This is a genomic window from Mesorhizobium sp. C277A (assembly GCF_040324395.1).
Lineage (GTDB): Bacteria > Pseudomonadota > Alphaproteobacteria > Rhizobiales > Rhizobiaceae > Mesorhizobium.
Genome location: NZ_JAMYVW010000004.1, coordinates 288,357 through 346,027, shown reverse-complemented (window position 1 = coordinate 346,027; position 57,671 = coordinate 288,357). Strand labels below are relative to the sequence as shown.

The window sequence follows — 57,671 nt, the reverse complement described above, 5'->3', positions numbered from 1 at the left end:
ATAGTGGAGCAGACGCGCTCTGAGCCTCAAGAGCGTTTCCTCCTCTGAGTATCCTTGATCTGCCGCTGGACATTCTCGTTGATATTGCTGAGCGGCTCAGCCCGATAGATCTGCTGAGGATTTCGCACACAAATCAAGAGCTGCGTGTCGCCGCGATGATAGTCGCAACGCCTCAGCGTCTCATCCTCCTCGCCGAAGGGCTTGAGCCCAGGTCTCAGACCATTGCCCTGGAGGGCCTCGGAGCAGGCGTGGGTGGCGGACATAGCAGCCTGTCCCATACCTATGAATACGTTTGGCTGAAGCAGACCGATGGCTGCGCGTCGAAGCCGAAGCCGTCGAGTTCGCGGACAGACGGGAACTGCGCGATCTTGCTCGACATGAGCGTGTCGAGCTGGTCGCGGATCGCCGTCAACTTCAGCCGATCCAGGATTGCGATCAGCAGGTCATGATCTAGGGTCGTCATCACCAGCTCCCTCCGGCCGCCGCTTCGTACTCGGCGAGTGGCCGCAGCAAGGTGGCCGGGGGTGATCTTGATCCGCTCGGCGCGCACCGGCCCTTCGAAGCCGGCAACGCCGACAAAAGGCTCTGTCGCAAACCTGGAAATGGGGTTGTGAACGGCCATTTCGGCCTGTCCGTCAGGCAGCGAGAGATCGAAACAGCGATCGACAGCCTTGTAGGCATACCTCGCCTGTCGCTTGCCCATCATGTGGATCATCTCGATGCCGGAGAGGATAACCACGCGGTTCGCATGCGACTTGAAGCTGAGGCGTTTTTCTTGCCATGCTCGTTTACAAAAAGGTTTGCGACAGAGCCGTTCGAACCGCATGCCGACACCATCGTCAAGGGCGGCCGCGATGTCCATTATGGCCACAAGATCACCCTGACGACGGGCAGGCAGTCTGTTCTTTCAATTTAGACCAACTATGCGGATGCCGCCTCAGTCAATTCAAGAATGTAACCAATGCCGCGCATGGTCGTGATACGTGGCGTTGCACCTGACCTTCTCAGGTGTCCACGTAAGCGATAGATTCCGACTTCAAGCGCGTTGGCAGATACCTCGTCGTTGAACGAATAGAGGTGATCTTCCAACTGCGCACGAGGCACGATGCGGCCTGCACGGATAAGCAGATGCTCCAAAATACATAGTTCGCGGCGTGCGATCTTCAGAGGATGACCCGAGACGGAAACCTGTCGGCCGATCGGATCGAAATTGAGATTGCCAAATACAACGATGGGGTCGGTCACCTGTGTCGACCGGCGCAGAATGGCTCTCATTCTGGCGATGAGCTCATCGAAAGAGACGGGCTTGAGCAGAAAGTCGTCCGCGCCACCGTTGAAAATTGCAATCCGCTTCTCGAGATCGTTGATGCTACTCATAATGAGGGTTGGAACTGAATGCCCGTTGCTCCTTAGCTGTCTCAGCCAGCCCAAGCCATCGCCATCTGGCAGAGCCAACTCCAGCAGGAGAATTTCATAGGTTGCGCAACAAAATGCCCTCGATGCCTGTTCCAGGTTGCCAACTACATCAACGGCAAAACCGCTATCCCCGAGCGCAACTCGCACAGCGCGCGTAAGATCCACATGATGATCAATGAGCAGCGTTCGCATTTCACGTCCTATCAAGGTCGGACAGGTCACCGTCCGCTGTAAGACCGGGGCGACAGCGGAAGTCGCGCAACTCTTCGTAGTGTTCGTAACGCTCTTTCCGATGGGTGATCGCGGGAGCATGCAAGCCGCACGCCTGCAATAGTCGGGGATGGAACACGTGAAGACCTGTTGACGGGCTGAAACCGTCGGTCGGCGGGCCCACAATGCCACCGACTCTGCCTGCGATTTCTCTGCGCATCGATCCTCCTATGGGTTGCGTCGCAAACTCCAGCTGAGGTCGCAAGGGCAGGTTGCGGCTTTGTTCATTGAGAGGACCCCCTGGAGGCAATACCAGGAGATTCCCTATATGGCACTTCCCGATTTACCACCGGTCATTCCGAACCACGTTCGGCGGCTTTGAAGACATTCATTGAGCGCGGCTAGCTAAATCAAGGGTACGACCTGCCGGGTGTCGATGCCGCTTTTGAAGCAGGCATCGGCACCAGATCGGTGAGCGTCGCCCGCGCAATTCAGCGGACGCGCTCGATACACCCAGTCGAATCGTGCCGCGACTTGCCGCGCCGACAGGGCGCCCGAAGACTTCAGACTTGTGACCGAAGGTCTACGCCCAGTCCTCCTCCCATTATCCACCTCCTTCAAATCAAAGTGGACGTTCAATCTGAACAAATTACGCCATCGTATCACAAACGACTTACCGATCCCCGACGTGCTCTAGCTCTAGCCTTAGTGCTTGTTAAGAAGGTCGGCTACTGTCTCTCCGCGTCGCCGGGCATCGGCGGCGAGCCACACCTCCCCCACCTCATACACGTCGCCGTGGGTACTGAACGGCACAATGACGTCAATGGCAGCCGACAGCAGGTCAAGAAGCGTGTGGTCTTCCACAGCAGCTCCTTGCGGGCTGCTCTTGACGAGTGAAAAGAGCTTTTTAAAGCCTTGGACCGGATCCGCCCCATGAATCGTTGATATTGATCCCGCATGGCCGGAGACGACTTCGCTAAGGTAGGCCCAAGCAGCATCATCGCGCATCTCGCCAAGCAATATTCGATCAGGGCGCATGCGCAAGCTGGCTTGCAACAGTTGCTCGGCTGTCACCGCACCTACGCTTGCTCGGTCCTTCGGATAGAGTAATCGGACATGGTTCTCGTGCGGGATTGCAAGTTCGAGCGTGTCCTCGATACTTATCAGCCTCTCTTGCGGGGGTATAGCGTTGATCAAAGTCTTGCTCATCGTCGTTTTGCCGCTTCCAGTAGGTCCGCAAAGCAGCATCGTGAGCCGCCCGCAAACGCATGCTCGCAAAAATTGCTCCAAGTCACCATGGTCGTAGTGCTGAAGAATCGTTTCGTCCTGCCGCTCTTGGCGCTCCTTTCGTGACCGCCATTGATTCCAACGCGAGTATTCGTAGCGAGAAGAAACTTCCTTGAGTTCGGTCACACGACTTGAGGGACGCCGTATCGTCAGGCTTATTGTTCCTGAGGGAACAGCGGGCGGCAAACAGATCTGCAGCCGCTCTCCGTTCGGCAGCTCAGTCGCACAGAGGGGGCTTTGCGGTCCGACATCTTGCTTGCGCAGCGCTCCAGCGAGGATCGCGATGTCCTCCAGATCGTCATAAGATAGCGGTAGCGGATGTTTCGTGAAAACGCCGGCCTGTCGGACAAAGGCTTCCCCAGGCCGGTTGATAGCGACCTCTTCGGTCCTTGGCTCCTCAAGCCATTTCAAAACAGGGTTGAGAAGCAAACGCAATTGAGGGTCAGCCTCCGGTCGCATTGTTGTCTCTCCGGCGTTGGCGATGTTGGGGGGCTGGCGCCACGGCGATCGGTCTAAGATCGTATACATCTGAGAAATCGAGGTCCCGAGCCACAAAGATGGATACAGCATCTCCCTGGTTTTTCTTCAGAGTTGGCGGAACGTTGATCGTTGCTCTAAGGGTCGTGTCAACGGCTTGTCCGGCGTTGCTCTGGAAGCTGTTGATGCCGCTTCCTCCACCTGAGCTGCCAGCGTATTGACCGGCGGCCTGAAACGCGCCTTGAATGACGCTCATGAGCATTGCTCCGCCAAAGCGCTGCCAGAAGTGATTATCCACCGTGCCAGGCATTCCGGAGCGGCCGAGCTCGTCAGCGCCCGGCGACGCTAGCGAAACGAGGGCATGGTCAGGCGTTTCGATGCGCGTCCACAGCACGAAGACACGCGCATCCCCCTGTTGGAGACCACGCTGGATCTCGCCAATCACGGTCGTCCCGCGATCCAAAAGCACCACGTTGTTGGTGGCGCCGCGGACGTCTTTAGGTAAGACGCACTTCACATAACCCGGTAAATTTGTGTCGACTGCCGTTTGCAAAATGCAGGGAATTATCGTTCCTTGGGTAATCACGAGATCAGGGTGCGGCAAAAGTGTGGCCCGGCTTGGCTCCTGTATATCTGGCTTCAATCGGCCCGTCAGATCGCCAGCGTCTGAAATCTCATGCGAGGTCGCGGGAGCATCCCTATGGTTGTCTTCGCTCCGCTGACCGTCGTTGGGCATTTGACCGCTGCCACTGTAGGCGAAAATTGGTGTTTCCTCCGGCGGCGGATCAGCTGGCGCCGGAGGCGGCGTGGATGGCGCAGGATCTCCTGCCTGCGCCGCCTGTACGGGTGCTGGAGCTTCGGGAGCAATCTCAATCGGCACGGGGCGGAATGGCTCGGCGTCGGCGACAATTGGAGGTTTTGGCTGAGTTGGCTCGTCTTGTGTGCTGGGACGACCGCCGAGCCAGATGAGCGATAGAGATGAGATGAGAACGAGAGCAGCGACGGCCAACTTCTGCAATCCCGAAACATGCCGGCGGGCCGGCTCCGAGACCATCGATCCTGAGGCATGGACATCTTGTCCCGACTGTGGGCCGGTTTCATTCATCGGCCGGGCCTTTCAAAACGCGCCACACGTCGGGTGTCACTGTACCGGTCCCTGGCGCTCGTCCCACAGGGTCATAAGCCCTGTTGAAAATGGACAAGACCGTATTGCCATCTCTCAGACGCCATTCCCGGGCGACTGCGGATACTTCAACATAGTCTCCTTTGACCGTGTAATTGGCAGCGGCTTCCTTGCCGTCGGGATTGATAATGTAGAGGGAGGGTATGCGGGAATTGCTTGCGAAGCCAAATACGGTGGTAAAGCCATTATCGAAAACTTCCAGCGGCGCCAGCGATCGATCGCCCTTTGCGACGTAGTGAAAATTGCTTTCGTCCGGACTGGTAGTTGCGGCGGGCCGATTCAACAAATCCTGAACTCTCTCGTCGCGCAGCACTTTCGCCCGGGCCTGACCAAGAATCGAGCGCCTTTCTGCGTCCTTTCTCTGAGCAGCAGCCTCATCAGCAGGATAGGTGAACTGCACGCTGTAGTATAGGTCAGGTTGCTGCTCATCGAGTTTTGGCATCGCTCTCGTTGAAATACTGAAGACGTATCTCCGTGTACCGGACTCACTCTCGGCCAGCACGACGACCGGCTGCGGCGGGAGCATCCGGCTAGCCTTAAAAAAGAGATAGTTGGCGCGCGGGAGGGCAGCCAGGTCTTTGCTATTGGAAACGGCCACGGCTGCGACTGTCTCGTTGGCCGCGAATGTGACAACCAGCGTTGCCCCCACTGCGGTAGACAGGCGCACCACTTCGTCAGGACGGTAAGCCAGGTAGCGCATGCGCGCATCGTGCTTGCCGGCAAGTGGTGTGTCTTCCGCGGACGCTTCCATCGTTAAGAAGAGTGAACAGACCAGCGCGAGAAACGCTCTTTTTGTCATGGCTGCACATAGCCCAGGTTCGATACGCTATCTTCCGAGCTTTGATAGGAAGTGACGAGTAGACCTCCCGGATTGGTGAGCCTCGATTGCCCAGGCAGACCCGTCAAGCGCTCGTAGCGGATGGTAGCTGTCCAGGTGGTCACTATCGGCATCTGCCCATCGACAACAAGCGAACGTTTGTAACGGATCTGTTGAACGTCCGGACTGATGTCGTTTGAAGAAATATGCCCGACCTCGAGCTTGCCGCGTTTGCCGACCGTGACTTGCGGCGAGGTGGGATTGGGATAGTTGAAGAAATCTTGATATTGCTGTCGCACAGCCGGCGCGCTGAAACTGGATACGAGGTCATAGGCGTATTGGGCTGTATCTGCTGTGTACCCCTCGCGCAGGCGTACATATTCCCACAGCGAAGCATTTATGACGGCTCGGTCTTGGGTTGCCGGCAGTCGAGAGACTGACACTTCGCTGTCGACGGTCCCATCCGGCCGGACCCAGAGGAACACAGGTACGAGCTTGGCCAACGGGACCATGGCAGCAATGGTAAATGCCTGGGCAACATTTCCTAGGACCGCCGCTGCGGCAAAGGCTATCAGGGCCTTTGACAGGCGCCGCGCAGACTTCGCTCGTGAAGTTTGAAACGCTTCCACCTTCTTATAGTGGGCGGCTAGCGTTTCTCTCTCCACCAGAAGGGCATGTTCAGGAACTTTCACTTTGGCTCTTCCGCGCATTCGACCTGAAGATCCTCAGGGGTGGTTTCCCATTGTCCCACGTTCAGTTGGAATGGGGCACCCGCGCATGTCGCAAGCCCATGGCTCGTCTTGCAGGCGGCCAAAGCGAGGATTGACAGAAGTAGGCAATATTTCATGTTTTTGGCACCGAGCTTGTCGATTGATTAAGCACCCGCCGTTTTGGCAAAGTGGCGATTGAGGCTGTTAAGAGGTCGGTTCGCACCTCCCCAAGAGCCGCCGGCGATGCTGCTGGCGATCGTCGGAAGCGCGACGATCAGAGCGTCACCAGCTAGGAAAAGCATGTCGAGCTCGTAAAGCCCGATGATCTTGGCTGCTGTCGTGCCCGAGAATTTGATCATCAAAAGCATGGCTGCCAGCGAGACTGCTTCGGCAGCGATTACTATCGTTGCAACGATGTTGAGGAGGAGAAGCAGCAGCCCGTACGAGAGCAGTTGGCCGATCCATCTGGTGGCTATGTCTCGAGTGTGATCAAAAAGGTAGCCTACAAGGACCAGGGGGCCGATCGTCAAGAGCACCTTCGTCAGAATTCCAACGGCATCGTAGATCTCGAACGCTGTCCACAGCGCGCCGTAGAAAATCCATTGCGCTCCCTCGAAAGCAAGTATGTCCTGGCCGTTCATAGGCCCAATTTCGGAAGCAATCAGCTGAAAGACATACTGGCTTGAAGCAAACATAAGATCGAGCTTCTGGGGGATTCCGATGAAGGGCAAGTCGCTGCCACTGATGTCGTGAGCCAACCTCGGAATCGTGTCGTCGAAGAGCGCTTCAATGTACTGCTGATAGTTGGCCTGCCCTAAGATAAGGGCGACGACAATCGACACCATGATTACGCGCGAGATACCCCCGCGCGCATCGACTTGACCACGCATGACCAGACAGCCTTGGATTATTATCCAGAGCGTGACACACGCAACCAGAGGCGCACTGACCGCCGCTTGGACGTTTTCAAGCACTTTGTGCAGCCCGGACGTGAAGGCCCCATGAAAGATCGTGTGTATAGTCGTGAATGGCGCGGGAATTTTAAAATTCATGGCGTGAGCCTGATGTGTCCCTGATCAGCGCAGCTGAGCCTGATGAACTCTGTGTGGTTTACGGGAGGATGCTAAACATATTAGCGGTGTCCTGATGTTCGCGACGCTGCGTGGCGGCCTCCTCCACGGCGTGAAGGCTCCCTTGTGCAGTGGCCATTGTCAGCAGACTCGTGGCCTGGACATTTTGGATCATCGCATCGTGAATCTGCTTGAGGACCAGACCGTTGGTCACGGTGGCCTGCATAATATTTCCCGAGCGGGAAAGCTGACCAAGCGTGCCGGCGTTATCCTTAAGGCGCTTGTCCATCATGCCCAAAGTGTCGGCTGCAATAGCTGCGGCATTGGCGGCCCCGGCGATTTGTCCCTGTAACAGTTTCGCTTCTGAATCGGTGCCGTTGACTATCCGATTTGGGTCCTTCGCAATGTTACGGGCCATAATCGAAGCTGGCGCCCGAGCATCAAACATCTGCTCCTCCAGCTTATTGCTCGACGGGTAGTGATTTCCTTGGTTAAGTGAGCTTAGCAGTCCCGTGACAGCGAATGACGACGTTAGAATTGTCACCATTTCAATCGTGGTAGCGAGCGTCTCGATTGACCTCTCAAGGATCGCCGCATTGGAAAGCGCTGTTAAGGTCGCTTGTGTTTCTGTTACAGGGTCGCTGACGATAAATTGCGAACGGGCCTGTCCGTGAAGCAGAAGGGAAGCAGCAAGGGTCGTTACTGCAAGTTTGGCAAATTTCATGAATATTCCTCCGTCAGTCTTGAACTTCGTGGTACCGGGCCATGAACTTGTCGAGCCACCCACTTGGGGCGTCTCCGTGCTGGTTACGAAGCTGGTCGGCAAAGCGCACTGTGTTGGCCCGCCCCGAGAGTACGGCTACGTACTCGCGCATCTGCCCAAGATCGAATTCGCAAACAATACTCCCGCTATCGCGCTTGAGCAAAAACTTGCGGCTGCCGATTGCCATTCCCTGGCGGATTGCCTCGAACTCCTGCGCAGTGCACTTCAAGCCATCGACATACGCAGAGCGGTCCGCCGTCGGTGATGGGTAGAAAATTTTCGTCATACATTGCGCAACGAGACTAGCTCCGAGAGGCGATTCCAGAACGTGTTCAGGCTGCTGCGTTGCGAGTATCAACATGCCGTTGTTTTTGCGGACCGTGAGCAAGAACTTGTCGATAACGGCCGAGAATTGGGGGTTGAGTAGATAGAATCGAAATTCGTCGCAGCTCATGACGAACCGACGACCATCGACGATAGCGCCCACTCGATGCAGAAGGTATGCGGCGGCCGGTGCACAGACCTCCTCATATTCCAGGAGCTGCGTCATGTCGAAGCCCGTAATGGAGGCATCCAGCCTTACTTCGTCCACGTCGCCGTCAAAGGCCCATCCAAGCGCCCCCCCTCTACACCACCGCTGCAGCCGTGCTCCTGCGCCCTCGGAGGGGCTGTGCAATAGGAACTCGCGCAGGCCCGCAAGTGAGCGCATAGGGGGTTCGAACGAAAGCTGACGAACAATGCCGCGTTCCAGCCGACGGCTTTCCTCCGGCGAGATCGGACCACGGCCGTCACTCTCGATCAGGGCCATCAACCACTCGCGCAGAAAGTCCCGGGAGGCGGAGGTGTTGTCCAGTCCACGCAGAGGGGCCAAGCCGCTCGGAGCGCCTCTGCGCAACGCAAGATATGTCCCTCCCGTGGCTCGCACCAGCAGTTCACCACCCCGATCCTTGTCGAAGAAGACGATCGCACCATTGCGATCGACCAAGCTTTGCTCAAGCATCGCGAGGACAAAGGTCATCAGCGTCGTCTTGCCTTTGCCAACGGGCCCGAATATTGCCGTCATGCCGACGTCATTCTCATGGGGGATGTAGTCGAAAGAAGTTCCACCGTTTGTGCGAAAGCGCGCAACAGCATTGCCCCAGTGGCCGGAACTGGAACCGCTTGGGAAGTTCTCAAATGAGACGAGCCCGGCAAAATTGTGTGAGGTGATCGCCCCCGGGCGCGTGCGCCACCTGTTGTTCCCCGGAAGTTGGGACCAATATGCGGCCTCCATGCCGATGCCCTCTTGGACGATAACGGCGCCCGCGTCGGCCAGCCGTGCGCGGGCACTTGCTGCGCGATCTGCAAGGCTATTGAGGCTGTCGGCATAGACGCACAGGCTCAGATGATGCGAACCCATCACGAATTCGTTGCTTGCCAGTGCGTCCTCTGCCTCGGCAAGTTCATTGATCTGGGTGAGAGCCTTGTCGCCGGCACTCGTCATCTGGCTGGACTTAAGGCTTAGTTTGGCATGAGCTTGTGGGCGAGTGAGGAAGGAAAAGCTCTGGCTCAGGACAAGCGGGAAGTTGGCGGACAGCAAGGAATTTAGCATGCCCGGCCGCGTCGTCGCCGGATATTCACGGAACGAAAACAATGATCCGACGGAGCTATCCCCGGGCCTTCGAATCTCAAGCGCCCGCTTCCCGCAGATGACCTGGTCAGTGTAGATGGAGGCGCCAAGTGAGCCGGTAACCATCGGAACCGGAAGAAACCGGCAAGTCATCATGAGCCGAAGCGCCTCGCCGATTTCCGTGAAGAGCACGTTGCCTTTCTCACGAATGCCCAACCGGCGCAGACCGTAACCGCCGAGTGCGCCAGCAGTGATGTGCCAGAGGTCTTCCAGGCTCCGCATTTGGGTGGCTAGATCGTGCTCATTCCGTCTGCGGGACTTGGCAATCCGCAAGCCGATCTTGCCGATTGCGGTGCGGGGGGACACGATCAAAGTGAGGAAGTGATCGTTGCGAAAGAGCTTTCCCGACAGCACACGACGCTCGTAGGCCTCGCTCAGACTGCCAGCGAATGCACTTTGAAACTGGCGCGGCGCCGGCGCCGGCACATCGTTGTGTCTCACAAGATGAGCGTATATCGAGACATTGTCATCGGCGATGTTGCGCAAGAGAGTGTTGAACGCGCGGCAGCGCGAGTTGCGCATCTCAGCGTCTTCCAAATCAAAGGGCACACCGTTCACATGTGCCATGGCCATGATCGATCCGTCTTCCAGAAGGACAACCTGATCGCTTACGTGACCAACATACGGAAGGTAGATCTCGCCAGACCTCTCGGTCCGGCCGCTGGCGCCGAACATTACACCATTCCTCTTCCGCGTTTCGGCACTCTGATCGGATTGGCGCTGACGCTTGCGCCTCCCCAGACCGGCCCGTCCACGCTTCTGCCGGCCGTCTGCAAATAGAGCAGCACGACGCTTGCCGCGTTATAGTCACGCTCAACAACCAGCCGTGCTCCGAACCAGAGTGGCACGAGAACGATTTCGTAGAGCGGGTTCTGAAGGATAATGATAACAAGCCCAGCCAACATCATGAGCAATCCGGCCAGCGTCAGCGGCACCCCCAGAAACAGTGCGGGGCGCGTCGCCGCCACATAGAGGGTGCTCACTTCCAACCGGTCGCTCATCAGCCGCCGCCTATGAGCGCCTTGCCCAGGAAGCTGGCCCCGAACATGATGACGATCCCTCCAACGACACCCGCAACCAGGCCAAGTGAAGCACGACCGAACATCCAAGAGATACCGATGGCTACGAGCCCGAGCACGGCCAGTGATTGTCCAAAGGGGCCAAGTATGAACGTGCAGATATTCTGGACCATCTTGGCAGGATCCGTCCCTCCGGTCACCTGAGCCGCGGCTGGCCCGCTGTAGAAGACCGTCCACGCCGCGCCTGCAGCAGCGGCCGGTACATATTCAGCCGCCATGCGCAGCATGGAAAAAGGCGAAGGAACACGCGTTTTAAGCGCACGAAGTATCTTGAGTGGCGTCATCATTGCATCTCCATGTTTCAATCGAATACGAGTTTGTTCGGGTTCGCGGGTTCCCGTGCTTTCGCAGCCTGGCTGCCTGTCGGACCGGAGGGATCGGCCCCGGAGCGGTCTGGCTGATACGAGCCCCAAATGTCCCAAGAATCTTGGTTGGGCTGCTTCTTTCTATTGGCCTGTTGGCTCTGCTGGAGCAGAGGCGGCACGGCTTTCCGACCGGGTGCCTCAAGGTGCGGCACATCTCGAGCAGTCGGCTCCAGCGTTCGCTCAAGGAGACTTGAGATGTCCTTTGCGGCCGACTCGACCTTGCGTACATAACCGTTGGCGAAGCCACGCGTGACGTCGCCCGTGTTATAGGCCGAGATGGCACGGCGAAGCGCCAGTTGCTGTGCCACAGCAGTGGTGCCGCCGGCATACCGGCTTTCAAGCAAGTGGGCGGCAGCCGAAAGCGAGGCGCAGGGCTCGAAAGCCCTTTCCGGCGTAAGATTGAGCATGGCAAAGTTCTTGCTGTTTATCTGCATCAATCCAACATCGACAGAATGTTGTGCTTCGAGGCGTTCCTTGATGCCCCGCGTGGCTTCTAGCTGGTCTATCCAGCGAAGCTGCTCACCTGTGGTGTTGTCATGAGCCACCAGCGTGTCAAAGCCACTTTCAATCTTGGCAATCGCGGCGAGGGTGGACGGCGCAACCCAGGGAGCGCATTTGCGCGACAGGCTGCGGAACTCACGCGGGGAAAGTGGCGCGGGCTCGGCTGGGAGTGACATGGATGTCAACAGGACGACGGCCAGCGGCCAAGCTGCAATAAACATTCCCTATCACCTACCTTTCCAAGCCGCCGGACGGGTTCTGGCCCTGTCCGGCACGCGCTTATCGGGGAGGTTTGTTACTGTGTGATGTTCAAGTTCAGCTTTTCGGTTTCAATTGAAGCAAAGACCGTGTTCGTATCAGCGTGGGTAAGCATCTTGCGCATGCGTGGGTGGCGCGGGCCCGATCAGCCAGCGACATCCGGAGCGTCTTGGTACAATGACTCCTGTACAGGATTTTGCTCGTCCCGGCCGTCCGTTGCTCCTGGAGTGTGGGCCACGACTTTGGCGTCATGGATGGTACTTCTGTCAGCGCCAAGCCAAGGACAAAATGGGGAGCTTGGCGGGCTTGTTCAGGCTCGGGATCACCGTGGGGAATCTACTAAGGCGATAAAGCGGCCCAACTTTGCCGGTATGCTGCCGGTCCTTAAAGAGCAGCCATGCGCGGCCCTGCACACTCAGATCATTGCTTGAGACGCGAGCTCGTCCGCGAAGCTGGCTCGAAGGCGCAAATCCGCGGCGGCGAGGGTCAACTGGGAAGACGTGGCGGCGCAGCCCATCCTGGTGCGAGCCTCGTTCAGCTGTTCGGCCGCCGCCGCCAAAGGGTGGATCATGCACAGTTCAATCGGCAGATAACCGCACGTCATTGACGGAGTCCGACGGCGCAATGGACAAGCATAGTGACACGCTCAAGATGGAGGAGTTGCAGTAACTGAAATGTTAGCCCGGACGTTCACCGCAACCGGCGACCTGCCGGTCGCCGAACAGCATTTGAGGCCGCCGGCCACCTTGGACGAAGCCGGCTTGGCAGGAGACGCACTATTTTGCACAAGGCCGCTGCAGCGAATCACGGTCTTCTTCCGCCGACCGCCTCTCCGATCAAGCCAAACGCCGCGCTGCTCAACCATGTCCGAGCTGGATCCACGAGCCGGAGGATATCGAGATGATCCAGGTCCGCAAACTCCAGGATGACCAGGATGCAAGGGCATAGCAGGAAACTTGGCATCCATGAGGTCGAACTTGAGTGATATTGGCAGGCCTGCACCAACGGGGGAGCTCGAAGCGAAAAAGCGAAGGACCACACGGCAGGGTCATGTCGGCGCTTGGACCTGTCTGGTGGCCACGGGCTGCCTTGGTGCGGTCAATTCGCTGGGGATGAAAAGAACAGGACGAGCACGGCCTCACATTGGCCGCACGCAACGGCGAGTGGTATCAAGGAGCAGCTGTTCTGGGTCGGTGCCCCAGGGTTGCTCGGCAACAGGTTTAGACAAGGGGATTCAAGATTGAAGGTGTGCCGTTGAAACATGTTCTTGTCATTGACGATGATGCCGCAATGCGGCGCCTCATCGCCGAGTATCTCACGATGCATGCCCTGAAGGTAACCGCAGTCCACGATAGCAAGCAGTTTGACTATGTTCTTTCACGTGAGCCAGTCGATCTCGTGGTTGTTGACCTTAACCTAGGCCGGGAGGATGGACTTGCGATCGTCCGCAATCTGGCGACAAAATCGGATGTTCCTATCATAGTGATCAGCGGCGACCGGCTTGATGAGGCGGAAAAAGTGGTTGCACTGGAGCTCGGCGCAACCGATTTCATTCCCAAGCCTTTCGGGATGCGCGAATTCCTGGCCCGCATTCGAGTAGCGCTACGCCAGCGCATTTCTAGTCCGCGAACCAGAGAGCAGCGCTCATTTCGCTTTGGGGCCTGGAAGCTCAGCGTGAAGCAGCGGCGACTGATCTGTGCGGAGCGTGGCGAGGTCAAGCTTACCGCATGTGAGTTCAATCTCTTGATCGCATTTCTGGAGAACCCCCGCAACGTGCTATCCAGAGAACGGCTTTTGCTCGCGAGCCGTGTGCGTGGAGAAGAGGTGTACGATCGAAGTATCGATGTCCTAATCATGCGCTTGCGCCGAAAGCTGGAGGCTGATGCGGCCAACCCTCGCCTGGTCAAAACATCCCGTGGCGCAGGGTACTTCTTCAACGCTGACGTAGATGTTAGCTACGGAGGCACGTTGGCCGCGTGACAGTGAGCTATGCTGGAGATTGGGGTGACGAGGCTGATCAAGCCTTCCAACAGTACCAGCCTGATCAATTACGGCGAGAGCTACCGGTCCGGAGATCGCATCAGCCCCTCTCTGCATATGCACGCGGCCGCCTGAATTGCCGATTTCGCTCAGCTGCTGCTGAATGGCGACGGCTTGCGGCGCATTCAGGGCCCTCTGCGTCTCCGCTGGCCACAACAGCGCTGTGGGATGTTCATTGTTGGGACGACTCACTCGGGTGGCAGGTGGTTGCATGGTCAAGCTCATCCGGCGAAGGGCGGATCTGCTGTTGGCTGGCAGCCAGGACTGGGGGCGGCGGCCCGAACTCCGGCGTCCCAGAGCTTGCGAAAGCCTCCGACACGCTTCTGTTGAGGTCATCCCGTCCATCGGGCATCCTGGGTTGCTGAAAAAAGATGAGGCGGCTTGATGATCCTGCCCTCGCTGAAGCACCTCGCGAGACCCCCTGTTCCAGTCGCAGAAGCTCCTCTGGATTGGATGGCGGCTCGTCAGCTCGACCATCGAACAGCGGCCGGGGCGCCTCGGACACGTGCTGCTCAAAGCCCACTCGCCGGGCTTTGCCCGCTTGCCCCTCTTCCAAGCCGGCGTCCTGCACCTGCGACAAAGCTGTTACACGGGATGGAGTTTTTCGCGGGGTCCACACCAGCCTCACATCAAACTGTATCGTCAAAGTCCTGCGCCAATTCACACAGCGGGTCATCGAGTTGAGATCCGGCGGAGAGCGCCTCCTCTGTTCCCGTCAAGGGCGCCGGCTCCGGGAGGGCGCCTGTCTGGCGTTCAAAGATGCGTTTCAGAATGCGATCCGAGAAGTAACGCACCTTCCTCAATTTTAATGGTGGCAGACCTTTGATGAGAACAATCTCGTAGTCGTCATCGAGCAGCCGAACCTGTTCGGGACGCAATAGCGGTGCACCTTGATGTGAATTCTGAATGGTCCAGTCGAACGTTCGCGCCTGGCTGTGGGAAATCGATTTGGCTTCAAACGTGTATTCACCGATGGCCTTGGAAATGTAGTTCGGAGTCTCGTCATCAGCCGTGGCCATGAACACTTGCAGTCCGGTATTGCTGAGAAAATTCTGCTTGCCAGCCTCTCCATAAGCCCCCGTCAGTGCCGAAAGGCTTTGGATGATGAGCATGAAACGCCCCTTGTAGCCCGCGATAGTCGTGATTGCGGTCTCGATCGCCTCCAGCTTACCCAGGTGCTTGAACTCATCGAGCAGGAAGAGAACCTCGTGCTTTTCATCCCGGCGGGCCAGCGACCGCTGCAGAATTGAAACGATTTGCTGAAAAAACAAGCGTATCAAAGGCGCGATCACCTCAAGGTCGTTCGGACCAACGCAAAGATAGATGCACGTTCTGCGACGGCGAAGATCATAGACCGAAAAGTCCGAGCGACTTGTGGCCGCCTTTACAGCGGGATCCGCCCACAGGTTGAGCCCGCCATCGCCGAGCACGGAAGTGTAGGAGGTTAGGATTTTCGTATCGTTCCCCGCCATGTCGTCGAAGATGCGTTGTGCCTCTTTGTTCTGAGTCTCCATGGCGAGTCGCGCGAAGAGCTTAAACTTCTCCCCCGGCTGGGCGAAGAGGTCGTAGACGGCGCCGATTGTTGGCGTGCCCCGCTCGATGCAGGCAAGGATTCCCGCGACAAAGATATCTCGCGCGCCGCTGACGAAACCTTCCGCGCCCTCCCCCTTGGCCGTAATCAGGTTTGCGGCCAAGCGGCGGGCCTCGGTGAATTGCTGCTGTGGAGGCAGCGCTATAAGATCCAACAGCGGATTGTAGCAGTTTGTGCGCCGCTCCGAATCCAGCGGCGCGAATTTAAACACGTCGTCACCTGCGGCTTTGCGCGCCCTCGAGGTGAGCTCAAAGAGCTCCCCCTTGACGTCCAGAGCTATCACCGAGCCTTTGAATGTAAGTAGCGTTGGAATGACTATGCCGACGCCCTTGCCAGCGCGGGTCGGTGCAACGATGAGGCTGTGAGGCTGCTCGCCATTGGTCAGGTAGTAGCCAGGCCAGAAAGGGCCACTTGTCTTCCCAAACACCGGCCCTGTCACGCCACGGTATCGTCGCAGATATCCCGTGCGTCGCATTTCATCCACTCGAGCCCAACGAGCCGTCCCGTGGTGTTCGAGCTTGCGGCGCAATACGATCTGCTGAATCAGCAAGACGACCGCGGACGTCGAGAGCACGATAGCCGCGCCCCGATAGAAAACGGGGGTTGCGAAACCCAAATAGAAGGGCGTTTCAAACCAAAAGGCACGGACATCAAACGCCATCAGAGCCTCGCCGCTGCCGCCGTGGCGGAAGGTTGCGTAAAGACTTGCCGCACAGAAGCCCACGGCGAGTGAGCACGCGATGCTAATGGCTATGTTGGGGGGCGTCGTTTTTGTTGAAAGCATTGTTCCATTGCCGGATTAGCCGTAGCTAATGCTGCGCGTGCTTCAGAGACCGAACCGGCGTCGCGCGATGTCGCCGCTCGACAGATCGATGCCGCAGTGGGTGGTGCGATGCTTGCAGCGCATCACCCGGCAGACGTGGTTTTTGAAAGTTACACTAAGCAGGTACGTCAACGGCCAGCGAATTGGAAACGGCAAGGCCGTAGACGGAATTCGGGAGAGAAAGCGTCACTGTACCATGGCCGAGACATCAACGGCCGGAGCGATCTCTGCTTCTGGTGGCCTCCATTAGGTCCTCTCGGGCGTGATTGTAGGCTTGGCTTATGGACCGCCCGACTTGAGCACCCCGCTGCAGCTGTTCATAGGAGGTTTGCGGGCCTACTGTATCACGGACTGCAGCCTCAATACCTGCTATGTGGCCGTCCAGATTCGCACTCCGTTCCTCTGCTGCATGCTGCGGCGGCGGCATGTGCGGCAAGATGTCTTGCATGCCGGGAAAAACTGAGTGAGCTTGGGCCTGTTGATTTGCGTCGAACTGGTGATACATGTTGAGAATAGCATTGGATGCCATGTTTCTGACATTGCCATCCGGATCAGAAGAAGCCAATCCAATGGCCTGATCAAGAATGCGAGATTTGTTTTCCTCAGTAAACTTACTGAAGTGTGGCGCAACGTAATAAGTTCCGAGAGCTTGCGACGGCGGATCCATGTTGCCAATGCGATTAACAATAGCATCTTGCAGCCCTGGCGTTAGGTAATTACCTAGATTACTGGCCGCTCCGACTTTCTGCAATGCTATGTCATCCGTGCTGTACCCCAATTCGGCTGTTAATGTCGCGGCCAGATTGATGGCTGATCGTCCAAGCCGATTGGTCCGCCTTTCAAATCTCGCGAGGTCAGTTTCTGGCCCGGGTTGAGTGCCCCGAACGGCTGTTCGCTCGTGCGTCCCGAGGCCTTTGAAGCCCCCAAGATTTCGCGCTGTATCGCGCGGGTTAGCGGTTACCAGCCGTTCTGCAACATCGCTCAATGGCCCCTCTGGAACGTCACGGAGGCTACTGCTCCCCACGCCTTGAGATGATCTTGCAGCTGCGCGTGCCCGTTTGTTATCGCGATCCATTGCTCGCCTCCAAAGTAGTTATTCTACCCAGAGGTTACCACCGAAGCTTGACCTGCTAAACCGATATGATGTTACAGTTGTAGTATGGCAAAGGGTTCCCAGCTCTGTGGGTCTGCCAAGTGCCCGTCCAAGCCGAAGAAAATACGATGAAGCTGGCATCAAATGCGATGTGAACTGCCCCGGGCTTTCCGGAGGCCGTTTCGTTTGAGTTACGCGGCTATGGCTGGTTCATCCAACATGGCGTAGTAGCGTTCCTCGGCTTCGGCCGGCGGGATGTTGCCGATGGGCTCCAGCAGCCGGCGATTGTTGAAGCAGTCGACCCATTCGAGCGTGGCGAACTCGACGGCCTCAAATGAGCGCCAGGGTCCGCGTCGATGGATCACCTCGGCCTTGTAAAGACCGTTGATCGTTTCGACGAGAGCATTATCGAAAGAGTCGCCGGCACTGCCCACCGAGGGTTCGACGCCGGCCTCCGCCAAGCGCTCGGTGTATCGAATGCTGACGTATTGGGCGGATTCAACCGGTCGTCGCGACACCAAGGGATTGGAGGTGGCAATGACGGCTCACCAACGCGCTTAGATCGGTGCACTCGAAAGAAGCTGGATTCGCCCGGGCGTCCGCCTGCCTGGCAGCGTGAGAATCGCTTCCGGTTCTGGCAAGCTATTGCCTTGGGACATTCGAGCGAGGAGGCCGCACTGGATGCCGGTACATCAACGCCTCTTGGTCCGCGCTGGTTTCGGAGTACAGGAGGGATGCCGCCAACGCATTTGGCGCCGTGGGCGAAGCCGCCTTCGGGGCGATATCTTTCTTTCGGGAGCGCGAGGATATTGCGCTTGAGCTTGCCAAGGGGATCGGCATCCGGGCCATTGCTCGTAAGCTAGGTCGGCCGCCGAGCACAATCTCGCGGGAGGTCAGGCGCAATGCCGCGACGCGTAGCGGCAATCTGGATTACCGGCCAGTGCCGCCCAATGGCACGCCGATCGTGAGTCCCGCCGGCCTCCTGGCAAGCTGGCGGTCAATCCGGCTCTGCGTGAATATGTTGAGGAGCGCTTGGCCGGCAAAGTCACCAACCCCAATGGCGCCTCATTCGAGGGCCCCAAGGTGGGTGTGGAAAAAACGACAGAGCCGGAGGTGGTCGGCAACCTGGAGCCCCGAGCAGATCGCTAAATCGGCTTCAGATCGATTACCCAGAGGATCAAACCATGCGGATCAGCCACGAGACGATCTATCAGTCCTTGTACATTCAAGGACGCGGAGCATTGCGCCGAGGACTGACCGCATGTCTGCGTTCAGGCCGAGCGTTGCGCGTACCGCCCGAACGCGCGTACCGCGCGAACGGGCCCGAGTTCGCAACAAGTCCTTCATTGGAGACGCCCTTATAATAAGCGACCGTCCGGCCGAAATTGCCGATCGGGCTGTCCCCGGACATTGGGAAGGCGACCTCATCCTTGGCCTCGGAAGCTAGGCGATCGGTACGCTCGTGGAACGAAGTTCACGCTTCACAATGCGTGCTTCACCTGCCGCGCATGCAATGGCTATCAGCAGAGCCTGCGCATCAAGAACGGTCCACCACTTGCCGGCCACGGCGTTGAAGCAGTCCGCAGAGCCATAGCCCGATCCATGGGCAAACTTCCCGAGCAACTGCGTCAGTCGCTGACTTGGGCCCATGGAGCGGAAATGGCGCAGCAGCCGACCTGCGCATCGACACCGGGCTCGAGATTTTCTTCTGCGATCCCCAAGCCCGTGGCAGCGAGACTCCAACGAAAACACCAACGGCTTGCTGAGACAGTACTTTCCAAAGGGCACGGATCTCAGTCGGCACACAGCCCGGGAACTGGACGCAGTCGCCCATGCTATCAACACAAGACCGCGCAAAACGCTCGGCTGGAAAACACCTGCCGAACTCCTCGACCAACTCCTTGGGGGACAGTATGATGCCGGTGTTGCGACGATCCGGTTGAATCCGCCTTGGCTGCCTCTATCGCTGTGATGGATGAGCCCGCCTCCCCGCACGGGCCGCCGATCATCGAGAGCCTGTTCCAGGGCATCGAGAACGAAGGCTGCATGCGCCGTCCGGCTCACCCGCCAGCCGACGATCCGACGGGCATAGGTGTCGATGACAAAGGCGACATAGACGAAGCCCGTCCAGGTCGCGACGCAGGTGAAGTCGGAGACCCGCAGCATGTTCGGCGCGGAGCAGTGGAACTGGTGGTTGACGTGGTCGAGAGGGCAAGGTGCGGCCTTGTCGCTCACCGTAGTGCGGATCGGCGGACGATGCCTTCGAGGCTCATGGCCTTCATCAAGCGGGCAACCGTGCAGCGGGCGACGTCGAAGCCCTCGCGACGCAACCGCCGCCAGACCTTGCGAACGCCGTAGACGCGGAAGTTCGCCTCAAACCGTCGGACCTCATGCTTCGAGGCTGTATCCCATCTTGCCCGAGCCGACAGCCGGCAGGGGTCGACGCGCTTGGCGACATGGTCGTGGTAGGTCGACGGGGCGATCGGCAGCACCTTGCAGATCGGCTCAACCCCATGCGCCTTGCGGTGATCGTCGATGAACGCGATCGTGGCCTGAACCGGCGGTCGAGCTTCGCCTGGGCAAAATACGCGGAAGCCCTGCTCTCGTTGGCCTGCGAAGCTCGCGGCTCTCGCGTTCCAGAGCCTTCAGTTTCGTCGCAGCATCCGTGGGAACTCCGGCGCGCACGCCGCCGTCACGCTCGGCTTTCTTGCAGCCGATCTTGGCGGCGATCGATGAAACCGCCGCCCAGCGCGACGTATGCTCGCGTTCGTGATCCAGAACCAGCCGCACCGCGGGGGGTCCGGACCTCGGGAGAGAACTTGTTGGTCGCCTTGCTTGTCATGGTTCCACCTTCTCAGGAGTTGGAGCCTCCGATCAACCCGGGGCGGAACACAACAAGGGGCACGGATCAATCTGGGCGGAAACCCTAGAGAATCAGCCCTCAGAGCCTTTGGTAATAACCGACCCCTCGCACCTGTTTGGGCTGGGTGTACAAGTCAGGTTTTCATCAGGTTGGACGAGTATGTCTGGCAGCCAGAGCGCGACCACTTCCGTGCCCGCCCGCTCGTCTGGCAGACACACAAAGGAGAAAGATATGCCGTCAGCTACAAGCAGCGCCATCGTTTCCTGCCGCAGATCATCGCCCATCCGGTCTGGCCCTCCTTCAGGTCCCCTTGAGCCTGTGTCTCGTCGAGGAAATGGCCCGGGAGCGGGATCGTGGTTTCGTATGAGACAATCCGCCGGTGCGGCAACAAATGCGGTCCGCATCCGGAGCCATTACGTCGCGGCACTTGATATTGCAGTGCAGCAAAGGTAGAGGGCCGCCCCTTATCGGAGTGTCGTCCATGGTCCTTACCAATACCGGTAGCGAGGCAGAACCCGTCGAACAGTCGAGCCATCCGGCAATCGAACAGCAAAGCCCCAAGGTGCTGATGCTAGGCGCGCTCGGCGTTGTCTATGGCGATATTGGCACCAGCCCGATCTACGCGTTCCGTGAGGCGCTGGTGGCGTCGTCGGGCGGCAATGTCGCCGAGCGCGGCGATATCCTCGGCGTGCTGTCGCTGATCATCTGGTCGCTGACTATCATCGTCACCATCAAGTACATCATGTTCGTGCTGCGCGCCGATAACGGCGGCGAGGGCGGCGTGCTGTCGCTGATGGCGCTAGCGCGCGGCAGTTTCCCCAAGCGGTCGGCGGTGATCCTGGGCATCGGCATCGTCGGCGCCTCGCTGTTTTTCGGCGACGCGGTCATCACGCCCGCGATTTCGGTGCTGTCGGCTGTCGAGGGTATGAACGTCGTCACGCCGACCTTCCAGCCCTATGTGGTGCCGCTGACACTGGTCATCCTGGCCATGGTGTTCGCGGTGCAGCGCTTTGGCACCGGCGGGGTGGGATTGGTGTTCGGCCCGGTGACCGCCGTATGGTTCCTGGCAATTGGCCTTTCCGGTCTCAACCACATCATCGCCGATCCAGAAATCCTGTGGGCGGTGAGCCCGCACTACATCGTCGCCTTCCTGATCCATTCGCCCGACGTCGCTTTCGTGACCATCGGCGCCATCTTCCTCGCCGTCACCGGCGCCGAAGCACTCTATGCCGATCTCGGCCATTTCGGATGCAGGCCCATCGTGGTCGCCTGGCTGTGGATCGTGTTTCCCTGCCTGCTGCTAAACTATGCTGGGCAGGGCGCTTTCGTGCTGGCGAAGAACGGTCACGTCGGCCATCCATTCTTCGAGATGAACGAAGGCTGGACGCTGATCCCGATGGTGGTATTGGCAACCGCGGCGACGGTTATCGCCAGCCAGGCGGTCATCTCCGGCGCCTTCTCGCTGACCCGGCAGGCGGTGCAGCTCAATATGCTGCCGCGCCTCGAAATCCTGCACACGTCGGAACGGCAGTCGGGCCAGATCTACATGCCCCGCGTCAATGTTTTGCTGGCGTTGGCGGTGATGTTGCTGGTCGTCGGTTTCGGCGAATCGAGCAAGCTGGCCTCCGCCTATGGCATCTCGGTGACCGGCAACATGCTGGTGACGACGGTGCTGCTGTTCGTCGTCATGACGCGCATTTGGAAATGGCGCCTGTGGGTGGCGGTGGCGATGACGGCGGTGTTCGCATTCATCGACATCGGCTTCTTTGCCTCCAACATCGTGAAGGTGTTCGAGGGCGGCTGGGCGTCGCTTGCGGTGGCCTTCACCATCGTTCTGGCGATGTGGACCTGGGTGCGCGGCAGCCGCTATCTGTTCGACAAGGCCCGGCGCAACGAAATCCCGCTCGATTTCCTCGCCGGCAATCTGCTGAAGAAGAAGCCGCAGCTGGTGTCCGGCACCGCCGTGTTCCTGACCAGCGATCCGCAAAGCGCGCCGACAGCGCTGATGCACAGCCTGAAGCACTACAAGGTGCTGCACGAGCAGAACGTCATTCTGTCGGTGGTCACCGCACCGCAGCCGCTGGTGCCCGACAGCGAGCGGGTCAAGATGGAGACAGTCAACGAGCTGTTCATGCGGGTGACGCTGACCTTCGGCTATATGGAGCAGCCCAACATTCCGCGCGCGCTGGCGATCTGCCGCAAGCAGGGCTGGAAGTTCGACATCATGACGACGTCGTTCTTCCTGTCGCGGCGCTCGCTCAAGGCATCGCCCAATTCCGGCATGCCGGTGTGGCAGGACAAGCTGTTCATCGGGCTCGCCCGCTCGGCGGCCGATGCGACGGAGTATTTCCAGATCCCGACCGGACGTGTGGTCGAGATCGGCACGCAGGTGGCGATTTAGGGCATGCCGCGGTTGAGAAGAATCGGTGCTGTCACATTGAATGAGCGTTAAGGAAATTCAGGTAGCAGCGCGCCCGGCACTGTAAGTTTCAGCGGCTTGATGCAGCGATAGCTGGCCGGGACGGCTGTCACGCTGTGGCGACACACGCGATTTTGTTCAGATTTGCATGGGAGCGTTACGCAGGTCTCGATGTTGAGCCGATGACAGCGCATTGCAGGGAAAGTGAGCAGGTCGGCAATCGGATCATGGATGGAAACGAACCGCTGAAGCTGGCGTGCCGACTTGAAGCGTTTCATGATCCTTTGGCGTCGTCGGGTCGGCTGGTGCGAATTTTCCGCTCGATTATTCAGGCCTGTGTGCGACCGGTGTTCGACGCCGGGCATGAGGTCGCGCATGGCGGCATCATAGGATCGGAGCTTGTCGGTGATCATGATCCGTGGTGTCCGCCCTTGAGCTTTCAGCAACTTGCGCATCAGACGCTTTGCCGCCTTGGCATTTCGGCGGCTTTGTACCAGCACTTCGAGGACGAAGCCGTCCTGATCGACGGCACGCCAGAGCCACTGCTTCTTGCACTGATAGCCACGACACATTCGTCGAGATGCCATTTGTCGCCCAGGCAGCCGGCTGATATTGATCTCCTGGGCGAAATGCCGTCCGAATTTCTCCGCGCAGCTTCGAACGGTCTGATGCGTGACGATGATGCCGCGGGCCGCCAGCATGTCCTCAACCATGCGCAGGCTGAGCGGAAAGCGAAAGTAGAGCCATACCGCGTGCGCAATGATCTCGGGGGAAAGCGGTGGCGACCATAGAGCGGACCACGAGCAACTTCTGACATGGCCCAATGTAAGCACATCTTCATAAGCTGTCGGTTGACTTTACGGTGCCGCGCCAAGCGAGCAGCATCCGGCCGGCGGGGCCGACCCCGTCTCCCGGCCGTGAGCAGAACGGCATCACGCAGGGGCCGCTTCATCCTCGACGCGGCCAGCCTGCTTTGCCGTTACCGCCGCCGCCGAAAGCGCCAGGCGTTGCCGCCAGGCGCCGGTCCGCCGGCAGCGGTTCGTCTCCACCGATGATCCGATTGCCAACCAATTCCACTTTCCCCCATACCTGCGTAACGCCGCTATGCAAATCTGGACAAAATCGCGTATGTCGCCGCAGCATGACAGCCGTCCCGACCAGCTATCGCTGCATCAAGACGCTGATATCTTTACAGTGCCCGCACGCCTCTCGCGCGCCAACGGCCAGTCGGTGTCGCGAATTGAGGCGCGCTGAAGCCGTCCGGCTCAGCCGATCATGGCGCTTCGGTTGCCGGGTTCGAGGTCGTGGCCTCTGCCGCTGCGCGATTCTAGCAATTGCGCCTTGGAGAGCTCTGCTTCAGCCTCGGCGAGGCATGGCTCGGCTGCGGTTCTCTGCCGCAGAAGGTCCGATTGCGAATTCTTGACGTTGTCACGACGTAGGCGAGCGGCCTTGGCGAACGTCGGATAAGCGAAATGATTGACATCGGAGATGCCGCCCTTCGTTTCCTCGGCGTTTATCTGGAAGTCCAGTTCTCGCGCCATGCGTTCGAAATCGGCAATCATGATGTCTAGCTGGTGCAACTGTCGCCGCTTCTCATTCACCTGAAATTGCTTCAGTCGGACCAGATTACCTCGTGGCTTCATGACTCGGTACTCCGGTACCCATTTCGTCCAATCAAACCGCTCTCTCCCCTTGACGTTAGGCCTACAGCGGCTCTCACGTTTTCTGCTGCGAGCGGAACCATATTTTCCAAAATCCTTGGCCGATGGCTATGAGTTCAATGCATCGACAAGCATGCGAGCGGGGGACTTAAGGGGCGGTAAAAAAAGGCGGAATAGGACGATTTTCACAATGTCTGCATATGAACGCGTTGAGACCTGCGGCGGGCTTGACACACAAGCAATCGTCAAGATTTGCGACATGGACGCCGGGGGCATGAATACGCCCGCCGTCAGCTACACGCCCCCCGATTTCCGCCGCCTATTATCGCCCACGCGCTCTGGCTTTATTTCCGGTTTCCGCTGAGCCTGCGCCTGGTTGAGGAAATGCTGCTGGAACGCGGCATCGTGGTTTCGTATGAGACAAGTCGCCGGTGGGGCATCTAAGTTCGGGCTGGACTGCGCTCGCTGCTTGCGCCGCAAGCCGCCGTGCCGGAATGATGTCTGGTACCTGAACGAAGTGGTCGTCACCATCGCCCGGCAAAAAGCTTTGGTTGTGGCGCGCCGTCGACCAGGATGGATATGTGCTGGACGAAATCGTGCAAAACCGCCGCAACACCAAGGCCGCCAAGCGCTTGCTGACGCGGCCGTTGAAGAAGCAGGGGCTCGCGCCGAAGCGCATGATCACCGACTAGCTGCGCTCGTATGGAGCGGCAAAGCGACAGGTGATGCCGGACGTCAAGCACCGGTCGCACAAGGGGTTGAACAACGGAGCGGAGAATTCCCATGTGCCGCCGCGAAAACGGGAGCGGATGATGCAGAGGTCCGATCGCCGGGAGGCCTGCAACGCTTCGTCTCGACCTTGTCAGCCCTCCGCAACCTCTTCGTCCCGCCCCAAACGTTCTGCTCTCGCCATACATGTTCATCGCCTCAGCGCGATGGCGCTGGTGATATCACGACGCGTTTGTACCGCTCGACCTACGCCACAGGTGCCGACGCTGTGACGAGCTTCGTCGGTCGCGTGTCGAGTGACGGCACCGGGGACAATTATCGTCGACCGCAGTCCATTGCCCAGACCAAGGCGCTTCTCGGCGTCGGCACGATGGCAAATCGCAGCGTCACGATCTCGGCCGCTGCCCCTTCTGGCGGCGTGGACGGTGATTTCTGGGTGCAGCCGTAATGGCCCTTTACGTCAAAGCCTCCGGGGTCTGGGGGGCGGCTAGCGCCGTATGGGTGAAAATCTCAAGCCTCTGGACCAAGGCTCGACAGGTCTATGTGCGCAGCTCGGGCGTCTGGGAGAAAATGTTCCCGATAGATCTGGTCTTCAATGGCACTCACGAAGACTCGACTGCCACGACCGTTTACACCCACACCAGCATTCCGCTTCTTGTCGCGCCACACGCTAATCGTCGTGTCATCGTGACAACTGACACCGAAAGTGCAGTGACCGTCAACAGTATGACGATTGGGGGTGTGGCTGCCACCCTTCTCGCTCAGGTGGAAAGCATCTTCAATTCTGGTGTGGTCTATCTGTCAGTGTGGTCGGCCCTCGTGCCAACCGGTACGACGGCAACGATCGTGACCACGTATAGTGAGAGCGTGTTCCGTGACTACATGTCGGTCTATACGACCACCAATTGGGATGGTGTGGTGGGCACTGTTGCCTCTGACAACAATTCAACGGGTGGCCTGACAACGACCGTCAGCATTGGTGCCCTGGGCGCAGCGATCGCAATTGCGGGCAACGCCACCAAAGGGGCATCGGCACTGCGACATGGACCGGGCTGACCCAACAGTTCTCAAACACACCAGTCACGAATAGAAACCACAGCGGAGCAATGGCAATAGCTACCGCCGCCCAAGCTGCCCTCACCGTAACCTGTGCCTACAGCACTACTCCAGCACTTGTCGCACTGCTGGTGGTTCCGCGGTGCGCAACTCCTGACTGGCGACGGCGTCGGCGACATGCCTTACGGACTCGTATTGCCAGAGCTTGTAATCGTCGACAAACCAGCCAAGTCGGCTCTCGATCGCCGTAGCAAGCTCGTTATAGTCGAGGCTGTCGAGGCCGAGATCCCGCATTCTGGTTGTCATCGACACCTCTACTTTTTCGGCAACTAGAGCGTTGAGGGTTTTGAGAACCAGTTGTTCAATTTCAAGTAATGTCATCACTAATACAGCCTTTTGCTTGCAGATTCAGGTAATGCAACCCTGATCGGGGCGCAACCCCCAAAACCAGGTGTGCCGTTGAAACATGTTCTTGTCATTGACGATGATGCCGCAATGCGGCGCCTCATCGCCGAGTATCTCACGATGCATGCCCTGAAGGTAACCGCAGTCCACGATAGCAAGCAGTTTGACTATGTTCTTTCACGTGAGCCAGTCGATCTCGTGGTTGTTGACCTTAACCTAGGCCGGGAGGATGGACTTGCGATCGTCCGCAATCTGGCGACAAAATCGGATGTTCCTATCATAGTGATCAGCGGCGACCGGCTTGATGAGGCGGAAAAAGTGGTTGCACTGGAGCTCGGCGCAACCGATTTCATTCCCAAGCCTTTCGGGATGCGCGAATTCCTGGCCCGCATTCGAGTAGCGCTACGCCAGCGCATTTCTAGTCCGCGAACCAGAGAGCAGCGCTCATTTCGCTTTGGGGCCTGGAAGCTCAGCGTGAAGCAGCGGCGACTGATCTGTGCGGAGCGTGGCGAGGTCAAGCTTACCGCATGTGAGTTCAATCTCTTGATCGCATTTCTGGAGAACCCCCGCAACGTGCTATCCAGAGAACGGCTTTTGCTCGCGAGCCGTGTGCGTGGAGAAGAGGTGTACGATCGAAGTATCGATGTCCTAATCATGCGCTTGCGCCGAAAGCTGGAGGCTGATGCGGCCAACCCTCGCCTGGTCAAAACATCCCGTGGCGCAGGGTACTTCTTCAACGCTGACGTAGATGTTAGCTACGGAGGCACGTTGGCCGCGTGACAGTGAGCTATGCTGGAGATTGGGGTGACGAGGCTGATCAAGCCTTCCAACAGTACCAGCCTGATCAATTACGGCGAGAGCTACCGGTCCGGAGATCGCATCAGCGCCTCTGTCGTCAAGAGAGCTGTTCTGCTTGACCCCAGCCATGGAGCTCAACGCCCCGCGTCGGAGCGCTCCCTGCTTCTGAAGGAAGCCATTAGGTCCGCTCGGGCTTGATCGGAGGCTTGGCTGATGGACGTCGTGGTTGCTTCGCTCAGTTGCCGCCTCATGGCGCGGCTTTGCGGATTATCAGTCCTCTGCCTCTTCGCCGGTCTCAACAGCGCTGTGTAATGTTCATTGTTTATGATGACGCCCCCGCTGTTCACGAGGTTGCTCCTGTCAAGTGTACTCGTCAGTCCGTCCTGGGCCTCACGCTTCTTGCCCAAGTGCCGTTCAAACGGCGCTGGCGCGACTTGTTGAGCTCGAGAGATGGGTCCCTGCTCTCCTGCGTGGCCATGAGCTTGTGCCGCGGTCTGCGCAGCGGCGTCCCCAATGGCACGAGCCTCCATGCCGACTGCGTCTTCCGGACGAGCAGCAAGGGCAATTTCGCGCCCGAGTGCGAACTTCCGGACATGAGTTAGTGCACTGATGTCAGCGGTTTTCATATAGCGCTTGGCATCTTCATCCAGCGACCGCTCGTGAAGCCGATCCGCAATCCCCGGCTTTTTGTTTTCAACCAGGCATTGACTGAAACGTCTAAGAGCAGACCCATAGACCTCGACGGTACGGGGTTTCGGCCCGGTCGGCGCTGCCTCGTACGCTTTGATGAGAGCCGCTGTGTACTCTCTGATGAGCACGGCGTCGGCAGGGTGGGGATTCAGGGCAGGGCGGCCCACCACTGGCGCTCCGCCCGCCCACGTCTTGAGACGACCCAGTGACCCAGCCACGGCCGAGGGGCCGCCACCCCAGATCTCGTACTCCTTGCGATCCCGATCCAGCGACGAATCGTGAAGCCGATCCGCAATCCCCGGCTTGTTATTTTCAACGAGCCAATGACCAAAGCCGAAAAGAATATCTACATGGCGCTTGACCGTGATCTCCCCGACATTACCGGCATAGAGTGCTGACCTCAGCCCTTCGACAAGGGTCGCATCGTTGGAATAAAGAGGACCCTTGTCGGGACCGGAGACCACTTTTGGGCGATCTGGCTGCACCGCCGCCGGCACAGAACGAGCATGGTCACGCAACTCGGACGGTGCGGGGGGATTCAGATCAACCACTGACGAATCCGGCGCATGATGATGGCGCGCCGTTGAGTGACCCGGCTGCAGCACCGAGGCACCCAGCATCGACCCACTGCCTCCGGCGTACGGCGCCGCGGCGTGTTCTTGTCCGCTCCCTTGCATCATGGGCCGCGCCTCCCATGGCAATGCACCCAGTTGATGGGTGGGGGCCTGCATCAGCACGCGAGCGCCTGAATTGCCGATCTCGCTCAGCTGCGGCTCAGTGGCAACGTCCTGCAGACGACTGTTCGGGGTCCTTTGCCTCTTCGCTGGTCTCAACTCCGCTGTATCATGCTCACGGTTGATGAGGACCTCCTCGCTTGGTAGCTGGTTGCTCCTGTCCTGTGCAGCGATCCGCTCGTCCGGCGCGCGCTGGTCGCCGTCGCGCCAGCTCAGGGGACGAAAGGACCCTGCGGGATCCGAGGCTTGGTGATGGGGCCCAGTTGGCACGAAAGACGATGCCAGAACAGCGTCGTCTTCATTAGCTTTCCCAGGGGGGAGATACTCTGGCCAACTGTATTCCTCCTGCGGCCCGCTGCGCTGCGCAGCGGCGTCCCCCTTGCTCTCAAGACTTTGAAATTTAAATGGGTCCCCGGGAGCAACGTCTGGCGCTGACTGGCCGAGCCGCTTGATCTGCTGGTGAAACGTCCCAACGGGGCTTTCCTTAACCGCGTCTCGGGCCTGTCGGTCCATGAGTTCAAAGTTCGTAAGATTATTTGCCGTTCCGAATGTATTGTCACCACTGAGGCGGGTTTGTAGTGCCTGCCGATTGACGACGAGGTTGTTGAGGTTCAGGTTATCTGGCTGCGATTGCAATCGCCCAACCAGCGCCCGCGTGCCGTCCACCACGTAGACTCCGCAATCCACCACGTTGCTCTGCTGGGCGATGCGGGATACGCCCACGCGGGTCTCCAGGCTGGCGCCCAGATTTTCTGCGAGCTCTTTTGCAAGCGTGTCATTGCATCCGTTGTAGGAGTCATAATGATAGGCAACCGGCCGTTCCCGGTCGCTGCGATCAACGAACAGCAGCGACCAATGGGTGCCGCGCTCCGCAAGAGTCTTACCGCCATCGCTCACTGGCACGAACAGGAAGTCGGCTGTGTCGTTACCGTTCTGATGGACGATGCGCTGGAATGCGCTTAGCATGACGCTCTCGGAGCCCAAGCGCAGATGATAATTGGCTACGAGGGGATCCACGAACCGCGTCCGGGCGGCGAGATCTGGATTGTTCCCCTGCAACTCCTGCTCTAGGAGTTGGTAATCCCTCTGGATATGTTCGTCGCCTAGCCATTCCAATGCGCCGAGCACCCGCCCGTCTTTAGCTTTCCCAGGGGGCCTCTCTGGCCGACCCAATGCCTCCTGCGTCCCGCTGCGCTGCGCAGCGGCGTCCCCAATGGCACGAGCCTCCATGCCGACTGCGTCTTCCGGACGAGCAGCAAGGGCAATTTCGCGCCCGGGTGCGAACTTCCGGAGATGAGCTAGTGCACTGATCCTCCGGTTACCACCGGAGTTCACATAGCGCTTGGCATCTTCATCCAGCGACCCCTCGTGAAGCCGATCCGCAATCCCCGGCTTTTTGTTTTCATGCAGATATTCACTGAAACGTATAAGAGTAGATCCATAGACCTGAATGGTACCGCGATTCGGCCCGGTCGCAGGCGCTTCTTTGTACTCTTTGATGAGAGCCGCTGTGTAATCTCTGATGAGCGCGGCGTCGGCAGGGTAGGGATTCCGGACAGGGCGGTCGACCACTGGCGCTCCGCCCGCCAACGTCTTGAGACGACCCAGTGCTCTAGCCACGATCGAGGGGCCACCCCTGCTCTCGTACTCCGAGGGGCCACCCCTGCTCTCGTACTCCTTGCGATCCTGATCCAGCGACGATTCGTCAAGCCGAGCAGCAAATCCCGGCCTGTTATTGTCAAAGAGCCAACGACCAAAGCCGAGAAGAGAATTTACATGGCGCTTGACCGTGCTCTCCTTGACCTTACCCGCGTAAGCTGACCTCAGCCCTTCGACAACGGTCGCATCGTTGGAATAGAGGGGACCCTTGTCGCGACCGGAGACCCCTATTGGAGGATCTGGCTGCACCGCCGCCGGCACAGAACGAGCATGGTCACGCAACTCGGACGGTGCGGGGGGATTCAGATCAACCACTGACGAATCCGGCGCATGATGATGGCGCGCCGTTGAGTGACCCGGCTGCAGCACCGAGGCACCCAGCATCGACCCACTGCCTCCGGCGTACGGCGCCGCGGCGTGTTCTTGTCCGCTCCCTTGCATCATGGGCTGCGCTTCCCATGGCAATGCACCCACTTGATGGGTGGGGGCCTGCATCAGCACGCGAGCGCCTGAATTGCCGATCTCGCTCAGCTGCGGCTCAGTGGCAACGTCCTGCAGACGACTGTTCGGGGTCCTTTGCCTCTTCGCTGGTCTCAACTCCGCTGTATCATGCTCACGGTTGATGAGGACCTCCTCGCTTGGTAGCTGGTTGCTCCTGTCCTGTGCTGCGATCCGCTCGTCCGGCGCGCGCTGGTCGCCGTCGCGCCAGATCAGGGGACGAAAGGACCCTGCGGGATCCGAGGCTTGGTGATGGGGCCCAGTTGGCACGAAAGGCAATGGCAGAACAGCGTCGTCTTCATTAGCTTTCCCAGGGAGCTCGCGCCCGAGTTCGGACTTCCGGAGATGAGCTAGTGCACTGATCCCACCGGAGTTGTTATAGCGCTTGGCATCTTCATCCAGCGACCCCTCGTGAAGCCGAGCCGCAATCCCCGGCTTTTTGTTTTCAACCAGGTATTCACTGAAACGTCTAGGAGCAGATCCATAGGTCTGAATGGTAGCGGGATTCGGCCCGGTCGGCGCTGCCTTGTACTCTTTGATGGGAGCCGCTGTGTAATCTCTGATGAGCGCGGCGTCGGCAGGGTCGGGATTATTCAGGACAGCGGCGCGGTCCAGCACTGGCGCTCCGCCCGCCCACGTCTTGAGATGACCCACTGCTCTAGCCACGTCCGAGGAGCCACTCTTGCTCTCGTACTCCTTGAGATCCGGATCCAGCGACTCCTCGTGAAGCCGAGCAGCAAATCCCGGCCTGTTATTATCAAAGAGCCAACGACCAAAGCCGAGAAGAGAATTTACATGGCGCTTGACCGTGCTCTCCAATGCTGACCTCAGCCCTTCGACAATGGTCGCATCGTTGGAATAGAGAGGACCCTTGTCGCGACCGGAGACCCCTATTGGAGGATCTGGCTGCACCGCCGGCGGCACAGAACGAGCAGGGTCACGCAACTCGGACGGTGCGGGGGGATTCAGATCAACCACTGACGAATCCGGCGCATCATGATGGCGCGCCGTTGAGTGACCCGGCTGCAGCACCGAGGCACCTAGCCTCGACCCACTGTCTCCGGCGTAGGGCGCCGCGGCGTGTTCTTGTCCGCTCCCTTGCACCATGAGTTGCGCCTCCCATGGCGATGTATCCACTTGAGGGCCGGGATCATGCACTGGTTCGTCCATTTGCTTTTGCAACCGAGCCCACCTTTCGGCCACCGCGGCCTCGCCAACCGCGGAGGGCGTCTCCTCAGCCCTGGCGAACGCTGGCCCGGCAGGCGCCGCCGGCACAGAACGAGCATGGTCACGCAACTCGAACGGTGCGGGGGGATTCAGATCAACCACTGACGAATCGCGCGCCGTTGAGTGACCCGGCTGCAGCACCGAGGCACCCAGCATCGACCCACTGCCTCCGGCGTAGGGCGCCGCGGCGTGTTCTTGTCCGCTCCCTTGCGTCATGAGTTGCGCCTCCCATGGCGATCGTAGAAGGTCCGCGTGCGGAATCGAGTCGAAATATCCCGACAAATCAGCGTCGACCTTCTGCTTTTGCAACCGAGCCCACCTTTCGGCCACCGCGGCCTCGCCAACCGCGGAGGACGTCTCCTCAGCCCTGGCGAACGCTGGCCCGGCAGGCGCCGGCGGCACAGAACGAGCAGGGTCACGCAACTCGGACGGTGAGGGGGGATTCAGATCAACCACTGACGAATCCGGCGCATGATGATGGCGCGCCGTTGAGTGATCCGGCTGCAGCACCGAGGCCCCCAGCATCGACCCACTGCCTCCGGCGTAGGGCGCCGCGGCGTGTTCTTGTCCGCTCCCTTGCACCATGAGTTGCGCCTCCCATGGCGATGTATCCACTTGAGGGCCGGGATCATGCACTGGTTCGTCCATTTGCTTTTGCAACCGAGCCCACCTTGCGGCCTCCGCGGCCTCGCCAACCGCGGAGGGCGTCTCCTCAGCCCTGGCGAACGCTGGCCCGGCAGGCGCCGCCGGCACAGAACGAGCATGGTCACGCAACTCGAACGGTGCGGGGGGATTCAGATCAACCACTGACGAATCGCGCGCCGTTGAGTGACCCGGCTGCAGCACCGAGGCACCCAGCATCGACCCACTGCCTCCGGTATGCGGTGCCAGGTGCTCGTCCCCCAGCATCATGGGCTGCGCCTCCCATGCCAATGCACCCACTTGATGGGTGGGGGCCTGCATCAGCACGCGAGCGCCTGAATTGCCGATCTCGCTCAGCTGCTTAGCTTTCCCAGGGGGCTTCTCTGGCCGACCCAATGCCTTCTGCGGCCCGCTGTGCTGCGCAGCGGCGTCCCCAATGGCACGAGCCTCCATGCCGACTGCGTCTTCCGGACGAGCAGCAAGGGCAATTTCGCGCCCGAGTGCGGCGTACGGCGGGAACTTCCGGAGATGAGCTAGTGCACTGATCCACCGGTTACCACTGGAGTCCAAATAACGCCTGGCATCTTCATCCAGCGACCCCTCGTAAAGCCGAGCCGCAATCCCCGGCCTGTTGTTTTCATGCAGGTATTGACTGAAACGTCTAAGAGTAGCCGCATAGTCCTGAGTGGTTTTGGGATTCGGCCCGGTCGCAGGCGCTCCCTTGTACTCTTTGATGAGAGCCGCTTTGTACTCTTTGATGAGCACGGCGTCGGCAGGGTCGGGATTCAGGGCAGCGCGGCCCACCATTGGCGCTCCGCCCGCCGACTCTTTGAGACGACCCAGTGCTCTAGCCACGTTCGAGGAGCCACTCTCGCGCTGGTACTCCTTGAGATCCTGATCCAGCAACGGATCGTCAAGCCGAGTAGCAAATCCCGGCTTGTTATTATCAAAGAGCCAACGACCAAAGCCGAGAAGAGAATTTACATGGTCCGTGACCGTGCGCTCCCCGACCTTACCGGCATAGAGTGCTGACCGCAGCCCTTCGACAACGGTCGCATCGTTGGAATAAAGAGGACGCTTGTCGCGACCGGAGACCACTACTGGAGGATCTGGCTGCACCGCCGCCGGCATAGAACGAGCATGGTCACGCAACTCGAACGGTGCGGGGGGATTCAGATCAACCACTGACGAATCCGGCGCATGATGATGGCGTGTTTCCCCGGGAACAACGTCCCGTACGAACACCGAGTCTGGGTTGCCTTGGTCCGGCGCGACTGGAGCCAGGGCTCTGTCGTGCAACGCTCGCGCTGACTGGCCGAGCCGCTTGATCCGCTGGTGAAACGTCCCAACGGGGCTTTCCTTAACCGCGTCTCGCGCCTGTCGGTCCATGAGTTCAAAGTTCGTGAGATAATTTGCCGTTCCAGATGTATCGTCACCCATGAGTCGGGTTTGTAGTGCCTGCCGATTGACGACGAGGTTGTTGAGGTTCAGGTCTGGCAGGTCTGGCTGCCATCTTTGCAATCGCCCAACCAGCGCCCGCGTGCCGTCCACCACGTAGACTCCGCAATCCCACTCGTTGCTCTGCTGGGCGATGCGGGGTAAGTCCACGCGGGTCTCCAGGCTGGCGCCCAGCCTTTCTGCGAGGTGTTTTGCAAGCTTGTCATGCCATCCGCTGACGGAGTCATAATGATAGGCAACCGGCCGTTCCCGGTCGCTGCGATCAACGAACAGCAGCGACCAATGTTTGCCGCGCTCCGCAAGAGTCTTACCGCCATCGCTCACTGGCACGAACAGGAAGTCGGCTGTGTCGTTACCGTTCTGATTATGGACGATGCGCTGGAATGCGCTTAGCTTGTCGCTCTCGGAGCCCAAGCGCAGATGATAATTGGCTACGAGGGGATCCACGAACCGCGTCCGGGCGGCGAGTTCTGGATTGTTCCCCTGCAACTCCTGCTCCAGGAGCTGGTAATCCCTGTGGATATGTTCGTCGCCTAGCAATTGCAATGCGCCGAGCACCCGCCCGCTGGGGTCGCCGAAAACACCAAAAAACCCTTCGACCGCGGGGGACATCCCCTCAGGAAAGAGCTCTGGCGAGGCGGAATTCCCCGCCCGCAAGCTGGGAGGAGCGAATTCCGGTGGCCTCAGTGGCACCTCCTCGCTTGGTAGCAGGTTGCTCCTGTCCTGTGCAGCGATCCGCTCGTCCGGCGCGCGCTGGTCGCCGTCGCGCCAGATCAGGGGACGAAAGGACTCTGCGGGATCCGAGGCTTGGTGATGGTGCCCAGTTGGTACGAAAGACGATGGCAGAACAGCGGCGTCTTCATTAGCTTCCCCAGGGAGCTTCTCTGGCCGACCCAATGCCTTCTGCGGCCCGCTGTGCTGCGCAGCGGTGTCCCCAATGGCACGAGCCTCCATGCCGAGTGCGTCTTCCGGACGAGCAGCAAGGGCAATTTCGCGCCCGAGTGCGGCGGACGGCAGGAACTTCCGGAGTTGAGCTAGTGCAATGATCCTCCGGTCACCACTGGAGGCCTTATAGCGCTTGGCATCTTCATCCAGCGACTCCTCGTGAAGCCGAGCCGCAATCCCCGGCTTGTTGTTTTCAACCAGGTATTCACTGAAACGTCTAAGAGTAGCTCCATAGTCGTGAATGGTTTGGCGATTCGGCCCGGTCGCAGGCGCTCCCTTGTACTCTTTGATGAGAGCCGCTTTGTACTCTTTGATGAGCACGGCGTCGGCAGGGTCGGGATTCAGGACAGCGCGGCCCACCATTGGCACTCCGCCCGCCGACTCTCTGAGACGACGCAGTGCCACAGCCACAGTCGAGGAGCCACCACTGCTCTCGTACTCCTTGAGATCTTCATCCAGCGACTCCTCGTGAAGCCGAGCAGCAAATCCCGGCTTGTTATTTTTAAAGAGCCAACGACCAAAGCCGTAAAGAGAATTTACATGGCGCTTGACCGTTTCCTCCTTGGCCTTACCCGCGTAGAGTGACCTCAGCCCTTCGACAACGGTCGCATCGTTGGAATAAAGAGGACGCTTGCAGCCGCGACCGTCGGAGACCACTACTGGAGGATCTGGCTGCACCGCCGCCGGCACGGGGGAACGAGCATGGTCACGCAACTCGAACGGTGCGGAAGGATTCAGATCACCCACTGACGAATCCGGCGCATGATGATGGCGCGCCGTTGAGTGACCCGGCTGCAGCACCGAGGCACCTAGCATCGACCCACTGCCTCCGGCGTACGGCGCCGCGGCGTGTTCTTGTCCGCTCCCTTGCATCATGGGCTGCGCTTCCCATGGGGCCGCGCCTTCGATGAGGCTCAGGTCTCCGTGAGACGGATGAGGATGGAACGGGTCTGGCAGAGCCGGAACGCCGGGGGCGGGAATTTGGGCAGCGGCTTGGCGCGCCTCGCCCGAGCGCTGCTCAAAGCCCTCTTGCCCGGCCTGTGCCGCTTGCTCTTGAGATGCCGGGGGCTGCACCTGCCGCCAACCTGTTACATTGGATAGGTCAAATTTGTGCCGGTTCACGTTAGCCTCACGTCCACAGATCAGCTGAGCAACCTACTCGGGCATACTTACGAGAAGCTGACGAGGTCCGCGGTCCCGGAGCGGGTAGGCCTAATTTTCTGCGCGCCGATTGCGCTGGCGCGACGTAGCCCGGCCTTTTGCCAGCTCGGCAGCTACGGCTCGCAAAGAGCGTCGTAAGGCTTGCGGAGCCGCCCCTCAGCTCCCGTCGAGGAGCAATCCACAATTCACATATTTGGAGATGGCTCGCTGGTTTACCGGTCTGCGAGCCCTGCAAGCCCATGCTTCAGATGCCGCCCGTGCAGAGGTATTTCATTTCGAGGTAGTCCTCGAGGCAATGGCGGGAACCCTCCCGCCCGATGCCGGACTGCTTCACTCGGCCGAAAGGCGCGGCTTCCGACGACATGCGTCCCGTGTTCATACCACTATGCCATATTCCAAGGCCTCGGCGACACGCCAAACACGCTTCCGTTTGAGGCCAAATGTGGGGGAAGGCCGTAGATCGTGTCGTTGGCCTCATGCACGACCTATCCGCATCGTCGAAGCAATCACAGGCGCCAGCCGCCCGAATGTCTCTTTCTTGCGCGATGGTCATCTCGCTGGAGACCGGACCGATAGTTCGACGTGCCATTCGCGCGATGCGTTTGCCCCCGCATCGATTCTGCGGCCTTTCGCGACGGCATGGGATTCGATTTTGGCCAGAGCCTGCCTGTCGATCAGCGCACCGATCGCCACTCCGGAGCAAAGCCCTCGCCAACGATAAGTGGCGGACTTTCTCCACGAACTCTCGACAAACACCTTCGTGAACGCCTGACTGGACGGGGGTAGCCATGCCGAACAGGTCGCATAACCACGCCATCGTTCGGCGACTGCAGCCGCGAAGCGTCTCGAACACATCGGCTCGATGCGGTTGCGTCCAGAATGCATCAGCGAGCGGCGGGAGTCTTCGCTATATTCGCCCCCGACATCCCGAAGTCCACCAGCTTGCCTGCCAAAAAGGGGTGTTGCATGAATAAACCCGCTTTCGTCGCCGTCAGCCGCGTGCCCAGGAAGGACGACAGTCTCCATAGCAAGAATGCGAGATGATCATCGTATTCAGCGGCAGCGTGCCGGCGAAATTGGGTGTTCGGCAAGCCAAATAGCGCGATGCAGAAGGATGGTGAGGATTTCGCGTCCGCCACTGCGATGCATAGAGCCACCCTTCGCAACCGACCAGCGCAACAAAGCTCGTTATGCGGCGCGTAGGTTCGTAGACGCTTATCCAGTATCGAGATAACAAGGCCGCTGCGCAGGAACGAACTCTGAGAGCGCACCCTGCGAGAGGTTGCGCTTGCTGACGCGGCTGTGGAAGAAGCAGGGGCTCGCGCCGAAGCGCATGATCACCGACTAGCTTCGCTCGTATGGAGCGGCAAAGCGACAGATGATGCCGGACGTCGAGCACCGGTCGCACAAGGGGTTGAACAACAGAGCGGAGAATTCCCATGTGCCGCCGCGAAAACGGGAGCGGATGATGCAGGGGTCCGATCGCCGGGAGGCCTGCAACGCTTCGTCTCGACCTTGTCAGCCCTCCGCAACCTCTTCGTCCCCCGCCCCAAACGTTCTGCTCTCGCCATACATGTTCATCGCTTGCAAGCCATCGCCGAATGGAAGGCCGTGACTGGAACGCCCGCAACAATGGATTGCTAACGGCGAACTCATGCTGGTCGGCAAGGCGATACTGGCTGGAGCATCAACTCGGCCGACGAGAGTGGCCACACCATCCTAGACAGGATCGGCCGATATGCCCGGCATCGCCGCTCTGCAAAAAGCACAGCGGGCATCCAGACGTTGCCGGGTTGACTATGGGTGTCCGAACCGCGAAAAGAGGCCGCTCTTTATGAGTGGCGTGCGCTGGCAGTCTAACCCCAAGCCCCCCGCCCGGGCTGCCGGCGCGCTTCTAGGAACATCGAGGTAGATGACGAGACTCCGAACTACATTTCCAAAGCTATCGGTGGATTCACATTTCAAGCCCAATCGATTTCCTACAGCCAGGCGCGAACGTTCGATTGGAACATTCAGAATTCACATCAAGGTGCACCGCTATTGCGTCCCGAACAGGTTCGGCTGCTCGATGACGACTACGAGATTGTTCTCATCAAAGGTCTGCCACCATTAAAATTGAGGAAGGTGCGATATTTTTCGGATCGCATTCTGAAACGCATCTTTGAAAGCCAGACAGGCGCCCTCCCGGAGCCGGCGCCCTTGACGGGAGCAGAGGAGGCGCTCTCCGCAGAATCTCAACTCGATGACCCGCTGTGTGAATTGGCGCAGGACTTTGACGATACAGTTTGATGTGAGGCTAGTATGAACCCGCGAAATAGTAATCCATCCCGTGTAACAGCTTTGTCGCAGGTGCAGGACGCCGGCTTGGAAGACGGGCAAGCGGTCCAGGCCCGGCGAGTGGGCTTTGAGCAGCACGTGTCCGAGGCGCTCCGGCCGCTGTTCGATGGTCGAGCTGACGAGCCGCCTACCGGTCCAGAGGAGCTTCTGCGACTGGAAAAGGGGTTTCGCGAGGTGCTTCAGCGAGGGCAGGATCATCAAGCTGCCTCGTCTTTTTTCAGCGATCCAAGAATGCCCGCTGGACGGGATGACCCCAAGGGAAGCGTGTCGGACGCTTTCGCAGCAGCCGGCTCTAGGCACGCCGTAGTTGAGGCCGCCGCCCCGCCAGTGTTAGCTGCCAGCCAACAGCAGATCCGGCGCTCGCCAGTTGCGTTTGACCGGCCGGTATCATCCTCGGCTGCTGCAGGCGTGCGCTTGTATGCCCCTTCGATGATCTCTCGGAAGACCAGTTCCGAAAACTGCGATCAGTTGCCCGCCTTGTGCTGCCGCCTCGCCGTCGAGGTCGAAACGCCCGCGAATCAATGGAAGGTCAGCGGGCCATGGGGGCAGAGTGCAACGGTGTCTACACCGCCTGTTTGAGGGGAGAGGTACACTTGGCTTTCCTGTTCCAGCAGCATCCGGCCGCACACCGACGCGATGGGGAGCTAGAATTCAACTCGGACCTTCGCAAGGCACGCACCGCGGCTCAAACGCCGTTCGTTTGGGAAAAATGGCTCAGTACCGACAAAGCTTCTGTAATGGCCCTAGTGGCCTCGGTTGCGCTCTTGGTCGCGATACAGTGGCAAGACCCCCAGATCAACGAGGCGGTCCTAAGCGAACTGCGGACGATTCAGATCAACTACGCATTGCTCCAGCGAGACGTCGCCCGCGCCGACATGGTATTGGACTTCCGTTCCGTTGCTTCTACCGGGCAAGCATTAAAAAGGAACCTTCAAAACTACCAACGCCTTGTTGAGATTTCGCCCAATGAGAGCTCCGGGGTGCACTCCAGGTTGGTTGCACAGCTCAAAAAGTCCCTCGAAAACACAGAAGCTGCCATCTCGAACTCGGCCGCGCAAAATGAGCTTCTGCAAAGCTCTCTCGTACGCTTTGCTCGCTCGGCTAATCGCCTTTGGGGGGGAGTGTCGAACAGGCCTGAATTTTCCAATCTGATCCTTCAATTTTCGGCCAGACCGGGATTCAGCCTCGCATTACAAATCGATCAGTCTCTCCGCCGACTTCCTCCTAGCCAGGACCAAGTCACGGAGGATGTTGCCCGCGAGGGCCGCGCTATCCTGTCCTCAATGTTGAGGTTGGACCGCGCTGTCAATCGGATCCCATCCTTCGACACGTTCGCCAAGGCTGCCGAATTGGAGCGAGAACATCTGAAAGCCTACAGCTTCGCCAGCGCGCAAGCGCAGCGTACACGGCTTTTCTTTGGCTTGGTGTCCATATGCCTCTGCTTGTTTGCGACCATTCGAGCCTCCACGCTGCATGTGCGGACGAACCGGTTGGAAAGGCGGTTAGAGCTTGAAGCGGCGATGAGTGAGATCGAAGCTTGTTTCATCGACAGTCAAGCAACGAAGGCTTCGCGGCGCTTCTCCACCGAAGCGGCGCTTAGACTCATTCAATGCGTTTTCGATGCGGATCAATGCGCGCTTGCTCTGGTGGATCCGAGTATCAGCAGGAATACCGAGTACTTTGTCGCGAACAAGCGCATGCGCGTCTGGAACGCCACGCTAATCCATGAAGTCGTCTCACTTGTACACCCGGAACAGCCAGTGTTTCGCGTCGTTCCGGCGTCGGAAGTGGTTCGGACTGCCGTAGGCACTACCGGTGTTTGTCAAATTGTTGGTTGCCGGGCCTCCGATCAGCAGGCTGCGGTTTGTATCCTTGTTTTTGAAGGAGATCGCTCACCACCCTCCACAGACGACCTCCTGGTTCTGGCGAGCGCTACTGTGCGTTTAGGCAACCATCTTGAAATGCAACGTGTACACACGGAACGTAACCTTTTTGAGAGTCGATGGGAGCATGCGGAAAGGCTGACGGCTGTCGGCACAATCGCAAGCGGCGTTACACATGAATTCAATAATGTTCTAGGAGCAATAGTCGGCTACGCAGAGATGGCTAAAGGTCTTGTGCGTCGCCCCTCGAGAATTCGGGGCCACATCGGCCAAATTATCTTGGCCAGCAACCGAGCCAAACTGATTATTGATCAAATTTTGTCACTAAGCCGAAATCGGAAGCGCGTGACGATGCCTTTCGACGTCTCGGAGAGTGTAATGGATCTCGCGCCATTGCTGCGGGTTACACTTCGTGCGGATGTTCAGTTGAACTTCAAGATCAACGAGTGGCAAACGGTGATCGAGGGCAGCCCGACCGAGATACAGCAGATCCTTATGAATCTATGCAAGAACGCGTCGGAGGCTCTCTTGAATGAGGGCCGTGTCGAGATTAGCGTTTCTCGCGCTCACGTCTGTCAAACGAAGCCCGTGGCTAAGGGCACCTTGAAACCGGGAGATTACGTTCTCCTCTCCATCAGCGACGATGGCCAAGGAATCGCAAGTTCGGTGCTTCCGCATATCTTTGAGCCCTTTTTTACCACGCGCTCTCGCGTCGGCGGGACCGGACTGGGTCTTGCTGCAGTGGACCGCCATGTGAGCGCGCTCGCAGGATGCCTTGACGTCACCTCGGCTGTTGGCCGAGGTACACGCTTCGATCTCTACTTACCGGCCTGCGCTGAGGAGCAGGTCAGAGCTGATAGCGCTTTCGGCCCATGCGATGGATCACTTGGCAACGGAGAAATCATTGCAGTCGTTGACCCCGATCCAGCAGCGTTGGAGATCTACAAGGATAAGATCGCCGCGCTGGGTTATAAGCCGGTCGGCTTCGCGACCTTCGAGAGTCTTTGCGACTGGATCGAGAGCGGGAAGGCAGCCGACCTCCTAATTTTCGATAAAGCGACTTTCCTCGGGCCAGGACAGCCCGAAGCTCTACGTACCACCCTGATGACGGTGCCCATCATCGTCGTTGGTGGAAGCGACCCCATGCCGATCACATCTGGTAATCAGACCTTCGTCCTTTGGCTAGCCAAACCGGTCTCGTCCAGGACGATGGAGCATGCAATTCGTAGGATGATAATGGCATGATGCCGCCGACGCGCTCAGGATACCGAGCTACCGAGGCAGTCGGAGGCGGAGCCGGCTGGGATCCAGCAAATACAAGAGCGTCGGACGATCTCTGCGCACCCGGCTCATGGCGAGTTCCCCTCGAACACCGTCGTCGGCTCCGCCCAAGGAAGGGCTCCCCGACCACGGCAAACCTGCCGCCGTGCTCGTGACCGTCAAGGACAAGTCGCCGCGCGATGGGGTCTGCGGGCCTCCATCCTTGACAAGTCACTGCGCGCTGGCGGCGACAGGCAACGGGTAATATAAGGTCGGGACGAGGAGATGGTCGCCAATCGGTCACGCAAGATGGTTGACGAAATGACTCGAGAGCAAAGCTTGACAATCATCGCCCCATTCACGCCAGACTTCTCCTGTGCGTTCATCATCGGCTACGGCTCCTCGCTGCCCCGACAAGGCTATCGCCGCCCGGCCGGGCAAGCGATATCCCAGGTTCCGACGTGTTCCTTTCATGCTAGATTGACCTAGGCCCCGGCAGGGCGGGAGCATGAGGCTGGGTTCTCGGTCGCGGATCTGTGAGGCAAGCACGGGGTAAGCGACGGCTCGACCCACCATTGGGAAGGCCGGCTTCGGCACGGAGGTGCGGCCTCGGCGTTGAGAGGCATCGGATCGGGTGTAGCAGGACTTTCGAACTAACTGCCGACAACACACTGGATAGGCTGTTCTCGTCGTTCGGTCCAGTTCACCAACGCCTATGTCGACATTTTACGGCGCTTCACTACTAACCGGGCACCGCACGATGGCAGCTCGTTCTCTCCGGCAAAAGATACCCCCTGTGTTAGCTTCCGTGTGTCTGCTTGCCCTCACCTGCGGGATACGTAACGCCATCCCTAAAAGCATCGAATGCGGCAGCGACAGCGCGAATCCCAAAGCGATGCTCCCGCCGTACGCGGACAAAACCGTTTTCGAAGTCCACTATTCCGTCCTTGGCCAGCATCGCCAAACGCTCATCTGAACCGCGAAGACGGATCGGATCAGATCCGTGGGCGAACACAGATTGCCGGCACGTCAGCCTCGAAATCGCACAATAATCGCTCGATGATTGCGGCTCGCACGCGGTCGTCGTCTGTGAGGCGATGGCCCTTCGATGTCGCCAGTCGGCAGCTGCGATGTGCCGGATGTAGAAATCCCGTGTAACTTCGTTTTGAACGTACCCCTGGCCGATGCGGCCGATAGCCGACGCGCCGAAACAGATCAGGGTTCTGCAGGTATCGGCAGAGTAGCCCAACGAGTTACGTCGCAGGCGACCTGTTTCCTGTGCCAGCGCGAGCTCGTCGTGCGGCAAGGCGAAATGGTCGAGCCCGATCTCTCGGTAGCCGGCGGCAACCAGCGTCACCGCGACAGCCGCATGCTGTTCAGCGCGGGCAGCGCTGTGGGGAAGAAATTCCGCCTCGATGAGGCGCTGGTTCTTTATTTGGGATGGGATATGCGAGTAGCCGAACAAGGCAAGCCGGTCGGGGCGCATGGCGACCGCCGCCCTCGCCGTCTCGACCCACGACACCACCGTTTGACGCGGCAGGCGTCCCATGGTGATAACAAACCACCTTGCCGCTGAGCTCGCCTGTGTCTTTGCGTTATGCCAGTCCGTTCCGCTTAGATGTCTTGGCTGTTCCCGCCGAGACCTCACGCGCACCGTTTTATTCCCACCATCCCTCCCCGTCAGCTCCGCCTGGGAAATTCTGCCAGCTTGCCGGATCCGACGAGATAATGCAGCGCTGGGACGGACTTTGCTCGCCAGCTAGCGACCGTGGTGATCTCTGCCAAAAGGACGAGGCCATGAACGCGATCGGCGCTAACGGTGGCGGTTTGTATAAGCCTTGGGGTGGGAACTGGGCCTTCTATGCTGGCGCCACATACAAGCTCAACGAGACAACTTCGTTCTACCTTCGGCTCTCCCGGTGACCAGCTCTCAGTAGCGTCGCGGCAAACGTTGCCTATGGGCTTCTTTTCGATTTCACAGCTACGGCGACTCCAAACTCAGCAGTCGGCAAGATGGAAGCTTCCAACGGGAACTGCCCAATGCGAACAAGAAGAGCAGTGTCGGCAGTAATCCTGCGCTTCGAACGCTCATCCTAACGCCGTGAAGCATTGAGCTCCGAGGTTGGGCAGACCAAGCCCGCAACACGCTCCAAGAGAACGGCGCATAGAAGCCATACGAGATTGCAGCCTAGCCTCGGGGCCGGACGTTGTTTCATATCAGACCGGTGGGGATGAAGCCTGCCATCCAGCACCCGGTCAGTTTCAGGTCAAACTTGAACTCCCAGTCGGGTCAGAACGCGATCAACTGGCAGTCCGACGCACTTAAAAATGACAAATGGATCGCCTGCTTTTGGGCCATCCATGGGGAATTCGGGCGCGAGAGAACAAGCTCACACAGCATAAGCGAAGCTCCAGGCGAATCTTGCGCTGGCCGAGGCAGAACCGTGTTTAAAGCTGCCTGTTTTCCACCTCGAACCTGTCTGAGTCCGGCCGATCGTCATAGATCGGCCAAAGCATCGGCCAGATGGCTCCCCCAATTACGGTTTGTGCATAGTTGTCAGTACGATAGGCCTGCCGAACATCGGCCATGATCATCATCGGCAGCATCGATTTGTGTCCAAGCCTGGCAGCGGTGGCAGTGCCGAGGCCCGCAAGTCCGCATGCCGACGATCGGCCAGAAGATCAGCCAAACAATCTGGTCAACTGGAAAATTATGTTTATAATCGCGCATTTGGCGGAACCCAAGATCGGCCAATATGGAAGAGAGCGTACAGCGCATCGAACTGGCACGCCTACCCGATGTATCCGAAACTATCTCGGATGCGCTGGTAGAGCTGTCGGCGACGTCGGCTGTTTCGGGCAAAAGCCTGCACTCGCGTACCGCAGCCAACCTCGCCCATCTCGTGCGCATCATGAACACCTACTACAGCAACCTGATCGAAGGCCACGATACGCGCCCGCGCGACATCGAACGGGCGCTGGTCGGAATTTCGATCGAGACGAGAACCGCCGCAATCTGCAGCTCGAGGCGGCCGCGCACGTTCGCGTGCAAGCCGAGATCGACCGCCTGGCTGCCGATGGGCAGTTGCCGGAACCGGCATCGGTAGGTTTTCTTCGATGGCTGCACGCGGAATTCTATCGCGATGCCGAAGCGCCCATGCTGACCATCAAGGGTGCCGGCCGTGAGTTCGTCATGGCGCCAGGTGAGTGGCGATCGAAGCCAGAGCATGACGTCGCCATCGGCCGGCATGAACCGCCTTCGAGCGATCGCGTCAACGATTTCATGCAATACTTTGCCATGCGTTATCGCTTCGATAAGCTGGGCAAGGCCGGACGCATCCTGACCATTCCTGCCGCGCATCACCGCTTCAACTACATTCACCCGTTTCCGGACGGCAACGGACGCGTCAGCCGTTTGATGAGCCACGCCATGGCCCATCAGGCCGGGATCGCCGCGCACGGGCTGTGGTCGATCTCACGAGGCTTGGCACGTGGCGTGAAAAGCCGAACGGATTACAAGAGCATGATGGATCATGCCGATATGCCCCGCCAGGGTGATCTCGACGGACGTGGCAACCTCTCCGAACGCGCACTCGGCGATTTTACCTTATGGTTCCTGCAGGCGTGTATCGATCAGGTGAGCTTCATGACCGGACTGTTCGATCTCGACACGTTGGCCAAGCGGCTGTATCGGCATGTGGAGCGCAGTGGTCTGAAGCCCGAAGCCGGCCGCCTCGTGGAGGAAGCGCTCACGCGCGGTGAGTTTGACCGCGGCGAGGCATCCCGTATTAGCGGACTACCCGAACGTACGGCGCGTCGAGTGTTCAATGACGTAATCGCGCTCGGACTATTGGCGTCGGAAACGCCAAAGGGCCCAGTGTCCCTACGCTTCCCGGCCGACGCTCTGGACGCGCTGTTTCCGAAGCTTTTTCCGGAAACGTAAGAGCATAGGGCGCTCACGATCTTAGGTCACTTCTCCTCGGAACCGGAAAGATTTTCACCGGATCACCCGCGGGTTCGTCATTCCGCGTTCTGAGACGCGGGAAAAGCCGGCGCACTAGAGCCGAGGCCGCCGATGCAGACATATTTGGTATCGAGGTAATCCTCGATGCCCTGATGTCCGCCTTCCTTGCCGAGGCCGGATTCCTTGACGCCGCCGAACGGTGCCTCCGGCGTGGTGATGAGGCCTTCGTTGACGCCGACCATGCCGTATTTCAGCCCTTCCATGACGCGGAAGGCGCGGCCGAGATCGCCTGTGTAGAAATAGCAGGCGAGGCCGAACTCAGTGTCGTTGGCGAGCGCTATCGCTTCCTCTTCGGTCTCGAACTTGAACACCGGCGCCACCGGGCCAAAGATCTCTTCCTTCATGAAGCGCATCTTGGGTGTCGCGTTGGCGATGACGGTCGGCTGGAAGAACGAGCCGCCGAGCGCATGGCGCTTGCCGCCGGCAACGATCTTGCCGCCCTTGGATGTGGCGTCGGCGATCAGTTCTTCGACCTTCTCGACCGCCTTCTCGTCGATCAGCGGCCCCTGCTGCACGCCGTCCTCGAGCCCGGAGCCGACCTTCAGTCCATTGCTGGCGGCAGCGAGCTTCTCGACGAACTTGTCATAGACACCAGCCTGGACAAGGAAGCGGTTGGTGCAGACGCAGGTCTGGCCAGAATTGCGATACTTGGCGGTGATCGCACCGGCGACCGCACGCTCGAGGTCGGTGTCATCGAAGACAATGAACGGCGCGTTGCCACCGAGCTCCATCGACACTTTCTTGACGGTGACCGACGACTTCTGGATGAGAAGCTTGCCGACTTCGGTCGATCCGGTGAAGGTGATCTTCGACACCAGCGGATTGGCGCAGATCTCGTCGCCGATCTCGCTTGCCGAACCGGTCAGGATGTTGACGACGCCCTTGGGGAAGCCGACCTCCTCTGCGAGCGCACCCCAGGCGAGGCCCGAATATGGTGTCTGCGAGGCCGGCTTGACCACTGCGGTGCAGCCGGCGGCGAGCGCCGGGCCGAGCTTGCGGGCCAGCATCGAGGACGGGAAATTCCACGGCGTGATGGCGGCGATGACCCCGACCGGCTCCTTGGTCACCAGGATGCGGCGGTCCGCCCATGGCGAAGGCACGACATCGCCATAGGTGCGGCGACCTTCCTCGGCGAACCACAGGATGTAGGCCGCGGCCGAGCCGATCTCGCCCTTCGATTCGAACAGCGACTTGCCCTGCTCGATGGTGAGCAGTTCGGCCAACACGTCCTGATTGTCCATCATCGCGTCATGCAGCTTGCGCAGCAGCTTCGAGCGCTCGAGGGCGGTGGTCTTGCGCCACGACTTGAAGGCGGCGGCGGCGGCTTCAATGGCGCGGCGGGTCTCGGCCCTGCCCGACTTCGGCACGGTGCCGATCTTGAGACCGGTGGCCGGGTTGTTGACGTCGACCGTCAATCCGCTGTCGGCCTGCACCCATTCGCCGTTGATGAGATTGGCCTGGCGCATGAAATGGCTGGTTTTCTGAAGCACGGTCTGGCCTCCGTTCGGATAAGACAATCAGGATCCTGTATGCTGGCTGCGGCTCGCGCTTGCCCAAGCGCCTTTCGCGCGGCCGGCCCCTCCAGCGATGTCTCGCCGCCTCGCCGGGCGGGTTCATGCCGACTGGTCAGTCCGCGCATGGGCCGCCGCGGTCTCATCAAGAGCCGCGCGAATGCCATCAACCATGTAATCGATCTCTTTAGGGGCGATGACGTAGGGCGGGCAGATTGCCAGCACGTCGCCCATGTTGCGGATCATGACTCCGTGCTCGCGGCACCGCCGCTCGACATCGGTGCCAATTCGCAGCTCCGGCGCAAAGGCGCGACGGGTGGCGCGATCCTCGACGATCTGGATCCCCGCTATAAAACCGCGGCCGCGGACCTCGCCGACCAGTGTATGGTCGTTGAGCGCGTCCGCGAGCGCTGCATGCAGATAATCGCCGAGACGGCGCGCCTGGCTCACGAGATCGATCTCGCGGTAGATCCTGATCGCCTCGGCGGCGACGGCGGCTGTCACCGGATGGCCGGAATAGGTGAAACCGTGGCCGAACACGCCGACCTTGTGGGCCTCATCGGCGACGCACTGGTAGACCTTGTCGGAGATAATGACGCCGCCAATGGGCAGATGACCGGATGAAAGCCCCTTGGCGACCGACAGCATGTCCGGTTCCATGCCAAAAGTCTGGCTGCCGAACCAATTTCCGGTGCGTCCGAAGCCGCAGACCACTTCGTCGGACAGCATGAGGATGTCGTATTTGCGCAGCACCGCCTTAACCTTTGGAAAATAATCCTCCGGTGGCACCAGCACGCCGCCGGCGCCCATGATCGGCTCGGCGATCATCGCGGCGATCGTCTCTGGCCCCTCCGCCAGGATCAGGGCCTCGAGTTCCTGGGCCAGGCGCGTGGCGTAGTCATGCTCCGCCTCGGCCGGCAGACCGTCGAGATAGTGAAAAGGCCGCGCCGCGAATATGACGGGAAGCGGCGGCAGGTTGAAGGACTTGTGCATATGCGGCAGGCCACTCAGCGCCGCGCCCATGATCGTACTGCCGTGGAAGGCGCCAAACCTGCTGATGATCTTGCGTTTCTCCGGGCGCCCCCGCGCGGCCTGGTAATACCAGGCGAGCTTGATCATCGTATCATTGGCTTCCGAACCGGAGCCGACCAGAAAGACGCGCGCGTGGTCGAACGGCGCCAACGCGGTAAGCTGCTCGACGAGTTCGACGGTGGGCTCATTCGAGCGGTGATTGAAGGTGTGATAGACGGCGAGCTTGCGCATCTGGCGGTCAGCCGCGGCGGCCAGCCGGCTGTCGCTGAAGCCGAGCGAGGCACACCAGAGTCCGCCCATGCCCTCGATATAGCGGTTGCCCGCGTCATCCGTGACGGTCGCGCCTTCGCCGGCCACGATCGTCAACGGACCATGATCCTCATGCAGGCGTGGATCCGTTTGGGAATGAAAGTGCCTGGCCATGTCCAGCACGCGCGATTCGTTGTTCATCAAAATTCTCCTTGCGACCAGATAGGCGGTTGCTTAGGCGAGGAATATCTTATAACTTATAAGTTGTCGAGAAAAAATGATCCCGAGAGTGAAGCCAATGGCCAACCCGCCCACTCCTTCAAACAACGCCCTGCCCCCCGACGCGGAGCGGATCGCCCTGTTGCGCGACAGGGCAGAGTTCGTCCGGCTCGAGACGCTGCGCCTCATCCAGATCGCCAAGGTTGGGCATTATTCGTCAGTGTTCTCCTGCGCGGAAATATTCGCCACGCTCTACTACGATGCGATGCGGCTGAGGCGCGGCGAGCCGCAATGGCCGGATCGCGACCGCTTCCTTATGGGCAAAGGGCACGCCGCGGTCGGCCTTTACCCGCTGCTGGTCGACTGGGGCTTCTTCTCCAAGGACGTCCTCGATGGCTACACCCGGCTCGGCAATCCGCTTGGCGATCATCCCGACATGCGCAAGGTGCCCGGCGTCGATTTCAGCTCCGGCTCGATCGGCCATGCCCTGTCCGGCGGCCTCGGCATGGTGCTTGGCGGCCGTGCGGCCAACCGGCGCTTCGATGTCTATGTCCTGCTCGGTGACGGCGAGATGCAGGAGGGCCAGGTCTGGGAAGCGGCGCTCTCCGCCGCCCACCATAAGGCCGGCAATCTGATCGCCATCGTCGACCGCAACGGATACCAGCTCGACGGGCAGGTCGACGACATCATCGGCATCGAACCGTTGGCCGACAAATGGGCGGCGTTCGGCTGGCAGGTGCACGAGGTCGATGGGCACGACGTCGTCGCTCTCGCGACGCTGCTGCGACAGTTGAAGGCCGAGGCAGACCGCACCCGGCCCGTCTGCATCATTGCCAAGACCTCCAAAGGCAAGGGCGTTGGTTACATGGAAACCGAACCCGGCTGGCATCTGGGCTATCTCGCGCCATCGGACGAGGCCTTGGCCGCCGAAGAGATCAAGCGTGGAGGCAAAACACAATGAACGGGCCGATCGATACCAACTCCTGGCAGTACCGCCAGATCAACGCGCGCGCGCCTGGCCTGAGTTATCTGGCCAACGCGCTCATTGATCTGGTCGAAGACGGTTATCCGGTCGTGGCCGGTACGGCCGACCTTCAATATTCCAACGGGCTGGTGCGGTTCGCGCAACGCTTTCCCGAACGCTTCACGCAATTTGGCATTTCCGAGCAGAACATGGTTTCGGCTGCTGCCGGCATGGCCAGCACAGGCGCCATGCCGTTCGTCGCTACATTCGCTTCTTTCCTGGCGCTGCTGTGCTGCGAACAGATCAGAACCGACGTCGCCTATTCGGCGCTGCCGGTGCGGCTGATCGGTCATCATGCCGGTATTTCACTCGGCTTTTACGGCACCTCCCACCATGCGACGGAAGATCTTGCCATCATGCGAAGCATTGCCGACCTCACGGTCGTCGCACCGGCCGACGGCCCGCAACTGGCGGCCGCCGTCAAGGCGTCTGTCAATCATGCGCAGCCAATCTACTTCCGCATTGGCCGCGGCCAGGAACCGGTGGTCTATGACGACGGCGTCGACTTCCAGTTCGGCAAGGCGATCGTTCACGGCGAAGGATCGGACCTGACCATCATTGCCTGCGGCTCGATGGTCCATCCCTCGCGGGAGGCTTACCGCGCGCTGCGCGCGGCGGGCAAATCCGTCGGGCTGATCGACATGCATACGATCAAGCCGCTGGATACCAAGGCCGTGCTCTCAGCCGCCGCTCACTCCCGCTTCGTTCTGACGATCGAAGAACACAATATCCTCGGCGGTCTGGGCGGCGCGGTGGCGGAAATCCTGGCTGAGGCGGGCAGTCCGGCGCGGTTGATACGCCATGGCATCCGCGACGAATACAGCCTGATTGCGCCGCCAACACATCTCTACAAGCACTACCGGCTGGACGCGGCGGGGATCGAGGCCACCGTCCGCGAGGCCCTCGGCTGAGCGGCGGACAACCATAGCCATGCACGGACATTACGATGACCGATCAGAATGACACCACCTCACTCATCGAGCGCGCCGGTGCGGTGATGCCGGGCGGATTGCTCAGCCCGAGCCGCAGGCTCGGCGCGCCGCATGTCTTTGCCCGGGCGCAGGGTGCGTTTCTCTACGACGTCGAGGGACACCAGTACACCGACTTCCATTGCGGCTTCGGCGCCAACGTGCTTGGCCACTGTCATCCAGCGGTGCGTGAACGCATCGCTGCGGTCTCCCAGGAAATCGATCTTGTCGGTGCGGGAACGATGCGGCTGGAGATCGAGGTGGCGGAGGCGCTGGTCGACTGCATCCCTTGCGCGGATCTCGTCGCCTTCTGCAATTCCGGATCGGAGGCGACCTATCACGCCCTGCGCCTTGCCCGTGCCGCCACCGGTCGCAAGCGCATCATCAAGTTCCAAGGCGGCTATCACGGCTGGCACGACTATGTCGCCATGAACGTACAGTCGCACGCGCAGGCGATCGGCAAGTACGACCCCATCAGCGCCGGCATCCTCGATGATGCCGCCCGTCACACCATCGTGCTGCCTTACAACGATGCCGGCGCCGTCGAGGATTATCTCAAGGCCAATCCGGGCGAGGTAGCGGCGATCATCATCGAGCCAATCGCTCACAATATGGGGTCGGTGATCGCGACGGATGTTTTTCTGCGCGACCTGCGTCGCCTGACCAGCGATCATGGTGTCGTGCTGATCTTCGACGAGGTCATCACCGGCTTTCGCCACGCGCTCGGCGGCTATCAGTCGATCGCCGACGTCACGCCTGATCTCGCGACCTTCGGCAAGGCGGCCTCCTCAGGCTATCCCGTTGGCCTAGTGGCCGGTCGTCGCGATCTCATGGAGCTCGTCGGCCGGACCGGGGAAGGCTCCGTGTTCATGGGCGGTACTTTCAACGGCACGCCGTCGACGCTCGCCGCCATGCAGGCGACGATCGAGGAGCTGTCGAAACCAGGCTTCTATGACCGCCTCTTCGCCCTCGGCGCTTTCATGCGCACGCAGCTGGATGGCATTATCGATCGCCTCGGCCTGCCCGCGCAGAGCGCCGGGTTTGGCTCGGTCTGGCTGATCTATTTCCTCAGCGGTCCTTACCGCGACTACGAGGACTTGCTGCGCAACGACGATGTCTTCGATCTCGCATTCCGCAAGGAGATGGTGGCGAACCGGCTGATCGGTCAGCCGCTTCCGCTCAAGCGTCTCTACCTGTCAGGGAGCCATGACCGGGCGACGGTTGAGAAGTCACTGGATGTTATCGAGACAATCCTGCGCAAGCTCTCCGCTGGGAAACCCGCCAGCTCCTAGCCATGTTTCGCAACGGACTCATAGGATATAAGAGCGTCTCGCACTATCCGTTGCTGATTCGGTGCGGCCAACATGCAGCGGTGGACCATGAGCACGATGCAGCCAATCGAGCAAGGCAGTCTGTCGGCGAGAACCTATATCTCGCTGCGCGAAGCCCTGATCGCGGGCAATTTCCGGCCCGGCGAAAGACTGTTGATGCAGGATCTGGCGCAACGGCTGGGCACCAGCGTCACGCCTGTGCGCGAGGCCTGTTTCAGGCTCGTCAGCGAGCAGGCGCTGGAACTGCGGTCAGGGCGGTTCATCACCGTTCCAGAGTTGACGCGGTCGCGTTACTGGCAGGTCCGGCTCATTCGCATCGCGCTCGAGGGACTAGCGGCCGAACTCGCTGTCGAACATGTTTCGGAGGCGGACATTGAAAAACTTGTCGAGATCCATCGCGATTTCGTGGCCGGCGAAACGTCCGGCGATGCTGACCGCGCCCGTCGCGCCAATCGTGAATTCCACTTCGGCGTCTACCGCCTGTCCAAGATGGATATGCTGATCGCCCAGATCGAAAGCCTGTGGGTCTCGATGGGACCGATCCTCAACGTGTATTATCTGCAGGCCGAGAACGATTACATCGGCGCGGAGGAGCACGAGACGCTGATCGAAGCGTTCCGGACCCGCAACAAGAAGGTGGCGCGTAAGGCGATCGAACGCGACATCGTGCGCGGTGGCATGAACCTGTTGCGGTATTTCGACGAGCAGGACGCGGCCGCCAAGCGAGCGTGATCCAACCCATCGGTCATTCGCCGGCGACCTTTTTCGCGCTGGCTGAGGCCGTCCTGAGGCGCGCGGTGGCATCCTGGTCGACGACCCAAACGCCCTGCTCAGCGTCTAGCACCAAAGCCACCTTGTAGGATTGGCGAGCCGCTTCGCTCGTTAGCCAGCCGCGGCCAACGCTGGCCGCGACAAGGCGGACATCGCGCTTGGTCGGGTCGCCGTAGCCACCGCCGCCACAGGCAACGAACTCGATGCGCTCGCCGGCGCGACACGCCTCCTCATGGAACGCAGGCAATTCCACCAGCTTGCCGTCCGTGCCGCGCTTGGCACTATGACTGGCCTTGGCGTCACCGCCGCCGAGCACGCCACGCGGCGGAAAGGTTGTGCCGTCGGCCGAGTAGACCAGTGTCATTTCGTGGTCGACGGGATAGAAGACACCGCCTACCGCGGGAGCGCCCTCGAACTCGCCAATGCCTTGCGTGTCCGCCACCACGCCGCGCGATTCAATGATGATGGGGTACATGGATTCGTCCACCTCCACGGAATCCAGCGCGATCAGGCCGCCATTCGCCGGCCCGCAATATGTCAGCCAGCCATCATAGCCGTGACGCGCGCCGCCGCCGGCGTAGCCAATGAAGACCTGATTGACGTAGGGCTGCCCATCCTTGAACGGATCCTTGCCTGAAATCACGCCGATCCCCGCTGGCAGGTGCGAGCCGCTCTCGGCCTGGCCATAAGGTTCTCCCATGGTCGAGAACACGCAATTGCCGGCGATGATCAAGCGGTCGTTGACATTGGTGGTCGCCACCGAGGTGCCTACGGGGTAGCGGGGTTTGCCGACCACGCTTCCCTCCCGCATCAACACCTTTATCCGGCTCTTGGCGCCCTCGTTGTGCGGGATGCCGTCGTCGAGATTGTTGAAGACGCCAATGCGGCACGAGCCCGTGCAGGTGTTTTCCGAAAGGTTGAGACCACCAGGGACGTTATCCATGTTGTCACGCACGTCGACCGTGATCTCGCCGGCTTCAGGGTCGACATCGATGGTGATCCTGACCGGGATGCCCTCCTCCGCCACGCCGGGGACCGGGTCATGGCGGACTTCGTAGGAGAACTTGCCCTTCGGCAATTTGGCGATTTCGGCCATGGCGCGGCGCGCACCGTAGTCGAACCAGTCCTCGACGAAATCCAGCAGCGTGTCGCGGCCGTATTTTTCAAGCAGTTCCAATAGACGGCGTCGACCGGTCCTGCAGGCGCCGATCTGGGCGCGCACGTCGCCCAGCCAGATGTCTGGAACACGGTTGCGCATCATGCCGATGCGCAGGATGTCCTGCTTCTCCCTGTGCTGTTCGACCACGCGCACGCAGGGAAAGTGGATGCCTTCCTCATAAACGTTGAATGGCAGATATGTCGAAGGCGTCGGCGCGCCAGTATCGGCGTGATGGGAAAGCGCCACGGCCCAGAACAGCGGCTTGCCATCGAAAAAGATCGGCATCGCCATGATCAGGTCGGCATGATGGGTGCCGCCCGTGTATGGGCAGTTGTTGAGGAAGATGTCGCCGTCGGCGATATCGTCAAACAACTCCGTTATCGGACGGGTCGCCAGATCCATCGACATGACGTGGATCGGCAGCGCGTCCTCGGTGGAAACGAGGCGGTGATCATAGGTCAGGATCGCACAGCTCAGGTCGCGGGCGTTCTTGATCACCGCCGAGCGGCTGGCCCGCATCACGACCAGCGTCATTTCCCGCACGACGGCCTCGAACCGGCTTTTGAGAACCGACATCAGGAACGGATCGACGCGGCGCGTTGGCGTCTCCAGGCGAATGACAGGTGAATTCATTTTATGATGCCTTGCTCGGGAAGGTTGGTGTCAATCGACGGTCACGACGATGTTGCCTTGTGGGTCGACGCGCCCGCGATGTCCGTCCTTGAGGAAGGCGGTGAACGTCGTCGCCTCCACCAGGCATGGCCCATCAAGCGCCGCCCCCGCGCCCAGCTGGTCCATGTCGTAAACAGGCAGAGAGCTCGTCCGCCGGGTTTCATGCAAATAAGCTGACCGATGGGTCTTGGCGACCGGCGCCGTCGCCTGGTCGGCCAGCCTGAAATCCTTCCAGGCATCCTGGTTAGCCCGCTTGCCCACCGCGCGCAGCTTCCAGTTGGTGAATTCGACAATGTCGCGGTCGGATCTGATCGAATAAATGCGTTCGTGCATCTGATGAAACGCTTCGACGAGACTTGGGAGTTTTTCCGCTTCGAGGCGCGGCTCATTGGCCTCGAAATGGACCTCGATTTCCCAGGACTGGTACTCGTAGCGACCAAGAAAGGAGAACTCGAAACGCCGCAGCTCGGGCTCAACGCCGGCCTGTTCGAGGAATGCCTCGCCCGACACCTTCAACCGCGCCAGGATGTCGGAGACGCCAGCGGCGTCGAAGCGCCGGGTCGAGGTCAGGAAAACCGCGCTTTCCTCGCGCGTGATATCAGAGATCAACCCGCCGAACGCGCTCAACCCAGCCATGAAGCGCGGGATCATGTAGCGTTTCAAGCCCAATATGTCGGCCATCTCGGCGATGTGGATGGCGGTCGCGCCGCCGCCGCAGACAAAGAAACTGTCGCGTGGGTTTATGCCCTCGCGAATGGTGATTTCCTCGATGGCCCCGACCATGTTGTGGTTGCTGGTGGTCTGGATGGCGTAAGCCGCGTTGAGCAGCGGGATGCCGAGCCGCGTCGCGATGCTCGCGACCGCTTTCTCGGCCAGTTCGCGGCTGATCTTGATCCGGCCGCCGAGAAAATAATCGGGGTCAATGATGCCGAGCACGACATTGGCATCGGTGACCGTCGGCGCGGTGCCGCCCGCTCCGTAGCATGCCGGCCCCGGCCGCGCGCCAGCGCTCTGTGGGCCGACCCGCAGCAGGCCGCCATCATCGACCCAGGCAATGGACCCGCCGCCGGCGCCGACCGATCTCACATCCACCTTCGCGATCCCCAGCGAATCGTCGTGGATCATGCTGTCCGGGGTGACGATGATCTGGTGGTCGCGCAAAGCCGAGACGTCGAAGGTGGTGCCGCCCATGTCACCGACGATGACGTTGGCTTCGTCGCTCAGCGCCAGCGCGGCCATCGGCGCCAGCGTCGGCCCCGACATGACGCTGTAGATTGGCCGCCGCAGCATCTCGGCGGGAGGCATCATTCCACCGACGCAGTTGGCCAGCAGCAGCTCGCCCTGGAAACCAGCCTGCGACAGTGCTCGCCGCAAGTCCTCGATATAGGTTCGCACAATCGGATTGATCGACGCGTCGATGGCGGCCGCGATGATGCGCTTGTACTCGCGCGACATCGGATTGACTTCATGGCTAAGCGTCACCGGGATCTCCGGCCATGCCTGCGCGATGATTTCGCGCACCGTTGTTTCATGGATGGGATTGACGACCGACCAAAGCAGACCGACCGCTATCGCTTCGACCCCATAGCGCCGGAAGTCGGCTATCGCCGCCTCGACATCGGATCTCGACAGAGGCGTGAGCTCCCGCCCGCGCGCATCGACGCGGCCCCGCGCCGTCTTCGTCAGGTGGCGCGGGACATAGGGCTCGGGATAGTCGAGCCGCCACTGGAAGGCGCCCTTGCGCGGCCCCTCGCGCAGGACGAGGATGTCCTGATGTCCTTCGTTGAGGATCAATCCGACCTTGACGGTCTTGCGCTCGACCAGCGCGTTGGTCGAGACGGTCGAGCCGTGTACGATCAAGTCGATCTTGGTCATGAACGTCGCGGGATCGAGCCCGTATCCGGCGGCCGCGACGTGCAGCACGTTGATGAATCCCTTCTCGAATTCGCCGGGCGTGGTGGGCGATTTGAAGATCGAGATTTTCCCACCGGGCTCGGAAATCAGGCAATCGGTGAAGGTTCCGCCGATGTCGATGCAGACTTGATAAGCCATTTAAGGTCCGAAGCTGTTAGCGTTTCTTGTAATCGCGGCCCAGTATCAGGCTGGCCAGAATGATGAGGCCCAAAAGAACCTGCTGCAGATAGCCGTCGACCTGCATGAGGTTCATGGCGTTGGAAATGACCGTGATGAACAGGGCACCGAGCAGAGCCGCGGTGACGCCTCCCTCGCCGCCGGTGAGGCGCACGCCACCGACCACCGCCGCCGCTATCGATTCCAGGGTCAGGTTGCCGCCGAGATTGGGCTCGCCCGATCCGGTGCGCGCGGTGAGCAGCATGGCGCCAATCGCGGCCAGCAGCGAGCAGACCACGTAGTCGATCGCAACGACGCGTCCGGTGCGAACGCCCGCCGCCTTCGCCGCGCGAGGGTTGGCGCCGATGAGATACAGGCCGCGCCCGAACACGGTGAAGCGCAGGACCAGGAACAGCAGTGCGAAACACAGCGCGGCGAACAGGATGGGCACCGGAATGCCGATCAGCCGTCCCTCCGCCAAGGCGTCCGTAAAGGCTTCGGGAACGCCCGGCACGGGAAAGCCGCCGCTGACGGTTGACGCCAGTGCCATGACAATGTTGGCCATGCCAAGCGTCGTCACCAGTGGATTGATCCCGATACCGGCGATGAGGACGCCGTTCAGCCCGCCGATCAGCAGCCCGACGCCAAGGCCAGCGGCGATCCCCCACAGGATGGGCATATCGCCGCTTCCGGTCATCACCATCGCCGATATGACGCTGACGAGCGAGACGGTAAAGCCAAGCGACAGGTCGAAGCCGCGCGTCAGCAGCACCATGGTCTGCGCCATGGCAAACAGTGCGAGATAACTCGTCTGGATCGCGATGTTCCAGAGATTGCCGCTTGAAACAATGCGCGGGTCGAGCA

Annotated in this window: 39 protein-coding genes, 9 pseudogenes and 1 other annotated feature (1 of these 49 only partly in view); of the genes and pseudogenes, 16 read left to right on the top strand and 32 right to left on the bottom strand. The window is 59.9% G+C overall.

Translation table 11 applies throughout. The features are described 5' to 3' along the window. Window positions 1–26: 26 nt before the first annotated feature. From NKK52_RS32335 to NKK52_RS31160, 15 genes and pseudogenes are all read right to left on the bottom strand, one after another. A complete protein-coding gene (locus NKK52_RS32335; RefSeq protein ID WP_245263144.1) occupies window positions 27–263 on the bottom strand; it encodes a hypothetical protein in 237 nt (78 codons plus the stop codon). Window positions 264–673: 410 nt separating this feature from the next. Continuing rightward, a pseudogene (locus tag NKK52_RS31225) lies at window positions 674–766 on the bottom strand (IS6 family transposase); the annotation flags it as partial. A gap of 155 nt (window positions 767–921) precedes the next feature. After that, entirely contained in the window at window positions 922–1,608 is a 687-nt protein-coding gene (locus NKK52_RS31220) for a response regulator (RefSeq protein ID WP_023673698.1), read from the bottom strand. Window positions 1,609–2,331: 723 nt separating this feature from the next. Continuing rightward, on the bottom strand, window positions 2,332–3,372 hold the full coding sequence (gene virB11, locus NKK52_RS31215) for a P-type DNA transfer ATPase VirB11 (RefSeq protein ID WP_023673699.1): 1,041 nt from the start codon (window positions 3,370–3,372) through the stop codon (window positions 2,332–2,334). Continuing rightward, complete coding sequence (virB10, locus tag NKK52_RS31210) at window positions 3,356–4,495, bottom strand: type IV secretion system protein VirB10 (RefSeq protein ID WP_023685153.1); 1,140 nt, start codon at window positions 4,493–4,495, stop codon at window positions 3,356–3,358. The genes virB11 and virB10 overlap by 17 nt, the downstream gene beginning before the upstream one ends. After that, the gene (locus NKK52_RS31205) at window positions 4,488–5,372 is read right to left on the bottom strand and encodes a TrbG/VirB9 family P-type conjugative transfer protein (protein ID WP_023673701.1); all 885 of its coding nucleotides are present in this window, start codon (window positions 5,370–5,372) and stop codon (window positions 4,488–4,490) included. Before NKK52_RS31205 ends, virB10 begins: the two co-directional genes overlap by 8 nt. After that, window positions 5,369–6,082 carry a type IV secretion system protein VirB8 gene (locus NKK52_RS31200; RefSeq protein ID WP_023685154.1) on the bottom strand — a complete coding sequence of 238 codons (714 nt, stop codon included), beginning with the start codon at window positions 6,080–6,082 and terminating at the stop codon, window positions 5,369–5,371. The genes NKK52_RS31205 and NKK52_RS31200 overlap by 4 nt, the downstream gene beginning before the upstream one ends. Further along, on the bottom strand, window positions 6,079–6,237 hold the full coding sequence (locus NKK52_RS31195; RefSeq protein WP_081731114.1) for a type IV secretion system lipoprotein VirB7: 159 nt from the start codon (window positions 6,235–6,237) through the stop codon (window positions 6,079–6,081). Before NKK52_RS31195 ends, NKK52_RS31200 begins: the two co-directional genes overlap by 4 nt. 27 nt (window positions 6,238–6,264) lie before the next feature. Beyond that, window positions 6,265–7,152 carry a type IV secretion system protein gene (locus NKK52_RS31190; protein ID WP_023673703.1) on the bottom strand — a complete coding sequence of 296 codons (888 nt, stop codon included), beginning with the start codon at window positions 7,150–7,152 and terminating at the stop codon, window positions 6,265–6,267. Window positions 7,153–7,210: 58 nt separating this feature from the next. Next, on the bottom strand, window positions 7,211–7,894 hold the full coding sequence (locus NKK52_RS31185) for a TrbJ/VirB5 family protein (RefSeq protein ID WP_023673704.1): 684 nt from the start codon (window positions 7,892–7,894) through the stop codon (window positions 7,211–7,213). Window positions 7,895–7,907: 13 nt separating this feature from the next. Continuing rightward, a complete protein-coding gene (gene virB4, locus NKK52_RS31180; RefSeq protein WP_023685155.1) occupies window positions 7,908–10,277 on the bottom strand; it encodes a type IV secretion/conjugal transfer ATPase VirB4 in 2,370 nt (789 codons plus the stop codon). Next, complete coding sequence (locus NKK52_RS31175; protein WP_023673706.1) at window positions 10,277–10,603, bottom strand: type IV secretion system protein VirB3; 327 nt, start codon at window positions 10,601–10,603, stop codon at window positions 10,277–10,279. The genes virB4 and NKK52_RS31175 overlap by 1 nt, the downstream gene beginning before the upstream one ends. Continuing rightward, on the bottom strand, window positions 10,603–10,908 hold the full coding sequence (virB2, locus tag NKK52_RS31170; protein ID WP_023673707.1) for a pilin major subunit VirB2: 306 nt from the start codon (window positions 10,906–10,908) through the stop codon (window positions 10,603–10,605). Before virB2 ends, NKK52_RS31175 begins: the two co-directional genes overlap by 1 nt. A gap of 74 nt (window positions 10,909–10,982) precedes the next feature. After that, window positions 10,983–11,768, bottom strand: a complete 786-nt coding sequence (locus NKK52_RS31165) for a type IV secretion system lytic transglycosylase VirB1 (RefSeq protein ID WP_023685157.1) — start codon at window positions 11,766–11,768, stop codon at window positions 10,983–10,985. A gap of 452 nt (window positions 11,769–12,220) precedes the next feature. Next, complete coding sequence (locus NKK52_RS31160) at window positions 12,221–12,409, bottom strand: hypothetical protein (protein ID WP_023685158.1); 189 nt, start codon at window positions 12,407–12,409, stop codon at window positions 12,221–12,223. 650 nt (window positions 12,410–13,059) lie between these two features. Here NKK52_RS31160 and virG (NKK52_RS31155) point away from each other — a divergent pair. Next, window positions 13,060–13,785 (top strand): two-component system response regulator VirG, encoded by a 726-nt coding sequence (gene virG / locus NKK52_RS31155; protein WP_023685159.1) that lies wholly within the window; start codon window positions 13,060–13,062, stop codon window positions 13,783–13,785. 689 nt (window positions 13,786–14,474) lie between these two features. Here the strand turns inward: virG (NKK52_RS31155) and virD4 are convergent. From virD4 to NKK52_RS31140, 3 genes and pseudogenes are all read right to left on the bottom strand, one after another. Then, complete coding sequence (virD4, locus tag NKK52_RS31150; RefSeq protein ID WP_023746487.1) at window positions 14,475–16,220, bottom strand: type IV secretion system ATPase VirD4; 1,746 nt, start codon at window positions 16,218–16,220, stop codon at window positions 14,475–14,477. A gap of 247 nt (window positions 16,221–16,467) precedes the next feature. Further along, complete coding sequence (locus NKK52_RS31145) at window positions 16,468–17,244, bottom strand: hypothetical protein (protein WP_245263145.1); 777 nt, start codon at window positions 17,242–17,244, stop codon at window positions 16,468–16,470. A gap of 299 nt (window positions 17,245–17,543) precedes the next feature. After that, a pseudogene (locus NKK52_RS31140) lies at window positions 17,544–17,846 on the bottom strand (integrase core domain-containing protein); the annotation flags it as partial. A gap of 30 nt (window positions 17,847–17,876) precedes the next feature. Between NKK52_RS31140 and NKK52_RS31135 the strand changes: the two are divergent. Beyond that, window positions 17,877–19,324, top strand: a pseudogene (locus NKK52_RS31135) (IS30 family transposase). Here NKK52_RS31135 and NKK52_RS31130 read toward each other — a convergent pair. Then, a pseudogene (locus NKK52_RS31130) lies at window positions 19,303–20,194 on the bottom strand (IS3 family transposase); the annotation flags it as partial. The pseudogenes NKK52_RS31135 and NKK52_RS31130 overlap by 22 nt on opposite strands. After that, window positions 19,827–19,943 (bottom strand) — a sequence feature (AL1L pseudoknot). Its footprint overlaps the pseudogene before it by 117 nt. Before the next feature lie 502 nt (window positions 20,195–20,696). Between NKK52_RS31130 and NKK52_RS31125 the strand changes: the two are divergent. Next, on the top strand, window positions 20,697–22,616 hold the full coding sequence (locus NKK52_RS31125; RefSeq protein ID WP_352630869.1) for a potassium transporter Kup: 1,920 nt from the start codon (window positions 20,697–20,699) through the stop codon (window positions 22,614–22,616). A 47-nt stretch (window positions 22,617–22,663) separates the two neighbouring features. On the opposite strand, the gene NKK52_RS31120 is transcribed toward NKK52_RS31125, so the two are convergent. The 3 genes and pseudogenes from NKK52_RS31120 to NKK52_RS31110 form a co-directional block, all read right to left on the bottom strand. Next, complete coding sequence (locus NKK52_RS31120) at window positions 22,664–23,347, bottom strand: IS6 family transposase (protein WP_023686095.1); 684 nt, start codon at window positions 23,345–23,347, stop codon at window positions 22,664–22,666. 154 nt (window positions 23,348–23,501) lie between these two features. Continuing rightward, window positions 23,502–23,665, bottom strand: a pseudogene (locus tag NKK52_RS31115) (DUF1403 family protein); the annotation flags it as partial. Between the two features lie 234 nt (window positions 23,666–23,899). Next, window positions 23,900–24,277, bottom strand: coding sequence for a hypothetical protein (locus NKK52_RS31110; RefSeq protein ID WP_023693588.1), 378 nt, complete (start codon window positions 24,275–24,277; stop codon window positions 23,900–23,902). 292 nt (window positions 24,278–24,569) lie between these two features. Here NKK52_RS31110 and NKK52_RS31105 point away from each other — a divergent pair. The 3 genes and pseudogenes from NKK52_RS31105 (at window position 24,570) to NKK52_RS31095 (ending at window position 26,080) form a co-directional block, all read left to right on the top strand. Further along, window positions 24,570–25,296, top strand: a pseudogene (locus NKK52_RS31105) (IS6 family transposase). After that, window positions 25,293–25,472, top strand: coding sequence for a hypothetical protein (locus NKK52_RS31100; protein WP_031194388.1), 180 nt, complete (start codon window positions 25,293–25,295; stop codon window positions 25,470–25,472). Before NKK52_RS31105 ends, NKK52_RS31100 begins: the two are co-directional and overlap by 4 nt. Then, window positions 25,472–26,080 (top strand): hypothetical protein, encoded by a 609-nt coding sequence (locus NKK52_RS31095; protein WP_023686092.1) that lies wholly within the window; start codon window positions 25,472–25,474, stop codon window positions 26,078–26,080. Before NKK52_RS31100 ends, NKK52_RS31095 begins: the two co-directional genes overlap by 1 nt. A 105-nt stretch (window positions 26,081–26,185) precedes the next feature. On the opposite strand, the gene NKK52_RS31090 is transcribed toward NKK52_RS31095, so the two are convergent. Next, window positions 26,186–26,461, bottom strand: a complete 276-nt coding sequence (locus NKK52_RS31090) for an acyl carrier protein (protein ID WP_023679571.1) — start codon at window positions 26,459–26,461, stop codon at window positions 26,186–26,188. Window positions 26,462–26,539: 78 nt separating this feature from the next. Between NKK52_RS31090 and virG (NKK52_RS31085) the strand changes: the two genes are divergently transcribed. Beyond that, window positions 26,540–27,265 carry a two-component system response regulator VirG gene (gene virG / locus NKK52_RS31085; protein WP_023685159.1) on the top strand — a complete coding sequence of 242 codons (726 nt, stop codon included), beginning with the start codon at window positions 26,540–26,542 and terminating at the stop codon, window positions 27,263–27,265. A gap of 152 nt (window positions 27,266–27,417) precedes the next feature. Here virG (NKK52_RS31085) and NKK52_RS31080 read toward each other — a convergent pair whose 3' ends face one another. Both NKK52_RS31080 and NKK52_RS31075 read right to left on the bottom strand, forming a co-directional pair. Next, window positions 27,418–36,258 carry a Ulp1 family isopeptidase gene (locus NKK52_RS31080; RefSeq protein WP_352630864.1) on the bottom strand — a complete coding sequence of 2,947 codons (8,841 nt, stop codon included), beginning with the start codon at window positions 36,256–36,258 and terminating at the stop codon, window positions 27,418–27,420. A 283-nt stretch (window positions 36,259–36,541) separates the two neighbouring features. Further along, window positions 36,542–36,676 carry an aldehyde dehydrogenase family protein gene (locus tag NKK52_RS31075; protein WP_023671820.1) on the bottom strand — a complete coding sequence of 45 codons (135 nt, stop codon included), beginning with the start codon at window positions 36,674–36,676 and terminating at the stop codon, window positions 36,542–36,544. A gap of 906 nt (window positions 36,677–37,582) precedes the next feature. Here NKK52_RS31075 and NKK52_RS31070 point away from each other — a divergent pair. From NKK52_RS31070 to NKK52_RS31060, 3 genes and pseudogenes are all read left to right on the top strand, one after another. Next, window positions 37,583–37,941: pseudogene (locus NKK52_RS31070) on the top strand (DDE-type integrase/transposase/recombinase); the annotation flags it as partial. Window positions 37,942–38,208: 267 nt separating this feature from the next. Beyond that, window positions 38,209–38,586, top strand: a pseudogene (locus tag NKK52_RS31065) (type IV secretory system conjugative DNA transfer family protein); the annotation flags it as partial. Window positions 38,587–39,227: 641 nt separating this feature from the next. After that, complete coding sequence (locus NKK52_RS31060) at window positions 39,228–41,762, top strand: two-component system VirA-like sensor kinase (RefSeq protein WP_031204404.1); 2,535 nt, start codon at window positions 39,228–39,230, stop codon at window positions 41,760–41,762. A gap of 814 nt (window positions 41,763–42,576) precedes the next feature. Here the strand turns inward: NKK52_RS31060 and NKK52_RS31055 are convergent. Together NKK52_RS31055 and NKK52_RS31050 are read right to left on the bottom strand one after the other, a co-directional pair. Then, a pseudogene (locus NKK52_RS31055) lies at window positions 42,577–43,317 on the bottom strand (oxygen-independent coproporphyrinogen III oxidase); the annotation flags it as partial. A gap of 908 nt (window positions 43,318–44,225) precedes the next feature. Then, entirely contained in the window at window positions 44,226–44,384 is a 159-nt protein-coding gene (locus NKK52_RS31050) for a hypothetical protein (RefSeq protein ID WP_023679701.1), read from the bottom strand. A gap of 149 nt (window positions 44,385–44,533) precedes the next feature. On the opposite strand from NKK52_RS31050, the gene NKK52_RS31045 reads away from it, so the two are divergent. Together NKK52_RS31045 and NKK52_RS31040 are read left to right on the top strand one after the other, a co-directional pair. Further along, window positions 44,534–44,884, top strand: coding sequence for a hypothetical protein (locus NKK52_RS31045; RefSeq protein WP_245263160.1), 351 nt, complete (start codon window positions 44,534–44,536; stop codon window positions 44,882–44,884). Continuing rightward, complete coding sequence (locus NKK52_RS31040; RefSeq protein ID WP_245263161.1) at window positions 44,824–45,720, top strand: Fic family protein; 897 nt, start codon at window positions 44,824–44,826, stop codon at window positions 45,718–45,720. Before NKK52_RS31045 ends, NKK52_RS31040 begins: the two co-directional genes overlap by 61 nt. A gap of 77 nt (window positions 45,721–45,797) precedes the next feature. Here the strand turns inward: NKK52_RS31040 and NKK52_RS31035 are convergent, their stop codons facing one another. Both NKK52_RS31035 and NKK52_RS31030 read right to left on the bottom strand, forming a co-directional pair. Continuing rightward, window positions 45,798–47,291 (bottom strand): NAD-dependent succinate-semialdehyde dehydrogenase, encoded by a 1,494-nt coding sequence (locus tag NKK52_RS31035; RefSeq protein ID WP_023685584.1) that lies wholly within the window; start codon window positions 47,289–47,291, stop codon window positions 45,798–45,800. A 123-nt stretch (window positions 47,292–47,414) separates the two neighbouring features. Continuing rightward, window positions 47,415–48,794, bottom strand: a complete 1,380-nt coding sequence (locus NKK52_RS31030) for an aminotransferase (RefSeq protein WP_023685585.1) — start codon at window positions 48,792–48,794, stop codon at window positions 47,415–47,417. 160 nt (window positions 48,795–48,954) lie between these two features. Between NKK52_RS31030 and NKK52_RS31025 the strand changes: the two genes are divergently transcribed. The 4 genes from NKK52_RS31025 to NKK52_RS31010 all read left to right on the top strand — a co-directional run bounded on the left by NKK52_RS31025 (window position 48,955) and on the right by NKK52_RS31010 (window position 52,867). Then, complete coding sequence (locus NKK52_RS31025; RefSeq protein WP_245263162.1) at window positions 48,955–49,773, top strand: transketolase; 819 nt, start codon at window positions 48,955–48,957, stop codon at window positions 49,771–49,773. Next, entirely contained in the window at window positions 49,770–50,747 is a 978-nt protein-coding gene (locus NKK52_RS31020) for a transketolase family protein (RefSeq protein ID WP_023685587.1), read from the top strand. The genes NKK52_RS31025 and NKK52_RS31020 overlap by 4 nt, the downstream gene beginning before the upstream one ends. Before the next feature lie 35 nt (window positions 50,748–50,782). Then, window positions 50,783–52,096 carry an aspartate aminotransferase family protein gene (locus NKK52_RS31015; protein WP_023685588.1) on the top strand — a complete coding sequence of 438 codons (1,314 nt, stop codon included), beginning with the start codon at window positions 50,783–50,785 and terminating at the stop codon, window positions 52,094–52,096. Between the two features lie 87 nt (window positions 52,097–52,183). Further along, window positions 52,184–52,867, top strand: coding sequence for a GntR family transcriptional regulator (locus NKK52_RS31010; protein ID WP_023685589.1), 684 nt, complete (start codon window positions 52,184–52,186; stop codon window positions 52,865–52,867). 13 nt (window positions 52,868–52,880) lie between these two features. On the opposite strand, the gene NKK52_RS31005 is transcribed toward NKK52_RS31010, so the two are convergent. The 3 genes in view from NKK52_RS31005 to NKK52_RS30995 are tightly spaced (at most 30 nt apart) and all read right to left on the bottom strand, a layout consistent with a single transcriptional unit that may run on beyond the window. Continuing rightward, the gene (locus NKK52_RS31005) at window positions 52,881–54,698 is read right to left on the bottom strand and encodes a hydantoinase B/oxoprolinase family protein (protein WP_023685590.1); all 1,818 of its coding nucleotides are present in this window, start codon (window positions 54,696–54,698) and stop codon (window positions 52,881–52,883) included. Between the two features lie 30 nt (window positions 54,699–54,728). Then, window positions 54,729–56,789, bottom strand: coding sequence for a hydantoinase/oxoprolinase family protein (locus NKK52_RS31000; RefSeq protein WP_023685591.1), 2,061 nt, complete (start codon window positions 56,787–56,789; stop codon window positions 54,729–54,731). Window positions 56,790–56,805: 16 nt separating this feature from the next. Further along, window positions 56,806–57,671, bottom strand: the 3' portion of a protein-coding gene (locus tag NKK52_RS30995) for an ABC transporter permease (protein ID WP_031204409.1). The gene runs 124 nt beyond the window's last position; 866 of the gene's 990 nt are visible here — the last part of the coding sequence; its start codon lies off the right edge, out of view; its stop codon occupies window positions 56,806–56,808.

Bases quoted from the DNA above. Each gene is read 5' to 3' on its own strand.
- NKK52_RS32335 (WP_245263144.1), bottom strand. From the start codon at position 263: ATGTCCGCCACCCACGCCTGCTCCGAGGCCCTCCAGGGCAATGGTCTG.
- NKK52_RS31220 (WP_023673698.1), bottom strand. From the start codon at position 1,608: ATGCGAACGCTGCTCATTGATCATCATGTGGATCTTACGCGCGCTGTG.
- virB11 (WP_023673699.1), bottom strand. From the start codon at position 3,372: ATGCGACCGGAGGCTGACCCTCAATTGCGTTTGCTTCTCAACCCTGTT.
- virB10 (WP_023685153.1), bottom strand. From the start codon at position 4,495: ATGAATGAAACCGGCCCACAGTCGGGACAAGATGTCCATGCCTCAGGA.
- NKK52_RS31205 (WP_023673701.1), bottom strand. From the start codon at position 5,372: ATGACAAAAAGAGCGTTTCTCGCGCTGGTCTGTTCACTCTTCTTAACG.
- NKK52_RS31195 (WP_081731114.1), bottom strand. From the start codon at position 6,237: ATGAAATATTGCCTACTTCTGTCAATCCTCGCTTTGGCCGCCTGCAAG.
- NKK52_RS31190 (WP_023673703.1), bottom strand. From the start codon at position 7,152: ATGAATTTTAAAATTCCCGCGCCATTCACGACTATACACACGATCTTT.
- NKK52_RS31185 (WP_023673704.1), bottom strand. From the start codon at position 7,894: ATGAAATTTGCCAAACTTGCAGTAACGACCCTTGCTGCTTCCCTTCTG.
- virB4 (WP_023685155.1), bottom strand. From the start codon at position 10,277: ATGTTCGGCGCCAGCGGCCGGACCGAGAGGTCTGGCGAGATCTACCTT.
- NKK52_RS31175 (WP_023673706.1), bottom strand. From the start codon at position 10,603: ATGAGCGACCGGTTGGAAGTGAGCACCCTCTATGTGGCGGCGACGCGC.
- virB2 (WP_023673707.1), bottom strand. From the start codon at position 10,908: ATGCTGCGCATGGCGGCTGAATATGTACCGGCCGCTGCTGCAGGCGCG.
- NKK52_RS31165 (WP_023685157.1), bottom strand. From the start codon at position 11,768: ATGTTTATTGCAGCTTGGCCGCTGGCCGTCGTCCTGTTGACATCCATG.
- NKK52_RS31160 (WP_023685158.1), bottom strand. From the start codon at position 12,409: ATGACGTGCGGTTATCTGCCGATTGAACTGTGCATGATCCACCCTTTG.
- virD4 (WP_023746487.1), bottom strand. From the start codon at position 16,220: ATGCTTTCAACAAAAACGACGCCCCCCAACATAGCCATTAGCATCGCG.
- NKK52_RS31125 (WP_352630869.1), top strand. From the start codon at position 20,697: ATGGTCCTTACCAATACCGGTAGCGAGGCAGAACCCGTCGAACAGTCG.
- NKK52_RS31120 (WP_023686095.1), bottom strand. From the start codon at position 23,347: ATGGTTGAGGACATGCTGGCGGCCCGCGGCATCATCGTCACGCATCAG.
- NKK52_RS31110 (WP_023693588.1), bottom strand. From the start codon at position 24,277: ATGAAGCCACGAGGTAATCTGGTCCGACTGAAGCAATTTCAGGTGAAT.
- NKK52_RS31095 (WP_023686092.1), top strand. From the start codon at position 25,472: ATGGCCCTTTACGTCAAAGCCTCCGGGGTCTGGGGGGCGGCTAGCGCC.
- NKK52_RS31090 (WP_023679571.1), bottom strand. From the start codon at position 26,461: ATGACATTACTTGAAATTGAACAACTGGTTCTCAAAACCCTCAACGCT.
- NKK52_RS31075 (WP_023671820.1), bottom strand. From the start codon at position 36,676: ATGAACACGGGACGCATGTCGTCGGAAGCCGCGCCTTTCGGCCGAGTG.
- NKK52_RS31050 (WP_023679701.1), bottom strand. From the start codon at position 44,384: ATGCTGCCGATGATGATCATGGCCGATGTTCGGCAGGCCTATCGTACT.
- NKK52_RS31045 (WP_245263160.1), top strand. From the start codon at position 44,534: ATGGAAGAGAGCGTACAGCGCATCGAACTGGCACGCCTACCCGATGTA.
- NKK52_RS31030 (WP_023685585.1), bottom strand. From the start codon at position 48,794: ATGAACAACGAATCGCGCGTGCTGGACATGGCCAGGCACTTTCATTCC.
- NKK52_RS31020 (WP_023685587.1), top strand. From the start codon at position 49,770: ATGAACGGGCCGATCGATACCAACTCCTGGCAGTACCGCCAGATCAAC.
- NKK52_RS31015 (WP_023685588.1), top strand. From the start codon at position 50,783: ATGACCGATCAGAATGACACCACCTCACTCATCGAGCGCGCCGGTGCG.
- NKK52_RS31010 (WP_023685589.1), top strand. From the start codon at position 52,184: ATGAGCACGATGCAGCCAATCGAGCAAGGCAGTCTGTCGGCGAGAACC.
- NKK52_RS31005 (WP_023685590.1), bottom strand. From the start codon at position 54,698: ATGAATTCACCTGTCATTCGCCTGGAGACGCCAACGCGCCGCGTCGAT.
- NKK52_RS31000 (WP_023685591.1), bottom strand. From the start codon at position 56,789: ATGGCTTATCAAGTCTGCATCGACATCGGCGGAACCTTCACCGATTGC.